This is a genomic window from Dehalobacter sp. MCB1 (assembly GCF_003590275.1).
In the GTDB taxonomy this organism is placed as follows: Bacteria; Bacillota; Desulfitobacteriia; order Desulfitobacteriales; family Syntrophobotulaceae; genus Dehalobacter.
Window position 1 is genome coordinate 1 of sequence record NZ_LXPC01000010.1, and the last position, 57,671, is coordinate 57,671.

Here is a 57,671-nt window from a genome sequence, read left to right on the forward strand (position 1 = left end):
TTTCGGCACCAGTCGCCCCCTTGCGGGCTTGTAAATTACAGGCCAACGCTCACAAGCTGAGGTTGTCGGTATGAATTATACAGGTAAGCTAGGAAAGGAGTGGGTAAAATCCTCCAGAATAAAAGGAACTGTGCATTTTGCGGCATAGATATGCACAAGGAACAGCATACGGCAGTCCTTATTGACTGCTGGATGAAGAAGCTCGGAGAAATCACCTTCGAGAACAGGCCCCAAAAATTTGACGGGTTTATCCGGGAAGCCAAGAAACTAAGCGAAGATAAAACGCTCATCTTTGGTTTGGAAGATACCAGAGGGTTTGGCCGGAATCTGGCTACTTACCTGAAAGCCCATAAGTATATTGTCAAAGACATCTATCCGGCTTTGGGAAACGCTATGCGTTTAAGCAGTCCCACAGTGGAGAAAAACGATGCTTACGACGCTTTTTGTGTTGCCAGAATACTAAGGGATATGGTCGACAAGCTACCGGACACCAAGAATGAGGACATCTTTTTCACTATCCGGCAGATCGTCAAGCGGAGGGATAGCATCAAGAAACGAGGAATCATCTTGCAAAGCCAACTGCATGACGCTCTTATGTACAATTACCCGAGTTACCGGAAGTTTTTCTGTGACATTGACAGCAAAACGGCCCTTTGCTTCTGGGAGAACTATCCTTCCCCCGGATGCTTAAGCGGAATTAAACTGGAAGATTTGGCCGAAACTTTACGCAAGGCCAGCAATAACGCTTGTTCTACCAAGAAAGCACAGGCTATTTTGAGTCTTATTGCTGAGGACGGAGAAGTTAAAAAAGCTTACCAGCAGGAACGGGATTTTATTATTCAAGGCATTGTCAAAGAGATACGGTATTTAAAGCAGGAACTGACTGCAATTGATACCGAGTTAAGAAGGTTAATCCAAGAAACCGGCTACAAGTTACAGACTATGCCCGGAATAGACGTGATTACAGAAGCGCAAATAATCTCAGACATCGGAGACATCAACCGTTTTCCTAATGCCGACAAGCTGGCCCGATTTGCCGGGGTCGCTCCTGTTCTCTTCTCATCCGCAGGAAAAGGAAGAGAACAAAGGAGCAGACAAGGCAACCGGAATCTTAATGGCGTCCTTTATTTTCTGGCTATCCAAATGATTCAGGTATCCCGTGGCGGCAAAGCAAGACATCCGGTATTTCATGAATATTATAAACGCAAGTTGGCCGAAGGTAAACGGAAGCCCCAGGCTCTTGTATGTATCCAAAGAAGAGTCTTAAACATCATTTATGCCATGATGAAAAATAAGACTGAATACCAAGCTCCTAATTTGTGATAAAATGGTAATAACCTATTAAAAAATTGAAAAACGATTTTTCTGTTTAGCTTCTGCTTTTTTGGTTAACCGATAAAGCTTCATTAATCTTTCCCCTTAAGCTTCTATGTGGAGGGGGCGGGTCGTGGCGCAAAAACCACTTTAGACTATTTAAAGGATGTCGAAAAGATTAATGGTAATTATTATGCACCTGGAAAGACTCTTAATGAGATTGGACAAATTGAAGCAAGAGACGTTGATTTTACAAATTTAAGTAAGAAAATGACTTCATCAAGAAGCTCCACTGAGGGCGGATTCTCCAGGGTATATAATTATTCTGACCAAAGTGGCGTTAAATTTATTATTCATGAGGTAACAGATGCTAGAGGGAATATTCTCCATCGTGATTTTGATGCAGTAAGAATTCAATCTGGCCAGTTAATTAATAAACTGAAGTAGGAGCTTTGATATGAGCAGAGATGAGATAATTCATATATTTGTCGATTTGCTTAAAAAGTATATTTTTGAAGGGGTTGATCGATATGAAATTGCTGATGAACTCATAAAGAAAGTAGATATTAATGCAATATTTAGTTCTGATGATTTTATTATTTCAGATTGTTTCTACGCCATAAAACACTTGACTGAAGATAAATATGAGACGTCAATAAATGAACTGAAATATTTCCTGGAATGTTTTGAAGGATTAAGGGAGTATAATCTTGAGGAAAAGAACAATATAATTAATCAAAAATAAGGCCTAAAATGAGGTCACACAGTTTCGGCTGCTGTGGCCTATTTTTCTTATACCGGACACAACAGAAAGAAAAAGCGGAACCGGAACCGGCCCACCCCTAGTCGATTAATAGCTTTAGGTTAATTGTCTTTGCCGTCTGGCACCGTGATTTGAAATTTTTCAAATCATCACAATTCAGACGGTAAAGACTATAGCTGTCAGCATATCAGCCTGACTATTTTAATTAAGATGCAAGTAATTATAACCTAAAAAAAACGCTTCGTATTATTGGCTTACCGCTATGCTGGGGATTTGAAAAGGCTGAATGGTAGCAGTCATCTTTTTCAAATCCCCCAATGCCGAGGGATAGCAAATCGCTTAATGGGTACACATAAATCCTGCTTGCTTAAAAAGTTGCTGTTTCCCGACTTCCGGAACCGAAACAGCGTTGTAAGTATACCCAGGATCGAAACGTTAGATCAATTTCTCTCTATTCTTAAAATTATTGCAGCCTTGCCCGAAACACCAAAGCGAGCGTCAAGTGCCAGTGGCGTTATACAAACGGGATGAGCGTAGAAAATGTCAAGGGTTCACATGCAGAAAGCCCAGGGGTTTTGACATTTTAGCGAGGATTCCTATTTGTAGCCACGAAAACGTGCGAGCGGGGTATTTTGGGCAAGGCTGCATACCCCATAATCACCAAAAAGTCAGAAATAAGACTAACATTTACAGTGTTATTTCTATGAAAGCGATAGACAGTTTGTCCCAAAATCGACACTGGTGTCGAATTTGGGACAAGCCTATATTTGAGGATAACTAAAAAGCTTAATTAATCTTGATTTTAGCAGATTGAAACAATTATAATGGCAATAATCATCATTAACATAATTTGTAATACCGAAGGAACATAACAATGATCACAAAAGCCGAAACCGTCAAAAAATATGCCCAGGATGAAGAAAGCAGACTGCTGCTTGCGCGGGCGCTGGACAAACTTGAAGAATCGGAAAAGAAAAATATTCCGGCTTGCACGCGGTTCTGCAGTGAACAGCAGCGGGTGCTGCTTGGAAATGCACTGAAAGCGAACGGAAACCCCCGGTACTTTTTCTGGGGAGGCTATGAAGGGGCTGAGCGTACCGTATTGATCTTTCTGCCGGACTACTTGGAGCCTGAACATGTCATTCAGGATGATGAATATTGCCCATTAGCTTTTATCCGGGCGGAATATACTGCAGACAGCGGTCTGTCGCATCGGGATTTTCTAGGCAGTTTGATGGGGGCAGGAATCAAGCGGGAAACAGTCGGTGACATTCTGGTCGGGGAAAATAGCACGGATCTGATTGTCTTGAAAGAAATCCTGCCGTTCCTGATAAACAATCTGGAATCAGTCGGCCGTGTCAAAATAAAAACAGCAATCATCTCTGCGGGATTGCTGCAAATACCGGAAGAAAAAGTTCTTCTGCTGAAAGACACCGTAGCCTCATTGCGGCTGGACAGTGTGGTCGCGGCAGGTTTTAACTTAAGCCGCACCAAAGCGGGGGAATATGTTGAATCCGGGAAGGTCATGCTGAATTCGCTGGCATGTGACAAAACAGATAAGACGGTTGCGGAAGGGGATACGCTATCTCTGCGCGGCCTTGGGAAAATCAAGCTTCAGGAAATAGGTGGACTCTCTAAAAAAGGACGTCAGTCCATCGTGATCAAAAAGTATGTCTAGTACAACGCTCTTGAGTACAAGGTACATAAAATAGTTACCCGACATTTATTCCCGTGCCAGCCGTTCTGCTTCGGCCTTCGCTACCCGAAAGCAGTCTTTGATTTCTTCCACGGTCAACGTGGAATCTTCCGCCTGCTTCCTGAAATATTGCATCAATACTTTGCCAACTGCATAGCAGCTAATAAAAACAAGCGAGGCTGTTCCCGGCGTGCTGCGTGTGTCTGTGTTCAAACCAACCTTGGTCAATCCTTCCAGACCATATTTGGCAGTTAGCGCAAGGCCGGCCTGCCCGGAAAGTTCGCGGAAAAGACGCTGGGCATTCTCGGGAGCCAGCGTTTGACCGGATTCCTCCGCCAGACGAAGGGTCAGGTAGACTTCAGTAATCTGGAGCAGGATCATATCTTTGTGTTCAGCGGCTGAGGCAGCCGTGCCGGCAGTCAGGACGATCAGCCGGTTCATTCTGTCTGTGGTTTTATTTAGAGGGAGCTTATTGACGGCTTCCTCTATTTTATTGAGATATTCTTCCGGGGTTATGGTTTCCACGCCACTGCAGACAGGACAGGATTCAGCGTCATGGACATGGACGGCATGACCCGACTGATGAGAATGGTCATGGCCGCAACTACAGGATTGCTGATGCTGACTGGAGTGATTGTGCTGATTAGGTTGATGCGGATGTTTTTTTTGATGGTTCGCAGGCATAGAACGTCCTTTCTATCCATAAAGGATAAGCTAGTAGACTGATTCGTAAATTCCCTAAAGTGTTTTGTCTTAATATAACACAATCTGCAATTTTATTTAATTACTTTTACTTAAACGAATAAGCCATAAGGTTAAAAAATGAGAATGTCAGATATTATTCGATCTGGACATTCTCAAAAAAATGAATAGAGTTCACTGATCAATGAACATAGTTCAGCTGATCGCTAAATGACGCGTTTCGCCCCGATATAGACAGATTTCCAGTAGGTACCGAAACTATAGACAGCAACACCTTTGGAGCTGGAAGCATTAATAAACTGGTTATTGCCAATGTAAATCCCGTCATGATCAACGACACCGTTTCGGGCCATCGAAAAGAAAACAATATCCCCAGGTTGTAAATTAGCGAAACTAACCGCTTTGCCAACCATGTACTGGTCCCTGGAAATACGCGGCAGGGCAATTCCGTTTTGTTTAAAAACATATTGAACAAATCCGGAACAATCAAAGCCAGTCGATGGGGAAGTACCTCCATATTTGTAAGGCACACCAATGTATTTCTGGGCCGTCGCGGCGATCGAGGAGCCCGTTTTAACATTTTGTACATTGCTGACGTAGGCCTTGTTTAACGCTGTGGCTGTAATGGGTCCGACGATCCCGTCGGTAAGTAAATTTCGGGATTTTTGAAATGCAATTACGCCGGCCTTGGTTTTGAGTCCGAAAATTCCGTCCACTGTGCCGACGCTGTAACCCAGACAGTTAAGTTTGGTTTGCAGTTCGATGACATTCGGCCCTGTCGAGCCTGTCTTCAGAAGTGTATCACCAAGAGCAGCATTCGTTACCTGAGCTAGACCAAGAATCAGGACTGCAGAAAGAAGCAGCATCACAACAATTTTTTTCGTCATTGAAATCCTCCACTCCGCCAAATTTTTTCATCTGGATTCTGTACAAATCTTGTTCGCTTCTTACAGTATTTTAACAATTCACTGGAAAAAAGGCATGTCCAAAATTCTGGAAATATTTATAACGCGGTAAAAGGATGATAATTTGCCTTCAAGATGATATATTAGGTGTAATCGGTTTTCAGCTGATGGAGGCGCAGGACGCTAATTTGCCGTAAGGGGAAATTGCATGAGAGAAAAGCGAAGTTATTGGAATATCCATCCTTCGGAGCAAATATTTATGACCCAATGGCAGCCGGATACGCTCCCCGCCAAAGCAATCATCCTGATGATTCACGGCATATCGGAGCATTCCGGCAGATATGCACCGTTTGCCAGGGAGTTGACGGATGCAGGGTATATGGTTTATGCCTACGACCAAAGAGGCCATGGCAAAACAGCTGAAAAGCAAGGCTTTGACATATCCGCCGGCCACGACGGCTGGAATCTTATGGTGCGCGATGTCTATGATTTGGTTGCTCTGATTAAAAGAGACAATCCCAGACTGCCGCTGTTTATTTTCGGTCATAGTATGGGAAGCTTTATTCTCCGGCACTATATGCATCTTTATGGAAATAAGCAGGGAATACAAGGAGTCATTTTATCCGGCCCAGGCGGAGACACGACGTTTAGGCTATACTATGGCCTTTTCTTATGCGGGACCATGGCGCTGATCAAAGGAAAAAGCTATCAAAGCAAATGGATACAGGAGCTTACTTTTAAAAATTTCAATGCCCGGTGTCCTGAAAACCGGACCGCCTATGACTGGCTGACCACGGACCCGGCTGCAGTTGACCAATATATTCAGGACAGCTACTGCGGAGGCATATGTACGTTGGCGTTTTATCGCGATTTTTTTGGCGGCATCCTGGAAGTTCAGAAGCAATCCAATGTCAGGAAAATGCCAAAAGAAGTCCCGGTCCTGATTCTTTCCGGCCAAATGGACCCTGTTGGGCACTACGGGAAAATTAGCATAGCCTTGCACCATGGTTATCAAAAAGCCGGTATAAGGGATGTCACACTCAAACAATATGAAAAGAGCAGGCATGAACTGCATAATGAAACGAACCGCGATCAGGTTCTTCTGGATATCATTCAATGGATGGATGCCAAGACTGAGCATAATTAGAATGGATTAAAATGAGGGGGAAGATGATGAAAAGAATTAAGTCTGCTATGGCCGTTTTCCTGATTGGCGCAATGCTCGTATTATCCATAAATTCTCCGATTTCGGCTGACGATACTCAGAAGAGCATGACAATCTTGTTTACACATGATATGCATGACCATCTCTTGCCGGTCAAAGATGAACAAAACGGTGTAATCAAACAGTCCGGCGGATTTGCCAGACTCCAGAGCGCCATTACTGCCGGGAAAGAGAATGATCCGGATGCTTTGCTCGTCGATGCCGGAGATTATTCGATGGGAACACCATTTCAAACGATTTTCCGGACAGACTCCCCGGAGCTTCGCGTGATGGGGCAGATGGGATATGATGCTGTAACTTTGGGCAATCACGAATATGACTACAGGGCATCCGGACTGGCCGACAGCTTGCAGTCAGCGGTGGCCGCCCGTAAAGCCGGAGAAGTTCTGCCGGAAATTGTTCAGGCCAATGTCTCGTTTCCCGCAAAACAGGACGGCAGCCTAACCCCTTCACTCGCAGCTCTGCAGCAGGCTTATCAGGATTATGGGATCAAGGAATACACCGTCATTGAAAAGAAGGGTGTGAAGATTGGCATTTTTGGTCTAATGGGGAAAGATGCAGCTTCCAATGCGCCAAAGGCAGAAGTGGAATTCACAGATCCTGTGGAAAATGCTAAACGGATTGTTTCCCTTTTAAAAAAGGAAAACGTTGATTTAATCGTCTGCTTATCCCATTGCGGAACATGGAAGGATGTAGCCGAATCTGAAGACCAGATCCTGGCAAAAAAGGTTCCGGATATCGATGTAATCATCAGTGGCCACACCCACACTAAAGTTGAAGTACCGATCATCGAAGGGAAAACATTGATTTGTTCCGCTGAAGACAGCTGCAAGAACCTCGGTGTCCTGCAAATTTCCCGGAAGTCCGGTACGGATTGGGAACTTGCCGCTTACCGGCTGCAGACGATTAATGAAAGCCTGCTTGACGATCAGCAGGTTGCTGAAACTGTCAACCGCTTCAAGCAGCAGGTTCAGGACAAATTTTTTACACCGTTTCAGTTGAATTTTGATCAAGTGTTGGCAGAATCCCCTTATAACTTCCGGAAAGTCAACGATATTTTGAATACGCATCAGGAAGACCCTTTAGCCAACCTGATTTCTGATGCCTATGTTTATGCTGTGAAGAAGGCGGAGGCTTCAGACTATATTCCTGTGGATGTCGCAGTTGTACCTGCCGGGACGATCAGAGGTACCTTTTTTAAGGGGGCCATTACAGCTGCCGACGCCTTTAGCGTAAGCTCCCTCGGGACCGGACCGGATAATATTCCAGGGTATCCGCTGGTTTCTGTCTATTTAACCGGCCAGGAGTTAAAGACCCTGTGCGAAGTAGATGCCTCAATCTCATCGATGATGGCTGAAGCTCAGTTGTTTATGTCAGGTATTGATTTCACGTATAATCCGAACCGGATGATATTCAATAAGGTCACTAACGCCGTATTGCAGAAACCGGACGGCTCTGTTGAAGAAATTGACGATACCAAATTATACAGGGTAGTTGCCGGTTTGTATTCTGCTCAGATGCTTTCGATTGTCGGCGATAAATCTTTCGGTCTGTTGTCCATTGTACCCAAAACAGAAGAGGGTACGCCGGTTACCGACTTTGAAACCCGGATCGTCAGAGACGCAGCCGGAAATAATACCGAAGTTAAAGAATGGCAGGCACTCGCCTTATATCTTCAGTCATTTGCCAAAGTCGGCGGAGTTCCAACGATTCCCGATGATTACAGCAGTGTACTTGGAAGAAAAGTGGCTGACAACAGCCACAATCCAATATCCCTGCTCAGTAATCCGAACAAAATTACCCTGACGGTCTACGCTGTAGTTCTTGTTGTCCTAGCGCTGATTAGTTTTGCGATTTACAGGATCGCTACCCGCCGTAAACGTTTGACCCAAACCAAACATAAATCTGTTTAAACCTCTTATTTAAGCATTATTTTGGCCAGAAAGAATTCTGGCTTTAATTTTTAAGGCAAATTTTAAGGCTGAAAAGAAAGAAAGTTCCAGTGATAAGCAGGAATTTGCCTGGGTTCCCAAGAACATTTTTTACGATAGGGAACTATTATTATCAGAATAACCTAATGTGCAAGGATAGATTGATGTTTTGGTGTCATTAGGGTGAGGTGTAAAAATGGCGGAAACGATTCGTTTTGTGCATTGTGCCGGATTTCAATTTGACAGCCGTTCCTGGGAAGGCCCGCCTTCCTGGTCAGCAATGCGCAATCAAGACTTATGGCAGACTTTCGAAACCGTCCTGACATTATGTCAAAAAGAGAAAGCAGACTTTCTGTTTGTAACAGGCGACTTATTTGATCAGGAATACACCCGTAAAGAAACAGTCGAACGTGTCTACTGTTCGTTCTCCAGATTGAAGGACACCTATGTCTGTATCACGCCTGGGGATCAGGATCCTTTGGTCATCTCTTCCGCCTACCGTTTTGCTGAATGGCCTGATAATGTTCATATCTTTGCAGGGGGCATCAGCCATATTGAAATTCCGGCCAAAAGAACTGTCATCTATGGCTCGGGATGGACGAATTACCGTCAGGAGCGGATTGATTTGGGGATGATTCAATCTGTCTTACACAATGTGCCCATCCAGATGATGCTGCTCCATGCAGAGATAGCGTCCCCACGAAATACGGATGGGTTTATTCCTCTGGAACCAGAGGCGATTATAGCGAGTGGTTTAACTTATCTGGCGTTAGGGCATCAGCAGAAATTCAGTGGGCTGCATCAGGCTGGTGATACTTTATGGGCGGATTGCGGATACCCTGAGGCCCGGAGTTTTCGGGACAGCGGACCGCATGGCGTACTTTTCGGAGAAACAGACGGAAAATTAACGCGGGTCGATTTTGTGGAACTTGGCAGGCGGAGCTATATTGAGAAATTCTGGCCGCAGGCGGTTGAACCGAAAGAAATTGCTATCACGCTTTTAGCGGATACAACAAAAGAAGAAAGGCAAAGAGATTTGTTCCGGATTACTCTGTCTGGGCCATTTCCGGATCCGGAAAATACAATCCAGGTTTTACAGAAGCTTCTGTCTGAAGACTTCAGCTACTTTGAGGTTTATCATACATCTCAATCTGATTCGGTCCTCAGCGATGATAGCAGCGTTACAAGGCGTAAAGCCAGTGGTTTCCCGGATTTAATCGAAGTATTCAGGAATGAGACCCGAAAACGCCTTTCTTCTGAGAACCGGCCTGAAGAACAGCGGCGCTGGGAATTGGTTCAGAAAATTGGGTTGGCTGCAATCAGTCAGGGACGGGAAGATTATGAGGATTGATAAGATCGGGTTTCAGGGTCATCCACTGCTCGGGGATGCAGAGTGGTCCTTGCCCGAGGATTTTACGGTGCTGTATCTGGAGGAACCCGGACTGGGAAAAGCTTTGTGTCAATTACTGCAGGAATACTATGACGACCGGGTGTCATTAGCACCATCGGACAAGCAGAAAAGACAAGGATTGGCAGAAATCTTGCTTTCCGGTGAACAAACAGGCTTGGATATGACTTTTGAGGCAATCCGGCAGAGCGGTTTTATTGTCTGGCCGGATTGCAATAAGCATGAGCTATACCGACGGGTCTCCAACCTTCAGCAGGTCGGAAATGAAGAGCTTTCCCTGGCACGGGTGCGTGATGCTCTGGCCAGGGCTAAAGAACGCGTCGAAGAACAGGCGGATGGAATGGCTCAGGTCAAAGCCGAATATGATGCGTTAAGACGAGATTGGGAAGAAGCAAACCACCGGCAGGAGGAACAGCGTTTTCTACAGATCAAAATCAAGAACCTGCAGGCTGAACAGCATCTCCTGACGGAAAAAATTGCTGAGATGGAAAAGGTTCAACAGCGTCTTAGCATCCTGAGAGAGAACCCTGATTACCGGGAATTACGCCGTCTGCAGGGTGAACTGGCCCGCCTCGAAGAACTGCGCAGGGATACCGGGATTCGATTTACGGCCGTTGTTCAGGATAAACAGGTCAACTGGGACATGATTGAAGGTTTGCGGGAAGAGTGTTATGCCTGGGCCTTGATTCAAAAAGAGGCAGAACAGGGCGAAGCTTTGATCACCCGGCAGACTCGGGCCATTCATGAGCTTCAGGATTCACTAACATCATCCGGCTATCGGCAAATACCGGAAAATGAGGAGCAGTACTTACGCAGCGCCGAAGAAGAGCTTCGTGCAGCGCAGAAGGAGCTTGAAGGCTTTGCCGGTTTGGCTGATACCGTGAAGGAACTGGAAAGGTCTCTTCTTGAAGAAAAAGCCAAGCTCAAAAAATATGTGCTGATCGCCGGTGTGACTGACAAAGACCGACATTCACTTGACCGATCATACATACGTCTGAAAAAATGGCAGGACTCTGTCTTAGGACGCATGATTGACCGCAGGTTCATCCGGCGATTCGGCGCAGTCAGTGTCGGAGACCGATTGGCTTCACGTCTGACAAAGCTTCTGCAAAAATATCAGGCTGCAGACTATCAAGAATTCATGCAGCAGATCGAAGCGTATTGGAATCAGAAACAGGCCGTTGACCAGCTGCAGAAGGATTATAACGTGGTTAGGAAAAAAGCTGCAAGGAAAGAAGAACTGCTCAGAATCATCCTGTCCCGCGGTCAGCAGCTGCAACAAGCTTTTAAGATGGTTAATGCAGCCGATTTCTCGTCCTGGAAAAACGGTTGGGACGAATACCAGCAGAAAACCATTCAGATCGTTGGTATGCTGGAGGCCTTGGAGGTGCAGGGCGGACAGCAAGAGGAAACAGAACAGAAACTGCAGGAATATGCATCACAACTGCGCGAAAAATTGCAGAACCGGATCTCGTCTGATGCCGATATCGACGAGGTCCTTGAGGCCGTACTGCTGATTGCGCGTGAACTGCGAATCAAAGAAGAAACTGAAAAAGAATATGATTTGCTGAAAAAACAGTATGATATCACCTTAAATAAGCGAAACCTGGATCATTTGTCCAGAACTTTGGAGCCGCTTGCAGAACTGGAACGTGAAGAATGTCTGCCGGAAAAAGAAAGGCTGGCTGCCCAGGAGGCTTCCCGGCAGGCCCTTTCAGAGAAAAGCAGCCAGCTTCTGAAGGCCCGTAAAGACCTTCAGGATAGTCAGGCTGTGAAAATGGACCCTGCCTTGGAGAAAAAACTTGGGAATGTAAAACAGCAATGGCAGACCTATCAGGAATTACAGCATACCCTTGATGATACGACGGAGCTACTTGAAGCCTCGCTGCAAAAATGGCAGACGGAGAATGGCATCCTTTTAAAAATAAAAGCACAGCGGTTTTTGAGCCGGACATTTTCGTTGACCCTGTCGGATAAAAAAGAAATCATGATGGCCAAAGCCTATCCGTATTATTTTGCTTACCGTCTGGCCCTTGCCGAAGCTGCCCTTGAGGAAAGCAGCACCGAGATCCCCTTGTTCTTCCTGTCCGGAACAATGAACGGAACCGAGGAATTTTGGAAGAAGGCGCTGGTGTGTCTGCAGGAACTATCACGCTTCCGCCAGGTTATTTTCTGCACAGCGGATGCCAGGCTACAGAAAATTGCCGATCAGCTCTGCAGCAATAAATGCATGTAACTAGCAATATCTAACATTGAGGCAAATAACAGGGAGGCAGTTTGAATAAATTAGCAGGTCTAGTAGATAAATCGAAAAATATTCAAGAGAAACCGTCAGAGATTGCTGCGTTATTATTGACCTGGTATGACCAAAATAAAAGGGATCTGCCCTGGAGAAGAACGAACGACCCCTATGCGGTTTGGTTATCGGAAATCATGCTTCAGCAAACACGGGTCGATACGGTTATAGATTATTACCTGAGGTTCCTGGAACGGTTCCCGGATATTTGCAGCCTGGCTGATGCAGATGAAGAAGACGTTTTAACCCTATGGAAAGGTCTCGGCTACTACCGTCGGGCCAGGAACCTTCATCAGGCTGCCATCGCGGTCCGCGATAGGTACAGCGGGAATTTTCCGCGCACTTTTCCGGAAATCCGTATTTTACCAGGAATCGGTGACTATACGGCTGGGGCTATCGCAAGCATTGCTTACAATCTGCCTTATCCGGCTGTCGACGGGAATGTACTGCGGGTCGCAACCCGTCTTCTAGGACTTGAAGATGACATCAGCCAGCAAAAAATCCAAAAGCAAATTGCTGAAATCATCAAAGAGATGATTCCCAAGGAAAGGGCAGGAGATTTTACCCAGGCGCTGATGGAACTTGGCGCAATGTGCTGTACACCCAATACTCCCGGTTGCCGGGACTGTCCCTGGCGTACCGTCTGTACTGCCCATCGTACGCACAGGGAGACTGTCCTGCCGGTTAAGAAGAAAGCAAAAAAAGCAACCTGCTTCAATTACTGGACGGCGCTTGTCTGTAACGACGGGGATATTCTGATGGAGTACCGTAGCAATACACAGCTGCTTGGCAACATGTGGGGACTGCCGCTCGTCCGAAAGGAATCTGGTTCATCTGCGGAAGAACTGTTCCATCGCGACTGGGAGTTAGATCTCGAACCTATTAAATACTTGGGCAGCGTTCAACATGTTTTCACACATCAGGTCTGGCAAATGGATGTTATTTTGTTTTCGCTCAAGCCGGACTCAGAAGTAAAATCAGGGCTTGCTTGGATTTCCCGGGAGAGACTAAAGGACCTCCCGATTCCAAAGGCATTTCAAAAAGTACTTGAGCTAATGAATAATGGCGTCGTCCCAGTCTGTCCAGTTGGGATCGATATTAATGATTGAAAAAATCCTGCCGATGCAGGAATTTTCATTTAGGAATGTATATCATCGGCCTCCATATGATTTGTTTTTTGTGGTATAATAATTCGCTATATAACCTTCGTAAAATATTTAGTCTAATACATTGGAGAGAGAAAAGTGGAACTACAAGGCGTCTATAACCAACTTGGAATTTTGTTTTTAACGATTCTGCTGGGTTATGTCCTGGCCAAAGTGAAAATTATCTCGCCGGCAGCGACCCAGGTTTTTTCTAAATTTGTCCTGACAATTGCACTCCCGGCCTTGATCCTGTCTGGGATGAGAGTTTCTTTTACAACAGAGAGGTTACATACGGCACTTTTTGTTTTCCTGCTTACGATACCCTGTTACGGTCTTGCCTTTCTTGTCGGAAAACTAACAGCGAGGATCCTGACCAAAGATCTAACCAGAAAATCCGTCTTTAATTTTGGAATTGTCTTTGCAAATACAGGCTTTTTAGGCTTTCCGATATTTCAGGCACTCTATGGCAAAGAAGCAATATTTTATGCCGCGATCTACAATATTATGTTTAACTTGTTGCTGTATACGCTCGGTATCAAGATCATGAATACGAATAAAACCGAGCATACAAGACTAGACCTGAAAAAGATTATTAATCCTGGAGTGGGAGCGAGTGTCATCGGATTCATTTTATTTATCACCGCCGTTCCGCTGCCTGAATTCATGACCGGCACGATTGATGCGATCGGAAATACCTGTGTTCCTCTGTCCATGCTGACCATTGGGGCAACCTTAAGTGAACTACCGCTTCAAAAGATGTTTAGTGATATCGGTATTTATATCCTGTCGGTCGTCAGATTGCTCGTGATGCCGTTATTAACCCTGGTTTTGGTCAAATATATCTTTCAGATTGATCAGATGTGGCTGATTGCTATACCGGTCATCATGGCCGGTATGCCTATCGCGACCAATACGGTTTTAATGGCGATTGAATATAAAAATAATGCACATCTGGCATCGCAGACGGTGCTGATTTCAACCTTGCTTAGCTGTTTATCGATTCCATTGCTGATACTTATACTGTCTCATTTTTAAAAACCTATTTTATAAAATGTATAGAATAGCCATAATTTGGATAAAATGATCCTATATCATGTAAGGGAGGATCTGTATGGGCGACAAAAATCCAAAAAATATTAAGAAACAGAAAAAGAAAAGAACGGAAAAGAAACCAGAAACGCTTAATCCAGAAAATAATCTGTAGAATTTGCAACGATAAAACTCAATATTTCTGCATTGTTTTTAACAATACCAGAGTTTCCAAATTAATGTTTGGACTCTGGTATTTTTTTATCCGGACAAATCCGTCGCATATTATTCGCAAATTTTTGCGGGTATATTCGTTGTGGTTCTATCCAACATCATGTAAAATGGTATTTATCAGGAAAAACGCATCACATGATTTTCAAACTGTTTCATGAGGTGATTGGATGGAAGTCTTTCAGGAAAAACGAAAGTATTTCCGCGTCGATTTGATTCATGATATTCCGGCCACAGCAAAAATTTCCGCGATTAACAACCAGAAGGTCGAAGTGGAGAAAACATTTCCGATTACAATCCTAGATTTGAGCACAGGCGGGATATATGCTTTTATCCCCGTGGATATTCCCGTCAATATTGTCATCATCGATATCATGTTTACGTTTGAAAATGAAGAATTCTCATTTAATGCGTTGATTATCCGCAAGACCCCCAAAGATGACGGCTTTGAATACGGGATGAAGTTCCTTTTTCACTCCCAGAAAGATGAAAGCCGGATCACCCGATGTCTGAATCAATATAAAATCAAGCATACCCGCTTTATGAAGATTCAGCTTGATTTACGCAAACAGAAATACATCGGATGCTTTGTCAAGGTCCTAGAGCTGATCGAAGAACCGGCTTGTCTGATTACGAGCCGACGGATCGTTGTCGCCACAAATAAAGCAGCGCAAGAAAGCGGTGTCAAACTTGGCGAACGCTGTTATTCCACGGTCGCCAAACGGCATCGTGCCTGTCCATTTTGCCTGCTGGAAGACGCCCAAAAAGCGGACCGTCTTCTTGAGGCAAATGCCGTTGTGCAGGAACAAAGCTGTAAGGCCCGCTGGTTATACCTCGAGGATCATTACATGATCCACTATTTCACGCGAAAGGAAGGATTGAAAGATGAATGAAAAGGTGAGGGATATTGCCGAGAGAATTAAAGGCTTACGATTACTTACCGGTTGGGCCGAAGAAGAAGCTGCGCGTAAAATCGGACTGCCTGTTCAAGAATATCTGAAGTATGAAAAAGGCGAAGATGATATTCCCATTAGTATTCTATATGAGATTGCCGATTGTTATCAGGTTGATTTAACGGATGTTCTTACCGGTGTCTCACCCAAGCTGCATGATGTCTGCTTCATCAAAAAGGGAAAGGGTCTCAAGGTTGAACGCTATGACCAGTATGATTTTCAGAGTCTGGCTTATCAGTACGTTAACAGAAAAATTGAACCGCTGCTGGTGACCCTAGATGCTGAAAATAGTCCTGAACTTGTTTCTCATCACGGACAGGAATTTAACTTTTGTCTGGAAGGCAAAATGAAAGTGATCATTGGCAGTATGGAATATGTGCTGGACCCGGGAGACTCTCTGTATTTTAATTCCTTAATTCCACATAAAATGCTGGCCCTTGAAAAAAGACCGGCAAAATTTTTGACCGTCATACTTTTATAAAGGATGTGAACAGATGAACCTCGCTTCAAGATATATTGGGAAAACCGATTTTGATTCTTATGAAGATTTTTGTGCGAATTATCAAGTGAAAGTACCGAAAAATTTTAATTTTGCGTATGATATTGTCGATGAATATGCCCGTCTGGAACCAGAGCGTCCAGCGCTGGTTTGGTGCGACGACCACGGTAATGAACGGGTCTTTACCTTTACCGACCTGAAAAAATACTCGGATAAAACGGCGAACATGTTAAGCGAAGCCGGGATTTGCAAGGGTGACAAAGTCATGCTGATTCTGAGAAGGCGTTATGAAGTGTACATAGCGATTCTGGCTCTGGCCAAAATTGGTGCGATCTATATTCCTTCTTCCAATCAGCTTACGCAGAAGGATATTGTTTATCGCAATAATGCCGCATCGATTAAAGCGATCATCGCCTATAATGATCCGATAATTCTCGACCATGTCGAAGCTTCCAGGGAAGAATCAGTAACGCTTGAGACGCTTTTTCTGGTCGGGGCTAAGCGTCCAGGCTGGGTTGATTTTAGCAGCAGCATGGAGGCCGCTTCCGAAAATTGGGTCCGGCCGACAGGTGCTGACGCCACAACGAACGACGACACGATGATCATCTATTTCACGTCAGGGACCACGAGCATGCCCAAAATGGCTATTCAGAGCTTCACCTATCCGCTTGGTCATATTGTGACGGCCAAATACTGGCAGCGCGTCGTGGATGGCGGGCTTCACCTGACGGTTTCCGATTCCGGTTGGGCTAAATTCGGCTGGGGAAAAATTTACGGCCAGTGGATTTGCGGAACGGCACAGTTTGTCTATGATATGGACAAGTTTATACCTGAGAAGCTGCTGGAAATGATGCAAAAATATAAGCTGTCTACGTTTTGCGCGCCTCCAACCATTTACCGTTTCCTGCTGGAAAACGAATTGGAAAAATATGACCTGTCTTCAATTGTCCACTGCTCCACAGCCGGGGAACCTTTGAATCCGGATGTCTTTAACAGATTTAAAAGTCTGACCGGCTTAAGCATTTTAAATGGATTTGGTCAGACTGAGACAACGGTATTGGTCGCGAACTTTGAATGGCTGGATATTTATCCGGGAGCGATGGGCAAACCGAATCCGGCCTATAAGATCGATGTGGTTGATGAAAACGGAGCTCCATGTCCTCCAGGCGTTGAAGGGGAACTGGTCATCCGCGAGGCTGATTCCAATAAGCCTGCCGGGTTGTTCTGCGGGTACTACAGGGATGAAACTGGAACCAAAAAAGTATGGTATGACGATACTTACCACACAGGGGATATGGCCTACTGGGACGAACACGGCTTTTTATGGTTTGTTGGCCGCAATGATGATGTTATTAAGGCGTCCGGCTACAGGATCAGTCCTTTTGAAGTTGAAAGCGCGCTGATTGAACATCCCGCTGTCGTAGAGTGTGCTGTAACCGGCGCCCCGGATGCCGTCAGGGGAACGGTCGTTAAAGCAACTGTTGTGCTGGCCAAAGGCTATACGGCTTCCGAAACGTTAAAAAAAGAGATCCAGGACTATGTCAAAAAGGTGACGGCTCCATACAAATACCCGAGGATACTTGAATTTGTCGACGAGCTGCCGAAGACGATCGGCGGCAAGATCAAACGCGCCCAGATCCGTCGCGAAGATACGGAAAAGTTTCAGGGATAAAGAATAACTTTTAACATATACCTATCAATCATTGAATATTGTGATGATGCACCCCACATTATCGTGGGGTGATTTTATGCCTTGAAAAGTGGTGAGATTTTCATGTAAAATGAACTATAAATAATCAATAGGATAAATGTCAATTTGAAAGTAATGATGGATATATGTTGTTGCTGAAGAAAGGATAAACTGATGTTTCCGAGCGATTTGAACTATAGAATGCCTGCGGAATGGGATAGACACGAACGTACCTTTATTTCGTGGCCAGTTCGGGCATCAATGTGCCACCCCGAAGACTACGAGGCTGTTTGCGAGGGCTATACCGACATTATTCGAGCTATCGGGGAATTTGAACCCGTCACCGTGCTGGTAAACCCCGACGAACGATCTCTGCTCGAAGGCCGCTTTCGGAACAGGCAGATTGAGCTCCTGCCGTTGGCGCACAATGATGCCTGGCTTCGGGATAACGGGCCGACGTTTATCGTCAATGATCGGGGAGATACAGCCGGCATCAACTGGCACTTCAATGCCTGGGGCGGCAAATACCCGGACTGGGATCTGGACAACCAGGTCGCACCGCAAATATTGAAGCACCTTGGACTAAAACCGTTTGATGCGCCCCTGATTATGGAAGGCGGCTCGCTGCACGTGGACGGAGATGGTACACTCTTGACAACGGCCGAATGTCTGCTCAATCCGAACCGTAACCCTGATTTTTCCCGGGAACATATTTTGGAACTATTGAAGAAATATTTGAGTATCCACAAAGTCATCTGGCTGGAAAAAGGCTTATACGGGGATGAAACAGACGGTCATGTTGACAATATCGCTTGTTTTGCTTCGCCTGGCAAAATCGTGATTCAGATCTGTGACGACCCTTGCGATCCGAATTATGCGATTACCCGGGAAAACCTCGCGGTGTTAAACCAGGAAACGGACGCCAAAGGAAGAACCTTTGAAATCATCCCAATACAACAGCCTCCCGCCGTATTTGCCGACGGTAAACGCCTGACGTTGAGTTATTTAAACTTTTACTTTGTTAACGGCGGAATTATTTTACCTGTATTTGGGGGCCAGGCTGCCGAAACCGATGCCCTGGCTATTCGGACCCTGAGCGGGATTTTTCCGGAAAGACGGATCCGCACCATTGATGGAATGGCAATTATTGGGGAAGGCGGCAATGTTCACTGTACCACCCAGCAGATGCCTGCGGTAGATCTATAAAAATAATAGGCAGTAGGGAAGGAATTTAACGATGAGAAACGTCAAAGTGGCAGCAACACAAATGCGCTGCACCAGTAACGTTGAAGAAAATATTGCCGGGGCAGAGACACTGGTCAGGGAGGCAGCGGCCCGAGGAGCCCAGATTATCCTGTTGCAGGAACTGTTCGAGACCCCATATTTCTGTCAGAAAGAAAAATCAGATTATTACGGATATGCGAAAGAGCTAGAAAATAATCAGGCGGTCAGGCATTTCCGGCAAATCGCCAGAGAGCTGGAAGTCGTCCTGCCAATCAGTTTCTATGAGAAGAGAAACTATGCGCGCTACAATACAATTGCCATGATTGATGCCGACGGTGAGATCCTCGGCAAATACAGAAAAAGCCATATCCCTGACGGGCCGGGCTATGAGGAAAAATTCTATTTTAACCCCGGTGACACAGGCTTTAAAGTCTGGCAAACGCGCTACGCCAAGATTGGGGTCGGCGTCTGTTGGGATCAATGGTACCCGGAAGCTGCCCGCTGCATGACCCTGATGGGGGCAGAGATCCTGTTATATCCGACGGCCATCGGTTCAGAACCGCTGGACCAGACGATTGATTCCAAAGACCATTGGCAGGCCTGCATGCTCGGCCACGCTGCCGCGAACCTGATCCCCGTGGTCGCTTCCAATCGGATCGGCGTCGAGGAAGATGAAGATTCCAGGATTACCTTTTACGGTTCCTCCTTTATTGCCGGACCACTTGGCAAAAGAATTGCGGAAGCAGGGCGTACTGAGGAAACTGTACTGGTGGCTGAGTTTGACCTCGATCAGCTTGAGGTCCAGCGCCTGGAGTGGGGAATCTTCCGGGACCGTCGGCCTGATTTATATGGGATTATTGCTTCCTATGACGGAGAACTAATAGACTGATTCGTAAATTAAATAATTATACAATAATTGATTATTCATACATTTATTGACAGATTTCGTGTATTTTACTATAATTAAATCAAATCAAATGATCCTTAGGCAAACCTGTTGAAAAGCAGGGACGCAAAGCTACGAGTCTAAGTGCTGAAGCATATTGACAGTCGGGTTGCACACAGAAGATGAAAACCGCGGCTGCTTTGGCCGCGATTTTTTTTGAGGGAGGATCTACATGACAGCCGATTCCATCGTTGCAGCCAGTATTTCGATTACCTTGGTCTTGTTAATATCTTACGGATTTTTATATTTTTCCGAAAAGAAACATTATTTCTTAGCATGGAGTCTTTCTGTCTTAACGCTGATGATAACCTATCTTTCCAGAACTGCATTGCTGGAAACCAACAGCCCGTCCGTGGTGCTTCAGATTATCAACTATGCCTCTTCGATCGCAGGGTACTGGCTGGTATTCAAGGGTACGCAGTTGTTTTTTAGCAGAAGCTATCCGGTGTTCTGGGATATCGGCACGGGCTTTCTGATCCTTGCTTTTATATGTATTGCTGTTCAGGGAATCCCGACAACCGCTCTTTTACTTCTGTCTGTTGTCTGGATCATTGCATTATTGTCCAAAGCCGCTATGACATGCTTAAAAGCAAAAACACCGCAAGGCCCGATCCGAATAATACTTGGCTATACCTATATTTTTTGGGCCTTATCGATTTTACTTTATCCGTTGTGCAAATTAATTAACGTTATTCCACCGTCTGTAGGTTATTTAGTTGCCGGTGTTGTTGGTCTACTTGCTTATCTCAATATGCAGGCCCTGTATTTTCAAAGCATCCGGGAGGAGCTTGAAAGCAAAGAAGCAAATATCAGAAAACTTGTCATTTATGATAAATTAACCGGGGCCTACAGTCGTACCTATTTTGAAAATACGTTGGAAGATTTCCTGGATAAAACCCTCATGCCTGCAGCATTGGTCATGGGGGATTTTAATGGTCTGAAACTAATCAACGACACCTTTGGTCATGAAAAAGGGGATGAATTACTTGCGGACGGGGTCAGAATTATGCAGGAGACCATTGGCCCGGAAAATGTGATTATCCGATGGGGCGGGGACGAGTTTATCATTATCATGCCTGGTGTGCCGCTTGATCAGGCTGGCGTGCTTTTAAACAATGTCAAGGATAACTTAAAAATCTCCCGCCCGAAAACAGTACCGATCGATATCTCGTTTGGCTCGACGTTTTTTGAGAACAGGGAACAGCCCTTGGCAGAAATGATCAACCAGGCTGAGGAAAAAATGTATAGCAACAAACTGAATGAAAGCAAGAAAACCCGCCTTGCGATCATCGAGTTCCTGGAAAAACTGCTCTGGGAAAAAGATTATCAGACGGAAGCCCATGTCATGAGGCTGAAAAGTCTGGTCAGTAAATTTGGCAGTCAGATCGGCTTATCCGCAAGGGAAATCGTTGAACTGGTCCAGGTTGCGATGCTGCATGATATCGGCAAGATTGGCGTTCCGGGGGAAATCTTAAAAAAACAAGGTGACTTGACCCCGGAAGAATGGAGCATCATGAAAAAACATTCTGAAATCGGCTATCGGATTACGCAGTCTTCCAGGGAATTAGCGCATGTCTCGGAAGCCGTTCTCGGTCATCATGAATGGTGGAATGGGAAAGGTTACCCGCAGGGGCTGAAAGAAGATGAAATTCCGCTATTCTCGAGGATTGTATCCATTGTGGATTCCTACGATGTGATCACGCATGAAAGGCCTTATAAACGGGCCATGGACCCGTATAGTGCACTTGTTGAAATCAATAAATGCGCCGGCAAACAGTTTGATCCGTATCTGGTTACTGTTTTTAATAAGATTATGCAGGAATCCCTTGTTGTGAATGATAGGTAGCTGCCAAAAGGCGAAGAGGAATATAAATAAATACTTGGAGTGATATACTTATAGTAACGTTAACCTTATGAAATAGAGTTATTGGAGGAAAACAACATGATTTTAACAACGACACCGTCCGTAGAAGGACGCAGGATCACCGAATACTACGGGGTGATTACCGGAGAAGCCATTATGGGGGCCAATATTGTCCGCGATATTTTTGCGAGTATCACCGACGTAATCGGTGGACGTTCCGGAACGTATGAAGGCAAGCTGCAGGAGGCCCGCAATATTGCGTTGAGAGAAATGGAAGACCGGGCGTTCCAGATGGGCGCCAACGCCGTAGTCGGTATCGATCTGGATTATGAAGTTATCGGAGCCAACGGCAGTATGTTGATGGTCAGTGCTTCCGGGACCGCCGTAAGAGTAGAATAATCCCGAAATATTCAAAAGATACCCGCGAGCTCTGTACCAGCGGGTATCTTTCTGCTAGGCTAAGGGTATTGGAGTCTCTCAACCAAAGGATTAAATAAAAACCATTTATTAATATCTTCATCATAGTTTGTACTGTAAGCAGTACGTAGTAACAATACTTCGGGATACGCGAGATTTTCTACAACATACATGCAAAAGCCAGATAAAGACTGGAGGCAGTGATAGATGAACGCTATAGATGATGAGAAAACGAAATGTCTAATCATTCACGGGTTTGGTGGCGGGGTACACGAAGTGAAGCCTTTGGCCGAATATTTGACTGCTCTTGGTTATGATGTTATTTGTCCTATATTAAAAGGCCATTCAACAACCAGACATGAAATGAAAAAAGCAACTTATCTGGACTGGATAGATTCTGCTGAACGTGAACTTTTAAGATTAAAAGAAATTGGGGATGAAATTCTGCTGATAGGGTTCTCCATGGGAGGGCTGATTGCATTTAATCTTGCTTGTAAACATGATATTAAGGCCATTGTGACAATCAATACGCCCATCTTCTATTGGAACATATACCAAGTGTTTCGTAATATTGCGGATGACGTCAAGAACAAGAAGCCTAACCACATCAAGAGGTATTTACAAGCAAAAAAGATCTCACCGTTTTTGTCTATGATCCAATTCTTATTATTATTGCACCAAACGAAGCCAAAATTAAAGAAAATAAATTGTCCAATCTTAATTATTCAGGCTGAAGATGATGATACTGTAAGAAGAAAGAGTGTGGATTATATCAATAAACATGTGTCTTCGGATAGGAAAAAGATTAGATATTTCCAAAAAGGTGGTCATTTGATCCTTCTAAGTCCGATGGCCGAACAGGTAATGATATGTGTTGAAGATTTTTTACAAGACAAATAAGTTGAGCTTTATTTCGTAAAGCTGTACAAATGTATTGCAAAACGGTTCCTATGATGCGTTTTTCTTATAACCTTTAAATAAATAATAGCGAAACAGTAGTCCTAGCGTAATCCCAAACACAATTGAACCGATCATTTCTGAATAATAATCATTAATAGGTCTATGCGGAATAAAGTTACGCCCTTCAATAAGCCACATGAAAATGACTTCTAATGTTAACCAGTTTAATAAACTAATGCCGATACTTTTGACTATAAAATAGTCATGATCTAAGAATTTAAGTGCGTAGTAAAAAACAAGAGATAATACACAACCTAATATGATGGAATATATCGCTCCGAGGATATCATTAGGCCTGTCCAGTGTTATCATAAAGCTAGTGAGCTGATATACACTATACTTGGCAAATCCAAAGGTCATTAGAATTCTTGTCACGATTTCATAGGGAATCGTGGATAAAGCTCCCATAAACATAGCTAAAGTGGGTTTATCGTATTTCATCTTTCGTACTACCTTTATATCATAATATTCAAGACTAGTATTCCCAACATAAACATTTTTACAATTCTTTTTTTGCAATTCCTATGATAAGTTTGAGCAAGCCCATGCCCGCTGCAGTCGGGGCAGGGCCTTTATTTATACTGTCATGGGATAAAATATAAAATTCGACAAAACATTCTATTATTCACTGAAGGAATATGGCGCTATTTGAAGAATTTTCCTTATAAATGATCAAGCTGAAGGGAATTCATCAGAATGAATGGAAACTTTGACAAAGACTACTTTCAGTAAGACAAATGGTAAATTTTTTTATTATGAAAGGGGTTTTCAGGATGAACTATGAAGGTATTGCCAATTTTGTTCACGAGTGCGTCAAAAATCCCAAATTGCTAACCCAGGCTGACCAGCAGAGTAAAAATATCGTAAAACCCACTGAACTTCCTGTTATTCAAAATGTTTTTTCAAGGGGTAAGGTATCCGGGGGCGCCATTGCCATTGAAGTCAGTCCGCTTATTCAGTGGGCATAGAATAAATGAATTTTCAGCTTGATCAAAACATCTTTGCAGAAATTAATAGGATTATGGAAGCAACGAAACTTAGTGCTGAAATGTGTCAAATGATTCAAAATTCATTGAATGCAGACAGTAGTACGGGTGAATTATTTAAATGGGCCTATTTAACCACTATGAGTTGCGAGTGTACAGGGGGAAAGCCAGAAACTGCGCTGCCGGGAGCAATTGCGATGGAATTTTTTGCCTTGGCAGCGGATATTTTTGACGATATTCAAGATCAGGATCATGATGATCTGCCCTGGCGAAAAATTTCGGAGGCGAAAGCTATAAGCCTGGCAAATTGTCTTTTAATGTTAAGCGATGAGGCAATTAGCGAAATTCAGGATGATAGGATTTATAGAGAAATCAGTAAGACTATACACCACGCTGGGGTAATTGCCAGTGATGGTCAATTCAGGGAGTTCCTTTATGCTGACTGTGATCATATTTCTCTTGAGCAATGCTTTGAAATAGTCAAACGAAAGTCAGGAAGTTTGACTTCCTGTGCGTGTAAAATAGGAGCGATCCTGGGAGGGGCTTCAGATTCTATTAAAGAGTTGTTAGCAGAGTTTGGCCAAAACTTTGGGATCATGAACCAAATCCGCAACGATTTAAATGACTTTCTGGATTTTCAGAAAAAGCATGATTTTACAAATAATATAAAAACCCTACCCTATGTTTACCTTTTACACACAGCAAAAGAAGTGGGCCAGTTCCATCTGCTTAAAAAGGAAAAAGGCTACCGGTCGCAACAATTATTGGATAATGAAAAAGAATTGTTGAAAAGAACTTCTGCCGAAGAAGGGGTTAGTCAATATTGTGCCGTCATGTTTGAAATTTATCGCCATGTTGCTGGTGAAATCCTTGAAAGGCTTCCCGTTCCAGAAAAACAAAAGGAGAAGATGAAAAAACTTGTGGGAGAAATTTATTAATCGGCATATTTATTATTTAGCAAGTGTGATTTTCATTGTGCTAGGACTTGTTTACTTTGTTGCTTGTCTGGAACGGCCATATATAGGTCTTGATCTAAAAAACGTAAACGGCCACTGGCTGGTGGTAACATGCGATTCTATTGGCGAAGCGTATCAATCCGGGATAGAGTTGGGGGATGAAATCCTCAAAATTGACGGTAAAGATCCTAGTAAAAACCCTATTGTTCAAAAATGGGACATACTGGAAGATGCTACAACAATCGAATTCGTCAGTCCGGGGCAAATGACTTCCAAAGCAATTACTATACATAAACAAATTGATTTGTTTACAGCATTGAGTGAAATTCCGTTAATCATATTAGGGTTTACGTTTTGGCTACTGGGTTTTTTAACTTGGTACAAGCGACCTTTTTTAAAACAAGCTCGTACTTTATTTTGGATGCTTTGGTTATTTGCCTTAGCAATTATTTTAACTCGGGCTTCAGGCCGTTGTTTACTTTTGGCCAAAGAATTGGAGTTTGTTACGTTTTCATTAGCGCCTGTTTATCTTATTCGTTTTTTTTCAATCTTTCCTGTTGATCAGCCAAGAAAAATCAATAAATATGGCCAATTATCAATACTAATTATTCTTACGTTCATAATTATTTTGACAATTATGCAATTTTCAGGCATTGTCCAATTAGCAAGGCTAATAAGAAATCTGTCATTATTGAATATGCTTATTGGCATTATTATTTCGATATGGAACTTAAGTCAGGTAATAAAGTTACCAAAAGAACGGCCAGAAAAGAATGAAGCTGGTATTACTTTGTTAGGAATGATTATTGGGTTTTTGCCTAACATATTATTTGTTGCTATTCCGTTATTTTTCACTTTAAATATAAGGGTATATACCGAATTAAGTTTTCTATTTGTCGCCGCTATTCCTATTTCACTCTATTACGTTATTGCAAATAAATATTTACCGGATAGTCGAAGGTTGTATGAAATCATTATTACAAATTCTTTAGCCGGGATAATCATTAGTATCCTCACGTATTTTATCCTATACAAAATTAAATTTATTCAATCCATGAACTTCGAACTTTATTTAGCTGTATTTATTTTATCAATATTATTTATCATTTGTTTTTATTTAATACGAACAACAATAAGTAAAATATTTAATAATAATATAAGTCAAAGCAAATCCGGTGTTAAACAAAGAATCATTCAACTAGAAGAAAATACCACATTACTGTTAGCCAAAGATCAGCTCTTTGAAGATCTGATTCAGAATTTAGGGATTGACGGGGCTTTTGTTATTGTAGAAAACGAACAGACTGGCTGTTTTGAAAAGTCAGTTGGCCGGTTTAAAAATAATTGTAAAGAACAGTCAAAGTTAGAAGGGTATTTTCGTCAAAATCAAAAGCTGGACCTTGAAGCAGAGTTCATTCCAGAGGAGTTTCCAGCCGAAGTTTTTGTACCATTTGTTTCTCACAATTCTCGCTGTGGAATCTTCTTTGGCCATCGCTATTCTCATGTTAAATTTGATAAGTCCGAATTACCCTTTCTGACGTTACTTGCCGGTCAGTTAGCTTATCAGGTGCTGATGCAGCTCGTTGTTGTTGATCTGACTAAAGAAATTAATTACCTGAACAAAACATTCTCGAACTCTCATAGAAGAAACCGGGAACTTCAGCGTATTACCAATTCCTTAATCCGAATGATTGAACGAGGCAAAGGAAGTCTGGCCAAAGAAATATTGGATGGCCCGGTACAGAGCGTTCTGGATATCAGCCGTTGGTTGAAAATACTGGAAAAAGAAAATATAGATGATGATATGTTCCAACAGGCAATTTCGCGGATGAGGGATCTGATTAATGATTTGAACTATGATCTAAATCAAACGGTTCACAATTTACTTCCGCCAATTTTAGCGGATTTGGGTTTAATTCCTGCTATACAATTGCTGTTTCAGGATATTATGCTAAAGGAGCCAAGCTTCATTCTGCTGGAAACAGAAGGAATTGGATTAGACGATCGTTTTCCAGAGGATATCGAAATAGCCGCTTACCGCTTCATACAAAAAGGAATAATCAACTCCCTGCGTTATTCCGGTTCAAAGAAACAGACGGTCCGTGTTAAACTAAGTGGAGACAAATTGGAATTAACGGTAAGGGATAATGGCCAGGGATTTGATCCCGATCAACTTGGCAAAGGGTTCTTAGACGGGGCGCATTCCGGTTTAGCAATCATGAAAGAACGTATTGAGAGACTGGGTGGACAAATACTGATCAGTTCCGGTATGGAGCGTGGCACAACACTTCAAGCAACAATACCGATATATTAAGATGAATTGAAGTTAGGTGGGCAAATGAACGTTAAAGTTTTAATCGTCGACAGTCACGGGCCGTTTACGGAAAATACCAAAGTTCTTTTTTCCATGGAGCCGCAAATCGAAATCGTGGGAATTGTGAGAAACGAGGGAGAATGCCTTGATTTTGTCCGTCAATCTCCGCCTGATATCGTATTGCTGGATATTCATCTGAATGATGGCAACGGAATCTCTTTGATTGAACAAATCCAACGAATTGCGCCCATAGTAAAAATCATTTTGATGACTGAATGTAATCAGGAAGGGTATGTCATTGCAGCAAGGAATAAAGGGGCCCAGGGGGTAATCTTAAAGGATATGTATATCCGGGAAATGGTTCAAGCCATTCTAAGGATCATGGACGGCGGTTCTTACTTTTATCAAAGTCCTTTAGCTTTTCCAAAAAAACAAATAGACATCGATGATATGCACTTCCCAGTTAAACCTGTGGAAATTCTGGAAAAAATACTAACGCCTGAAGAAAAAGAAATCATGAGATTATTGGCCAAGAGGTTGTCCAACAAGGAAATTGCTTCTATTTTAGGCGTGTCGGTTCGTATCCTCAGTGAACGGATTAATATCATCCTTCTGAAATTTGGCGTGAATACCAAGTTAGAGGCTGTTTTAACCTGGCCTTTTGCAGAGCCTTAAGCTCTCCGTTTTCCAGTACCGATATGGGTCCATGCCCGCCGCAGACGAGGCAGGGCTTTTTATTTTTGTCTTCTAATTCTCCCAGCAGCCTCATGATCTGCTTGCGCATCTCGGTTGCTTTTTGCGAGTCGATGTTTACACTCCGCATCAGGTAAGGTGCCAGGGAGTTGAACGCGGCTCTTTCCTCGGAGAAGCCGCTGATATTCACGAGGTTATCACCGGTGAACACCAGGCCGTATTCTTCGCAGACAAAGATCATCTCGCCGTAAAGATGGCCGCCGCTGCCTTCGAAAACCTGGAATTTCAGATCAGCAACGGTGAATTCTGCGATCGCGATCAGTTCCTGATGTTCTTCGAGTGCCGTGGTCGGAAAGCCGGCGTCAAGTACTTCGAACTGCTCGGGATTTGGCGGGGTATAGCCGGAGATGATCCGGCTGAGTTTGCTGTAGCCCCAGCCAAGATCGCTGTTTTCACGGTAATCGGGGATTCCAGCGGCTTGACACCTTAGACTGTCGGCGCTCTTTTGGTTTAAGCCGATACGTATGCCGAGTTTAGAGAGCAGGCCGCAGTGGTCGACGTCGGCGTGGGTGATAAAAACGCGTTTTTTCAGGGTATCCCAGGCCGGAAAAAGCTCCTTGAATATCTTGAACATTTCTTCGGCATAGATTGCATAGCCGGTATCAATTAAAACGAGTTCTTCAGCTAAAGCAAGCACATAGGTGTTGCTGCCGCAGGGCGGCTGGATGCTGTACAGTGTGACCTGTTCGCTGATCCGGACCTGATCGATGTCGGCGCTGAAATGGCTGCCGCGGTATTTGCTGATAAAATATGCAAAACGACGGATATAGCCAAAGACTTTTTTGGGGCTCTCACCGGTCTCCTGCAGCATCTGGAGGATCCGGTTCGATTCGGAGATGAATTCAATGGTTTGTTCTGTACTTAAAGAAAGGATATGCTGCATTTCATTCGCCAGCCGGATATAGAAAATCGTATTGTCCAAATTCTTTTCAAAATCGTCATATTCGATGATATCAATCTGATAAACTACGCTGATATCATCGAGCAACATTTTAATCATATCCGGATTTTCGATCAGCAGGCCCATTTTGAAATCCTGATAGGGTGTACCGTTGGCACTCGAATTCAAATACGAGATATTAATATTATAGAGGTCCAGAATTTTAAGGACAGGCAGTACGGCACCAGGCCGGTCCGGAATTTTGATATTGACCTCGATGACGCGTGTTTCAGAGAGTTCATTTTTAAGATAACCGACCGTTTCGAGTTCTTTGGCGATTTTCTGATGGTTTTCGGCAGTGGCCTCGACATCCAGAAACAGCATATGCAGGTCAACAGCCTTATTGTAGCTCACGCGGACAATATTGCCGCAGTATTTGGCAATGATCTTGGAAGCGAGCAGGAAAGCTCCTGTCTTATCAGGCATACGGGTAACATAAGATTTTCTGTTCATAACTACCTCAAATCAAATAATTGGCTGTATTTATTATAAAGTTCTGCTCGTTAATTTTCTACAACATCATACATTCAACCCTATTTTAGAAGCCAAGAAAATTTATATTTACATAATGAAAAATAATACGTATTATACATATCGTAACATAATTCACAAATAACTTTATTTTTGTCTAAGTTCGGTATGTTTTTCAGAGAGATGTACAGGTACGTATTTTTAAGAACGACAGAGGAAAGTTAAAGAATATGAAATTAAACGTTACACGACAGTCCCAGGTAGCCGCCGTTGGCATACTTTTGCTGGCAGTTGTTCTAATGGCTGGAAAATTATTAATCTCAGTTAATATCATTAAATTTCATACTCCGAATCACTTATTCAGTCAGGACACTATTTTCTCTTTCCGTGATTATTTAGAAAAGATAGGGGCTATTGTAACCTTGGATGAAAAAGCCCAAGAAATTACAATCCAAACAGGCTTGGATAGCTATTACCTTGAAATCAAGACCGATTCGGTGAAAGGAATTCCAATCTATGTCAACAACGTGTATATCGGCAAAACACCGCTTAAAAAAAGGCTTTTAGCAGGAAAGTACGTGGTTATGGCGAAAAATTCCGGACATGTGAGCTCAATACGCTATTTAACACTTAAACCGGAAACTGCTTCGAATAAACAGATTATACTACCGGTGGACCAAAAAGACTATGAAGGATTCCTGGATGAAATTATCTTGCTTGGCTACAAACCTATAAGGGTTATGGATTACTATAACCATGCTCCAATTACCAAGAAAACTATCGTTTTAAGGCATGATGTGGATGTATCCGCTGAGAAGGCCTTAGCTATGGCAAAAATCGAACACCGCAGAGGAGTTAAAAGCACCTATTATTTTCGTTGGTGCACCGCCGATCCTGAAGTTCTCAAAGAAGTAAGGGCGCTGGGACATGAAGTTGGACTGCATTACGAGACTTTGGCAGATTATTCTCGGCTAAATCATCTCAAATCTGCACAGGATATAACGCCGGCTGTCAAACAAGAATTGCGAAGACGATTAAAGTCAGAGATTGCTCATTTCCGACAGCAATTTGGAAATGTATATACCATTGCTTCCCACGGGGCAGAAGAGAATATCAGGCTTGGCGTTACGAATTATCAGGCAATTATGGCCGGAGAGGATCCGCACGATTATAGTATTATCGGCACTGCCTATGGCCCCATAATCCAACACTTCACGTATATGAGCGATTCAGGCGGTATCTGGGAACCATTTCCTTACCCAAAACTCGAAGAAAGTAACGCCGGCCCGTTTTATATCTTGATTCATCCCATCCATTGGGCTTCCGGTTTAAACTGATAACCTTATAGCCGCTGCACAGGCATGCTCTAAAAAATGTCTTTGCATATTTGCTGCTTCAATAAAAGAAACTATGGGATCGTTATTTTTTGTAAATAATGGTATGATATAGTATAATAGTTAAATCATTTTCATATAAAGGATTTTGTAAGAACCTAATCTGCTGTGGGTTGAAAGGAGATACAAAGTGAAAAGATACGCAAAACAATGCCTTTCAGTAATGTTAACTTTAATCTTATGTCTGGGTGCATTTGTCCCCGAGGCTTTAGCATCGACGATCCCTACCCACCGTATTTCTGGGGATACACGGTATACCACTGCCGCTAATATTGCCAAAGAAGGTTGGTCCGGAGGCTCACAATGGGCGATTATCGCCTGTGGAAGTAACTTTCCTGATGCTTTGGCGTCAACCCCTCTGGCAGCAAAGTATAATGCTCCAATCTTACTGACGGAAAAAGACAGTTTAACAGCAGTTACGAGGTCCACGCTGACTGCGCTAGGCACAAAGAATGTCTATATTGTCGGTGGACCAGCTGTCGTTTCTACGGCTGTTGAAACCCAGCTGAAGTCGATGGGAATCTCAGTTACCCGACTGTCCGGAAGCGACAGATATTATACCTCGGTTGAGATAGCTAAACGTATCGGTAATACATCCGGAATGCTTGTCGTCGCTCCTGGGGGTGATTATCCGAATGCGCTTTCGATTTCATCCTACGCCGGCAAAAAACAAATTCCAATGATCCTGGTGGATAAGAGTACGGTCAGCGAAAGCCTGGAACAATATATTGCAAACAACAGTATTCAGCAAACTTATGTGATCGGCAATACTGCTGAGATCAATGATTCAGTCTTCAACGCCCTCCCAAGCCCGACACGCATTCAAGGAAGTGACCGCTATGCTACAAATCTAGCGGTTTTGAAAGCTTTTGAGCCCGAATATGCCTTTGACAATACATTTTTAGCAACCGGTAATAATTTTGCCGATGCTCTGGCAGGCTCATCCTATGCCGCGAAATTGAGCTCACCGATTATCTTGACCGGAAAAACATCAGACAGCCGCATTAATAATTACTTAGCAGCCATTAGCTCCAGTATTACACAGCTGAATATACTTGGCGGGGAAGCTGCAATTTCATCATCCCTAGTCAACAGTTACCTTGGGATTGAAACGGGAGGGACCTTAACCGCCAAAGAGATTTTTGCCAAGGTCAGCCCTTCTATCGTTTACATTGAGACTTATGACAGCAGCGGGAATGCTCTGGGGAGCGGCAGCGGTTTTATTGTTGATTCCAGCGGCAAGGTTGCGACGAACTACCATGTAATTGAAGGCTCGTACAGTGCTAAAGTAAAGACCGCGGCAGGGACATCCTATGATGTCCAAAAGGTCTTAAGTTATAACGAAACAACCGATTTGGCCATACTTAAAATTAGTGCGACAGGATTGACTGCTGTCTCCCTCGGTGATTCTAGCCTGATTGAAACAGGAGATAATATCTATGCAATCGGTAACCCGTTCGGATTGGAAAATACTTTGTCTAACGGTTTAATCAGCACAAAATTCAGAGATATTAATGGAACGACATATATTCAGATTTCTGCCCCGATCAGTTCCGGGTCAAGCGGCGGTGCGCTGGTGGATGAGCAGGGAAAAGTCATCGGTATCACAGCCGCCGTATATTATGGCGGCCAGAACCTGAACTTCGCAGTTCCGATTAACCTGTTAAAACCTATGCTCTTGGAGAATATTAATAAAACACTGCCGGAAATTTTACCGGCCATTTACAGTGTCTTTGCCAATATGGCTTCTTATATTCAGAATGCCTATGGCACAAATGTGATTGCAGGCCAAACAATCAAATATTCCGTTACCGTGACTGCCTATCAGGGTAATACCGATACTTCCCATGATGGAAGTGCATTTATTGTATTTACGGTGACCCCTGAGACAGATGCTGCTGAATCGGACGTGCTGGATAATCATTCCGAAGCTTATCTTGTGTGGCTGGAGGCTATGCTGAATGACCTTCAAACAAGATATGGCCCGAATGTGTTTAACGGTGGAATGTACTACGGAGACTCATTCTATATCTTATTTGATAATTGGGACGGGTATACTCAATACTGGTATTAGGAGATTCGTTAAAGGCTTTTCAATCCTGCCAAGTCGTGCTAATCTACCCATAGAGAATTAATCGGAAGGGTGGTGGTACGATGGGTCTTGGCAGAGTGCGTTTCATCGATGATTCAGTGGAGCTGCCAAAAATTACGGGCAAAATGCTGGCCAGAATCTTCCGGTATTTTATTCCGTACTGGAAACAAACCGCCGTGATCATCCTGTCCCTGGTCGTTTCAGCGCTGCTTGGACTCGTACCTCCCTTAGCGACCAGGAGTATATTAGATGAGGCTCTGCCTCAGCACGATATGAAGTACCTGGCGATTCTGATGCTGGTTGCCATCGGGGCAGCTATCTTAAGCGGTTTGTTGATGGTCGGACAAAATTATCTCAAAACCTTGATTGCCCGGAATATCATCTATAAGATGAAAAACCAGATGTTTGACCATATTCAGCATATGTCCCTGCGTTTTTTCTCCTCGGTCAAACCGGGTGAAATCATCACGCGGATGAACAGCGATATCAATGGCGTCCAGGAAATGCTGAACAGCACGATCATCAATACGCTCAGTAGCACCCTGACGCTTGTCACCACAGCTGCGGCGCTGATCTCGATGAACTGGAAACTGGCGATTGTCGGCATGGTAATCGTTCCGCTTTTTGTCATACCAACACGCAAAGTCGGCAAAGTCAGATGGAAGATTGTATCCCAGACCCAGGCCAAGGTCGATGAACTGAACCAGATTTTACAGGAGACATTCAGCATCAGCGGTTCGATCTTGATGAAAATTTTTACGAAAGAAAAAGCGGATTATACGAAATTCGAGAAAGTCAATCGGGAAGAATCCCGCCTGCGGACAAAAGAGTCTTTAGCCGGGCAATGGTTTACGATGACTATCAGCATCTTTACCTTCATTGGGCCGATGCTCATCTATTTTTTTGGCGGTTACCTCTATATGCATGGGGAAATCACTGTCGGGGAAATTGTGGCTTTTGTAGCACTGCTGGCCAGGCTTTATACCCCTGCAGCCCAGCTGTCAAATATCCATATCAATGTTGTCCGTTCGTTCGCTTTATTTCAGCGGATCTTCGACTATTTTGACCAGCCGTTTGAGATTGTGGATCGTGACAAAGCGAAAACCATTGTCTCAGTTGTCGGTCAAGTTGATTTTGAACACGTTTCCTTTTCATATGATCATAAAATACCTGTTCTCCAGAATATCAGCTTCTCCGTTGCCCCCGGAACCATGGTCGCGCTGGTCGGTCCGAGTGGGGCAGGGAAGACAACCATCACGAATCTAATCCCAAGACTGTACGATGTTATGGACGGCTGTGTTAAAATTGATGGAGAAGATATCAGGGATCTGACACTTCAGTCCCTGCGCAGGCAAATTGGCATTGTAATGCAGGAGCCTTATTTATTTAATGACACAATTGAAGAAAACCTAAAATACGCCCGGGAAGATGCCACGGTAGCTGAAATGATAGAAGCCTGCAGGGCAGCCTATATCCATGATTTTATCATGACGCTGCCGGACAAATACCAGACGGTGGTCGGAAACAGGGGAATCAAGCTGTCAGGAGGGGAGAAGCAGCGGATCTCGATTGCCCGCGTCATCCTGAAGGATCCCCGGATCATTATCTTTGATGAAGCAACTTCTTCCCTGGATTCAGTGTCCGAGCTGTACATTCAAAAAGCAATGGTTCCTCTGCTGCAAGGGAAGACAAGTTTTATTATTGCCCACAGGCTTTCCACGGTACTGGCAGCCGACCAGATCCTTGTCGTAGAAAAAGGACGGATCGCGGAAGTAGGAAAACATGCGGACTTATTGTTACGGGACGGGATCTATAAAAAGCTGTATGATACACAGTTCAAGAACCAGACAATATAAAATATAATTCTTAATAAGTATGATCTAAGTTAAGCGAAGGCAGACGAAAGATCCAAACCAATTACTGTTTGGATCTTTCGTCTGCTATTATCTGCTGCTTATTCAGCTAAATTAAATAGATTCGTACTCAGATATTTTTCCCCGCGATCAGCAAACAGGACCACGATCAATCCTTCTTCGATATCTTTGATGCATTCCAAAGCTGCAATCATTGCGGCTCCGCTGCTCATGCCGACAAAGATGCCTTCCTGGAGGACGATGGCTCTGGCCATGACAAAAGCGGCCTCAGATTCAATCATGACTGTCCGGTCTATCTTGCTAGGATCATAGATTTCCGGCACAATGGCCTCTTCCATGTTTTTAAGACCCTGAATATAATGGCCCTTCTCAGGGTGGGCTTCAATAATTTGAACCGCAGGATTCTTGTCCTTTAGACCCATGCCAACGCCCATGAGCGTCCCTGAGGTACCAAGCGCGGAAACGTAGTGAGTGACTTTTCCGTGGGTCTCCTCCCATATTTCATGCGCAGTCGTATAATAATGGGCGAGCTTATTGTATTCGTTTGAGAATTGGTTCGGCATGAAATATTTCTCTGGATACATCCTGCAGAGCTCATGCGCTCTGCGGATTGCTCCGTCAGTTCCCTGGGAAGAGTCGGTCAGGATTGTCCTGGCACCAAAAGCTTCGATCATTTTGCGGCGCTCCACGGATACGGCTTCACTCATCACGATTTCAACCTTATATCCTTTAACAGCACCGATCATGGCGAGGCCAATCCCTGTGTTACCGGAAGTCGGTTCAATAATGGTCTTGCCAGGGACAAGCGAGCCACACGCTTCGGCTTGCTCAATCATTTTTAAGGCAATGCGGTCTTTGATGCTTCCAGTCGGATTAAAACCCTCCAGCTTTGCGTACAGCGCAACGTGCGGCTTCGGATTTAATCTGTTGATCCGGACCAACGGAGTATGTCCAATGGTCTCGAGAATATTATTGTACACAAGCATCTTCCTCTCTGATCATTCAATACTAAGAATACTATACACTATCTTTGTTGGCAGGGAAATCCTGTTAAACTCTCTTTTTTGCTATGAAATAAAATTTAAATTGTCTGAATTTCTGTCAACATCTTGATTTTTGAAAGGAATGTGATAATATTTAGCGAATAAGAATATTTCTGGTTAAATTTTCGTAGTTGATTTTCAAGAAGACTTGGCTAGCGCCTGATATAAATGAAGAAGTACAAGCTTTATGCAATAAAAATGCTTTGAACGATTAATATTAATGATAAAGGAGAGATTGATATGGCTACTTATTTTGATGAACCTTCTCATACTTTTGGAGAATATTTATTAGTACCCGGGTATTCTTCAGCAGACTGTACCCCGTCAAATGTAAGTCTGAAGACTCCCGTTGTAAAATACAAAAAAGGTGAGGAATCTTCCATTAACATGAATATTCCTCTGGTATCGGCAATCATGCAGTCTGTTTCGGACGATAAAATGGCAATCGCTCTGGCCAGAGAAGGCGGTATTTCGTTTATTTATTGCTCTCAACCGATTGATACACAGGCTCAGATGATTGCGCGTGTCAAAAACTATAAGGCAGGTTTTGTGACCAGCGATTCCAATATCACCCCGGACAGCACGCTGGCGAACATTTTGGCCCTGAAAGCCAAAACGGATCATTCCACAGTGGCTGTGACCTCAGACGGTACAGCTTCGGGTAAGCTGCTGGGTCTTGTTACGACCAGAGATTACCGCGTCAGCAGAATGTCCAAAGATACGAAAGTCAAAGAATTCATGACGAAGTTTGAGGATCTGATCTGCGGAAACGATCAAGTCACCCTGAGTGAAGCCAATGATATTATTTGGGACCATAAGCTGAATGCTTTACCTTTGATTGATAAAGACCAAAACCTTAAGTATCTGGTCTTCCGCAAAGACTACGATTCCCATAAAGAATACGAGAGGGAGCTTCTGGATACCTCCAAACGGTATATTGTCGGAGCTGGGATTAATACCAGGGACTATGAAGAACGGGTGCCTGCGCTGGTCAATGCCGGAGCGGATGTTCTTTGCATTGATTCTTCCGAAGGCTTTTCGGAATGGCAGAAAAGGACGATTGACTTTATTCGCAAAAAATACGGTGAATCCGTAAAGGTGGGTGCCGGGAACGTCGTGGACCGCGATGGATTTTTATTCCTGGCCGAAGCTGGGGCTGACTTTGTCAAAGTCGGTATTGGCGGCGGGTCGATCTGTATTACCCGCGAACAAAAAGGGATAGGCCGCGGACAGGCTACCGCGTTGATTGAAGTTGCCAATGCGCGCGATGAATATTTTAAGGAAACCGGAATCTACATCCCCGTCTGCTCGGATGGCGGTATCGTCCATGATTATCATATTACGCTGGCTCTGGCGATGGGTGCCGATTTTATCATGCTTGGCCGGTATTTCTCACGTTTTGATGAGAGTCCGACGAACAAAGTCAATATCAATGGCAGCTACATGAAGGAATACTGGGGAGAAGGCTCTAACCGTGCCAGGAACTGGCAGCGCTACGATCTCGGTGGTGACGGCAAGCTTTCTTTTGAAGAAGGCGTTGACTCCTATGTGCCATACGCCGGCAGTTTAAAAGACAACGTAACCCTGAGCCTGAACAAAGTCCGTTCAACCATGAGCAACTGTGGGGTTCTGACGATTCCAGAACTGCACAAAAACGCCAAACTCACGCTCGTATCCGCAACAAGCATCGTGGAAGGCGGTTCACATGACGTCTTACTGAAGGATAACAGCTATATAAAATAAAAAATTGCCTTAAAAACAGTAATGTCGTTGACGATCATGCCAAAAAAGAATTATACTTAAATATGTTATTTTGCAATTTCAAAGCTTGTCTTTCTTCAAAGGGCAAGCTTATTGGTTTGTTGGTCAATATTAGTCTATTGGTCTTGATCTGCTTTAGGAGGACGATTCATGGAACAAGTACTTTTAATGGGGAATGAGGCAATTGCTATGGGAGCTATCCGGGCCGGCGTTGCGGTTGTAACCGGCTACCCTGGCACGCCTTCCACAGAAATATTGGAAACTGTCGCCCGGAAAAATCCCGGGAATATTTATGTTGAATGGTCGGTTAATGAAAAATCTGCGCTGGAAGTTGCGGCTGGTGCAGCCTATACTGGTCTCCGAACGATGGTGACCATGAAACAGGTTGGTCTTAATGTTGCTTCCGATCCATTAATGAGCCTCGCTTATATCGGGGTAGAGGGGGGAATGGTCATCGTTGTTGCTGATGATCCCGGACCTATTTCTTCCCAGACAGAGCAGGATACCCGCCATTTCGCTTCTTTTGCCAAACTGCCTGTCTTTGACCCATCTTCACCGGAAGAAGCTTATCAGATGATTGGCGATGCGTTTGCTTATTCGGAAAAATATAAGACCCCGGTCTTATTTCGTCCAACCACGCGTGTTTGTCATGGTAGCGCCTCTATGATATTTGAACCCGCTCAGGCGGCTTTTTCGGTCGGTGCTTTTGTCAAAAATCCGAAGTGGACGATTTTTCCTCGTCTTTCTTATGAAAAGCATCTGCAAATTGAAGCCAGGCGTCCAATACTGGAAGCGGACTTTTCGTCCTATCCCTGCAATACATTAACCGGCAGCGGTAAAAGAGGTATTGCCACAGGAGGCATCAGTTATGCTTATACGTGTGAAGCAATCCAGGCCCTGAAGGAGTGCCGTCAACGCGAAAACGATATACAGAAGAATAGTTCGGATATTGACTATAAACTGTTCAAAGTTTCAACGCCGCATCCTTTTCCGGTAAAACTGGCCCTAGAGTTCTTAAGTGGCCTCGATGAAGTTCTGGTGATCGAAGAACTGGACCCAGTGATTGAAAAAGAATTGATTTTCCTGTGCGGCCAATACCATTTGCCTGTCAACGTCTTCGGCAAACTGAGTGGCCATAGCCCTCAGGCCGGGGAAAACAGCGTTGAAATCGCACTCAAGGCAATCACGAAATTCTTAAAGAAGCCCAATCAGGATGAAGATTGCCGTCTAAATCTCTCCACATTGAATGCTAAACATGAGGATATAAACAATAAAGAAGAAAACATAGCTGAAGAGGATCAACAGATTGTAGAAGTTATACAGCCTGAGCAGCAGCCGGACCTGCCGGTCCGGCCTCCGGTACTCTGTGCCGGGTGTCCGCACCGCGCTTCTTTTTACGCGGTGAAAAAAGCCATGAAAGGTAAGAAAGCGGTCTTTTCCGGTGATATCGGCTGCTATACGCTTGGTAATGCAAGTCCGCTGGAGATGGTCGACACCTGCCTCTGCATGGGTGCAGGCATTACGATTGCCCAGGGACTGCACCGCGCTGAACCGGATACGGTTAACTTTGCATTTATCGGTGATTCAACCTTTTTTCATACAGGCATTGCCGGTGTGATTAATGCTGTTTACAATGAAACTGATATCGTATTGATTATCCTCGACAATTCGACAACGGCGATGACCGGCCATCAGCCACACCCGGGCACAGGGAAAACCATGATGGGAAGTATCGCTGAAAAAATTAGTATTCCGGTTGTCCTTCGGGCCTTGGGTGTTAAACAGATTACGACATGCAATCCGCTCAACTTAAAACAAGCGATCGCTACCGTCCAAGATGCTGCAGCGGTGCGCGGCGTTTCAGCGGTGATCTTTGAATATCCGTGTATTGCAATAGCCAAACCAGGGCCCCGATTTACGGTCGATCCCGGAAAATGCAGTGGCTGCAAGCGCTGTATCAAAGAATTGGGCTGTCCGGCCATTACTTGGAAAGTGGATAAGGCTGAAATTGATTCGGCTTTATGTTACGGTTGCTCCCTCTGTACACAGATCTGTTCTTTTGCTGCGATAGGAGGTGAGCCGGTATGAATATTATCTTAGCTGGGGTAGGCGGTCAGGGAATTGTCCTGGCTTCCAAAGTTATTGCCCAATCCGCGATGCAAAAAGGCTTAAAAGTTCGTACAGCGGAGACGATCGGCATGGCCCAGCGGGGTGGCTGCGTTGTCAGCCATGTAAGGATCGGTGAAAATATTCACGCTCCGCTGGTAGCACTGAAGACAGCTGATCTGGTGATAGGCTTTGAACCCGCGGAAGCTGTACGGGCGCTTCCTTTTTTAAAGCCTCAAGGGACCGTCATTGTCAGTCAAAAAGCAATTAAACCGGTCACAGCTTCACTCTCGGCTGAAGGCTATGAGGGGAAGACGATGCTGGACTATCTGCAAAACAGTGTCAGCCGGCTCTATATTGTGGATAGCGATGCAGTCTGTTCTGTCTGCGGCTCATCAAAAGTCTTAAACACTGCCTTACTCGGTGCAGCAACAGGCAGCGGTGTACTTGGTTTTACACTTACGGAAATCGAAACTGCTCTGGAAAGCGTATTGCCGGCTAAACTGCTGGACATGAACATTCAGGCCCTTCGGGCTGGTGCCCAAAATATAGAAGAGGGGAATATTTGTGTATGAAACGGATGAATGAAACCCAGTTTGCAGCAATTAAAAATACTCTGACCAAGCTCTGTAGTCTCGACGGCTTTTACAGCAAGAAATTTGCAGGCAACGAACTTCAGAGCATGCAAAGCCAGGAAGATTTTGAAAAATTACCATTTACCAATAAAGATGATCTGAGAGAAGCTTATCCGCTTGGCCTGCAGGCTGTTCCCGACAGTGAGATTGTCCGGATTCATTCCTCTTCCGGAACCACCGGCACCCCGGTCATTATTCCGTATACAAGGCGAGATGTCGAGGACTGGGCCATCATGTTTAAACGCTGCTATGAAACAGCGGGTCTGACCAACTTGGATCGGGTTCATATTACACCAGGTTACGGCTTGTGGACAGCAGGCATCGGCTTTCAGAACGGAGCTGAGCTTTTAGGGGCCATGGTTATTCCGATGGGCCCCGGTAATACCGACAAACAAATTCAAATGATGATGGATTTAAAGAGTACCGTTTTGTGCGCGACTTCATCTTATGCCCTTCTCCTGGCTGAAGAAATTGCCAAAAGGGGCGTCAAGGACAAAATCCACCTGCGTAAAGGCGTTATTGGGTCAGAACGCTGGGGTGAAAAAATGCGCCGACGCATCGCCGGTGAACTAGGTGTTCAATTATACGATATCTATGGCTTGACTGAGATTTACGGACCGGGTATCGCGATGAGCTGCGATTACGAATGCGGCATGCATTATTGGGATGAGTATCTATACTTTGAGATTATCGATCCGCATACCGGCCAGCAGGTACCGGAAGGCGAAATCGGGGAACTCGTGATTACGACCTTAAAGAAGGAAGGCGCGCCGCTGATTCGCTACCGCACCCATGACTTAACCCGTTTCCTGCCAGGAGAATGTGCCTGCGGCCTGGCTTATCCCAGAATCGATACCATTATTGGCCGTACCGATGATATGGTCAAAGTTAAGGGCGTCAATATTTTCCCGGGTCAGATTGATGAGCTTCTGCGCGAAGTAGAAGGCGCCAGTAGTGAATACCAGGTCATGATTGACCATTTAAGCGGCAAAGATATTATGACGCTGTTCTTTGAGACCGAAAACAATGCAGATAAAAAGCAGCTCGAACAAGACGTCAAACAACATTGTAAAGCAAAAATTGGGATCTCCGTCGTCCCGAAGGCCGTAGCTATCGGAGAACTTCCCCGAAGTGAAAAGAAATCAACCCGTATTTTTGATAACCGCTACTGATTTTACATTTTTATAATTTAGCATCTTAATAAGTCAACTGTTGATAAATAAATGTTGTCACGGTAGAACGGGAGGAGATTAAACAATGCCCATTACTGAATTGTTGGTACGCAACGCAACGTTGTACGGACAGGAGAAATGTCTGACCGAGATTAATCTGGATCTTCAGGAAAGCCATAATGTCACCTGGAGAGAGTATGAACTGATCGAAAACAATCCGGCAGGGGAATACCGGCTGGAAATGACCTGGCGGGTTTTTGACGAGAAAGCGAACCGTATGGCGAATCTGCTTCTGAAAAGAGGCATTAAGAAAGGCGATAAAGTCGCCATTTTATTAATGAATTGCCTTGAATGGTTGCCAATTTACTTCGGTATCTTAAAATCCGGCGCTGTTGCAGTCCCTTTAAATTTTCGCTACACAGCTGAAGAAATCAAATACTGCCTGGAATTGTCCGATACAATTGCGTTGATCTTCGGACCGGAATTTATTGGCCGAGTTGAAACCATTTATGATCAAATCCCTAAAGTCAGAGCGCTTTTATTTGCGGGTGAAAACCGTCCGTCTTTTGCGGAGAATTACGACCGGCTAGCAGCAAACAGTTCCTCGGAGGTTCCGCAAGTTGTATTGTCTGAAGATGATGATGCGGCCGTCTACTTTTCTTCTGGGACGACCGGTTTTCCGAAAGCCATCCTACATACACACCGGAGCTTAATGTCGGCCTGTTATACGGAACAAAACCATCATAGACAGACCCGTGACGACAATTTCCTGTGCATACCGCCGCTATATCATACCGGCGCCAAAATGCACTGGTTTGGCAGCCTGCTCTCGGGCAGCAAAGCTGTCCTGCTGCGCGGCGTCAAACCGGAGTGGATTCTAAAGACGATCAGCGAGGAAAAAATCACCATCGCCTGGCTTCTCGTTCCATGGGCCCAGGATATTCTGGATGCAATAGAGAGCGGCAAAGTCAAGCTGGAGGATTATGAGCTTTCCCAATGGCGCCTGATGCATATAGGGGCCCAGCCGGTACCTCCCAGCCTGATCCGCCGCTGGAAAAACTATTTTCCAAATCATCTGTACGATACAAATTACGGTCTGAGTGAGTCCATCGGACCGGGCTGTGTGCATCTTGGCATAGAGAACATCCATAAAGTGGGCGCGATTGGGATACCCGGTTATCAGTGGGAAGTTCAAATTACGGACGAAAACGGCTGTCCGGTCCCACAGGGTCAGGTAGGGGAACTGAGGGTCAAAGGTCCGGGTGTCATGAAATGCTACTACAACGACCCTGAAGCCACGGCTGTGGCCCTGAAAGATGGCTGGCTGCTGACCGGTGATGTGGCCAGGATGGATGAGGACGGCTTTATTTATTTGGTCGATAGGAAAAAAGATGTGATCATCAGCGGCGGCGAAAATATTTATCCGGTTCAGATCGAAGACTTCCTGCGTGCACATACGTCGATTAAGGATGTCGCAGTGATTGGTCTGCCTGATCCGCGCCTGGGTGAGATTACCGCAGCAATCATCGAACTCAAACCGGGAAGTATCTGCACAGAAGAAGATATCGGCGTTTTCTGTGCACCAATGCCCCGCTATAAACGTCCGCGCCGGATTATCTTCGACAAGGTCCCGCGCAATCCAACCGGTAAGATTGAGAAACCGCGTTTAAGGGAAAAATACGGGGCAGCCACCCTAATTGCCGCCCAGACAGAAAATGGTCTATAATTAATGAGATGAAATAAAACCATTGATAAAAATAATCATTGATAAAAGTAATCATAGCTAAGAGGAATCATCCATGAAGTAAAACGAGGGGATCCACATGTTAAATGATTGTGCGCTCAATTTTCTCGTAAAAGATTTTCAAGAGAAAACAGCCGAACTGGCTCAAACCGCCATGGGTATCCTGAAAGCGGACACGGTGATCCGGGGCGGCCGGATCATCAATGTAAATACTTGTGAAATCGAAGAAAACAAGGACATTGCGATCAAACACGGCCGGATTGTCCTGGTCGGTAATGCCGCGCCTGCTATCGGGGAACAGACGAAGATCATCGATGCCTCAGGCTATACGCTGGCACCCGGTTTTCTGGACGGACATCTGCATGTCGAGAGCAGCATGGTCACGCTGAGGGAATTCACCAGAGCTGTCCTGCCGCAGGGAACGACGTGCATTGTTATGGACCCGCATGAGATTGCCAATGTCTTCGGTCTGGAAGGCGTTAAGATGATGGTCGAAGAAGGACAGGCCATGCCGCTTAAAGTATTTGCAACAATGCCGTCCTGTGTACCTGCTGCTCCGGGTTTTGAAGATGCCGGAGCGATCATCGGCCCGGCTGAAATCGAAGAAGCCTTGCAGGACAGCAGGATCATCGGGCTCGGGGAAATGATGAATTATCCGAGAGTCATCTCTGGTGATGCGCAGGTTCATGCCGAATTAAAGGTAACGCTGAACGCCGGCAAGCCGGTTACCGGGCATTACGCTTCTGCTGATCTCGAACAAGGATTGCAGGCTTATGCAGCAGCCGGGATCCTGTCCTGCCATGAAAGTACGACCAGGGAGGATGCCCTGGCCCGGATGCGTCTCGGTATGTATGCCAAACTGCGGGAAGGCTCAGCCTGGCAGGACGTTAAGGAAACCGTCCGGGCCATTACTGAAAACAAAGTAGATTCCCGGTATGCCGTGCTGGTGACGGACGATGTGCATCCGCATACCCTTTTGGCCAAAGGACACCTCAACCATGTGATCCGCCAGGCGATTCGCCAGGGTGTCAATCCGGTTACGGCGATTCAAATGGCAACCATTAATCCTGCTCAGTGTTTCGGGCTTGACCGGCATCTCGGGAGTATCTCGCCCGGCAGATGTGCAGATATTGTTTTTCTGCGTGACCTCGCGGAAGTCACCGTGGAAAAGGTGATGATAGACGGGGAAATCATAGCAGAACAAGGACGGATGCTGGCTGAAATTTCATCCGTCAGCTATCCAGAGAAGTTCCGCAGTTCCGTTCATCTGTCCAATAAACTGAAATCCGGAGACTTCATCATCAAAGCTCCGGAAGGAAGAACGACGGTCAGGGCACATGTCATCGAGATCAAAGAAGCCCAGACCGGAACCCTTCATCGCGTGATCGAGATGGGAACAGCGCAAGGACAGGTATGTCCTGACATTACAGCCGATATTGCCAAAGTTATGGTCCTGGAAAGGCACGGCGGCCCAGGGAATTATGGCCTAGGATATGTAAAAGGTTTCCAGATGAAGAGCGGGGCAGTCGCATCAACAGTAGCTCATGACAGCCATAATCTGATTATTATCGGTGTAAACGACGAGGATATGGCGCTTGCCGGCAATACGGTGGCTGACCTTGGCGGCGGGATGGCCGCAGTGAGAGACGGGAAAGTGCTGGCCGTACTACCTCTACCGATTGCCGGCTTAATGTCGGATAGACCGGTCGAGGAAGTGGCCGGAATGGTGGCTCAGCTTGATGAAGCCTGGAAAGAGCTTGGATGTAATTTGGTCTCGCCATTTATGACCATGGCGCTCTTAAGTCTGCCTGTTATCCCGGAACTGCGCCTGACGAACCGTGGACTGATTGATTGTCTGAACTTTTCATTCCTGTCTTTGCTCGAATGATACGCTCCAATGATACGACTTCACCCGATGAACATTTCAGTGTTAATAATCCAGGGATCTAGTCCATTTAATAGCTTCCACATATAAAAGCATAAAGCGTTTAATGCCGAGTTTATTGATCAGATTCTGATTTTCGACTTCGCTCCATTGCGCATTTTCAAAGTCAATGATGAAATTCAATAAGCGCCGTTGTTTATTATCCTGGCCGAGCAAGGCCAGTTTTACATGATCCGGTAGGGAAAGGCCATGGAGCACCTGCTCCATGCTTTTGTTCAGCAGAATGTCAATGGAAGAAAACATCCCGGTAAAAAAGAATTCAGAACTGCTCATTTTATCTCCCAGTTCTGAAGCTAAAAGTTCCATTAGTTTTCCTCGGATAAGTGACAATTTGATCAGTTCTGCATTCTCGATATTTTGCAGATCTTTCAGCATGATGATTGAGCTCCAACGGTACAGTTCTTTTAAGCCAAGGTGGGCAAGCGCCTGCGGGATAGAATTGATTTTATTTTTTGTCCCAAGATATATGGAGTTGGCAAGTTTAAAAATTTTATAGGTCAGGCCGAGATCACTTTGAACGATATTGCCAATTACCGCATAGCTCGGTTCAGGCATTTTGAGTTCCTGAATGATTTTCAATATATTGCTGTTCAAGGATACAATCTCTTTGGAATTAATGATCGAAGGTTTGCTGAAAAAATAACCCTGAAAATAATCATATCCCATTTCATAAGCGCGCTGAAATTCTTCCCGCGTTTCTATTTTTTCAGCGACAAACTTAACCTTTGTGTGAAATTTCTTGATAAGCTTACGCTGAAGTTCTTCATTTACAGCCGGGTACTCTATTTTAATGATGTCTGCTGTTTCGATTAACGGCAAGTAGCTTTGATCGAACACAAAATCGTCAAGTGCCACCAGATAACCCATCTCTCTGACCCGTTTACAGGCTTCAACGGTTGACTGCGCTACCTTTTTCCGTTCAAGTATTTCCAGCACGACATTGTGATTCGGAAGCAGCGAGGGGATATCACTGTCAACAAGATCCTTAGAGAAATTGATAAAAGCTTTAGCATCATCCGTTAAGTCCTGTATGCCAAAAACCAGAAAGGAGTTGTAGATCAATTCTGCTGTGGCCCGGTCATCATCGATGCCGCTGAAGCTGTTGTCCTGGCCTTGTCTGTACAGCAGTTCATAGCCGTAGATATGCAAATTGCGGTCAAAAATAGGCTGTCTGGCAATAAAAACATCCATTGATTTATCCTCCATAACAACGAAATACATTTCCACAATTGTCCAGCACTACCATTATATTTAAAAATTACGGATAAGTAAATTGCTTAATGTATACAGAAAATGTCTTAATCAAGTGTATACTGCCGTAAAAGATGGTTGACACATTATTATTCCTTCTATATAATACATTTCGGAGTATTTTTACGGATATCAAGATTTCATTTACATCATTGTTTAATTGAATTCTGAAATATTGAAGTAACACTCCCTGAAGTATTGGAGCATGTGAGAAGGAGGTGTTTTTTTTATGCGTTTTTGTCATGAACTCAAAAAATTGGCGAATGCTTTTGAAGCGGATCAATTTGTGGCCGTCAAAAAAGATGTACTCGTCGTCCTCGAAAATATATATGGTGAAACCTCCAGAGAGTATAAAGTTGTCAAACAGACATCTTCTCCTGCAACCATTATCAAGGTTTTGAACCATATCGCTGAAAGATCAAATGATTTGTCCTTTCATGCGCTTGCTGCAAATATGTAATTTAAATCCATGGCGTGGACTACGGCCTCCTTTCTGCAAGGGGGTCGTATTTGTTTAGGTTGCTACTATGCATTTAACGTTAATAAGGCACTTGGAAGAAAGGATAAAGGAATTGATTCCTGATCTGCAGAAATAATACTAAATAGAATAATAATAGTAGATCGATTCGTCAATCGCATTACTATTTTTAATACCATTTTGTTAGGGTTAGTCTATGGGGCACAATACCGCTTTCCGGCTGTTGCGCCATCCTTGGCGAGTCGCTCCTTGCCCTCCATGGCATCGCGACATTAGGCCATCCGTGGCCGTCAAAAAGCCGCGCTTCGCATCGTTCTCCGCTCACAGCGGAACTGTGCCCCACAGACTGATTATATGGTTATTTGAGCAAGTCTGCATGTCGGAATGCAAATCATTATTTATGTGGCTATTTTAAGAATATCAACTAATACTTGGATTCCAAAGTAATGCTAACTAAAAAAACAACTTACTAACTCCAGACTAAGTCAACGAAATGGATGGACAGCGTCAAGCGGAGCATGGATTGCGAAGCACGGGATTTTGTGTCAGAATGACACAACGACCGAAAGCGGCCATCCATTGCGTTGACGAGCCCGAGTAAATCTAAAAAATTTATAATATTCCATTTATACATACTCCTGATAAAGAAAGAGATGACCGTATGCACCAGGTTTCTTTTGACCACTATCCGTTAAGTCCGGAAATATTAAAAGCCCTTCAGCTGCTGAACTATGACAAGCCTACGAACGTCCAGAAACAGGTCATCCCATTGTTTCTGGCCCAAAAAGATGTGATTGTTAAATCTCAGACCGGCAGCGGCAAGACGGCTGCTTTTGCTATTCCGCTTTGCCAGCTGGTGGATTGGGAAGAAAACAAGCCTCAGGCCCTGATCATCACGCCAACGAGAGAACTGGCCATCCAGGTCAAAGAAGATATGTTTCATATCGGCCGTTTTAAAAGACTGAAAATTGCTGCAGTATACGGCAAATCTCCTTTCTATTATCAGGAGAAAGAGCTAAAGCAGAAAACACATATTGTGGTGGGAACGCCTGGCCGGCTGATCGATCATCTTCAGAAAGGAACGCTGGATACTTCTTGTATCAAATACCTGGTTATTGACGAAGCGGATGAGCTGATGAATATGGGTTTTCTGGAACAGACAGAAACCATCCTTCGCAGCTTACCTGCCAACCGCGTAACGGCCCTGCTGTCTGCCACGATGCCTCTTGATGTCAGAACACTCTGTATTCACTATTTGCACGATCCAGACTACGTCGAAACGCAAGAGGAAACATCCGCCGTGGAAAGAATATCCCAGGAAAGATACCTCATTGCCCGACAGGATAAAATAAAGCTGCTTAAAGATCTTTCAGTTACGGAGAACCCCGATAGCTGCCTGATTTTCTGCAATACCAAATATCAGGTGGATGAAGTCTATGCGGAATTGAAATTGCTCGATTATCCTTGCGCCAAAATTCATGGCGGTATGGAACAAGGACACCGCCTGAGTGTCATGGATGATTTTAAACAGGGTTATTTTCGATACCTGATTGCAACAGATGTGGCAGCCCGGGGAATTGACATCGAAGATATTTCCCTTGTCATCAACTTTGATCTGCCGCAGGAAAAGGAAAGCTATGTCCACCGGATTGGCAGAACAGGGCGTCTGAATAAAAACGGCAAGGCTATCTCCTTTATAACTGAAGACGATGACAAGTACCTGCAGGATATACAGAAATATATCGGACGAGAGATCCCGCTGAAACAAAGACCGTCTCAGGATACTGTCCGGAATGCCGAAGCCGCCTTTCATAAGAAAATAACCGTTGTGCCGGATAATAAAGCCATGAAAGGCACCCGGATCAACTTGGAAATCATGAAGCTTCAGATCAATGCCGGAAAGAAATCTAAGATGCGGCCGGCGGATATTGTCGGTACACTGACGAACATTCCGGGTATGACAGCGGCTGATATCGGGATTATCAATATCCAGGATGAATTGAGTTATGTGGAAATCCTGAACCTTAAAGGGACACTTGTCCTTGAAGCCTTGCAAACAACACCGCTTAAAGGTAAACTTCGGAAAGTAAGAAAAGTGAACCATTAAATGCTCAAATGTCACAATAAAACTGCATTTATTGAAATAAAATGAATATTTAATTAGACAACACGAATCCTGAAGGATTTTGAAACTTCTTTAGCGAAAAATACTAGATATACACACTCAGGGAACAGGAAAGAGGAGAGAGGTAGACGATGCAGGATGATAAAGGAATTTTGCTGGAATCCGGGACCAATGAGTTTGAAATTATTGAATTTACCGTAGACGGGAAATTCTATGGGATTAACGTCGCCAAAGTAAGGGAAATTATCAACAATGTGAAGGTGACACACCTGGTTGGTTCACATCCATATATTGAGGGACTATTTACTTTACGGGATAAGATTATTCCGGTTGTCGATTTGACGAAATGCATTACCGGTGTTAAGCAGGCTACAGATAACCAGCAGATCATTGTATGTGAAATCAATGGTGAAATGATCAGCTTCAAAGTCGATGAAGTCACGAGGATTTACCGCGTATCCTGGACTCAGATGGAACCTTTGTCGGATATTGCCGGTTCGGACTTTGCTGTCGGTATCGTTAAGCTGGAAGAAAAAATCATTGTTCTAATCGATTTTGAAAAGATTATTTCTGAGATTGATCCGACCATGAACAAAAAGTTATCAACGATACCCGCGGTAACTGAAGAAATGGACGACCTCAGAAAAACAAAAACGATATTAATCGCAGAAGATTCCCGCATTCTTAGGGAACTACTAATTAGAACACTTAGCGCTGCAGGTTATCACGTGATTTCCAACGATAATGGTCTGGAAGCATGGGATAACCTGAACAAAATGACTGCTGACGGCAGTTTGATCGAAGATAAAGTGCAGCTGGTCATTACAGACATTGAAATGCCCCAAATGGATGGTCATCACCTGACCAAAAAAATTAAAGAGCATGACAAGCTTAAAGAGCTGCCCGTTGTTATCTTCTCCTCGATGATCAGTGAAGAGCTGAGAAGGAAAGGGCAGGCGCTCGGTGCCTGTGCCCAAATCACAAAGCCAGAAATCGAACAGTTAATTGAAATTGTTGATAAAAGGTTGCTTTCTTAATAACAAAAGATGCATGTCTACGGAATGATTATATTCCATTATAGAATGAACACGCATGATTTAAATTTTTAGTGGTGCTTCCTGCGGAACTTTTTTATTCGTCGGGAAGCACCACTAAAAATTAGACATATGATTTATTTTTCACTGCATTTTGGATCTTTAACTTTATCCACGATCTCGGGAACCATATCAATTAATTTTTCGAGCCCTCCTGATTTTTCAATCGGCAGCAATTCAACCTGATCACCTTTGATAACCAGAACTGCTGTTGGCGAAATACGGCCGCCGCTACAGGCACCGCCACCCGAACCCTGGTTGTTTTTCTGTTCAATGCCGCTTCCGCCGCTCGTACCCAAGCCGAATGTAAACTCAATAAATGGAACAAGAATGATTTCTCCGACCTGCATAGGTTCGCCGACGACGGTCTTGGTTTTCAGAAAGCTTTCCAGTTTTTCAAAGACGTTGGTGATATTTTCGCCAATGTTAAAACGGCCCGACATAGGGGGATCCTCCTTTAAAATTTGATTTTTGATCTTCTTTCTTAGAGTCTGGCCGTTCCTAGAATTTTTTAGTCAGACCCAGAATCATCAGCGTCGGTTTCAGTCTTGCATTTAGGATATTGAACAAATTCCATCCCGATTCCGCCAAAGAGCCAGGAAACGGACTCCTTCATTTTTTAGCCCAAAGTACCAGTTAGTTTTATGCTATACTGAGTATTGTGGAAAATTAAACTAAAATTTATTTCAGTGTTACATGCATTTTAGATGGTACTAGGTATCTGTAAGATTCACATGGAAACAAAATTATACGGAAAGAAGATCTTATGGAAAGAATACTGATTATTGCTGAAAAACCGGCTCAGGCCCGGGAATATGCTACAGCCCTGGGGGTAAAAGGCAAAGGACAAGGCTGGCTCGAAAATGACCAGTATGTGATAACTTGGTGTATCGGTCATCTTCTGGAGCTGGAAAGGCCGGAAGGCTATATGGATCTAGAACGTGTCGGGAAACGCTGGAGTCTGAACCGTCTGCCTGTTCTACCGGCTGTCGATTCGTTTCGGCGTACAATCAAATCCCAAACGCGCCAACAATTTCAAGTTTTACAAAAATGGCTGAAATCTTCTGAAATCAAACAGGTTATTTGCGGAACGGACGCCGACAGGGAAGGGCAGCTTCTCTTTCAGGAAGTCTGGGATTTGGTGGGATGTACAAAACCGCTCTCGCGGCTTTGGATTTCTTCCCTGACGCGAGAGGCTATCCTAGAAGGCATGAATCAGTTAAGGTCGGGTCAAGCCGTCGAAGGTCTGTCAGCGGCAGGCAATGGCAGGGCCTTTGCGGACTGGGACTTTGGAATGAATCTGACCGAAGGCTTCACCTCTTTGTTTGGCAGCTTCGACACCATTCGCAAAAAACCGAATGTGATTTCCATCGGCAGGGTACAGACCCCGACACTGGCGCTGATCGTCCGCAGAGAGTGGGAAATTGAACAATTTGTTGCTGAAACCTATTTTGAAATCAGTGCATCCTTCTCAGCGGAGCAGGGACAGTACACCGGACGCTGGTTTGATCCTGCTCAGGAAAACAAACGCCTGAACGACAGGGAAACTGCCGAAAAAATTACTGCAAAAACACAGGGTCAGCGAGGGAAAATCATCCGGGCCGAACAAAGAAAGGTTTCCGAAGCTCCACCCTTGCTTTTCGATTTGACAAGCCTGACAGTCACAGCTTCCAGACGATTCGGATTTAGTGCCGAAAAGGTCCTGGAACTGGCCCAGTCTCTTTATGATAAAAAGGCTATCACCTACCCGCGTACGGATTGTGCTTATTTGCCCGCGGATATGATTCCGAAGCTGCCTGCTCACCTGAAAGCCCTGCGTCAGGAGCCTTATCAGGAAAATGTTGATGAAGCAATGACCTATGGTGTGCCTCAAAACAAACGGGTCATCAACACGATTACGGCTCACCATGCGATCATCCCTACAACGGAAACCGTTCATTGGCGTAAGCTACCGGAAGCCGAACGTCAGCTTTTTGACCTGATTGCGAGGCGTTTCCTGGCTGTCTGGTTTCCTCCTGCCTGGTATCAGCAGACGGAAATTGTTACAGAAGCGGCCCAGGAACATTTTCGCTCCAAAGGCAGGATTCTGCTCAACTCCGGCTGGAAAAAAGTCTACGATTTCGAAGACACTCAGGATTCCGAGGCTGAAAGCAACGGAACAACAGGAAAAACCAGGAGAAAAAACAAGAACCGCGAAAACCGGCAAGACGAAAACACAGAACTCCCGGCGGTCAGTCAGGGTGACTCTGTTCAGACGACTGAAGTCTGGATTGACGAAAAGAGCACCAAACCCCCGAAACGTTTCACCCAGGGTGATCTGCTTAAAGCGATGGAGGGTGCGGGTAAACAAATTGAAGACGATGTTCTGCGCCAGCAATTGAAAGGGAAGGGCCTCGGGACAGTAGCTACCCGGCCGGCGATTATTGAAAATCTGCTTCAGCGCGGCTATATCAGACAGGAGCAAAAAACGCTGCATCCGACCGAAAAAGGAATCCAGCTGATTTCTTTAATTCAAGACAGGCTTCCGCATGCAGCCCAGCTGATCAGCGCGGAAATGACCGGTCAGCTGGAATATGACTTGGCGCAGGTTGAACGAGGTGAACTTTCGCTGGAAAAGTACATGTCCGAGGTCGAGGAAGCGGTGATCCGAATCATCAATGAACTTCGGGCCTATGAACAAAAATATGGCAAAACGCCCCTGGCCCAGGCTCCGGTCCGATTAGCTAAAACATCAAAGGCCACTAGGACAGAAAATGATCCTCCGAGAGCCCGGGAAAACGGACCTGAAAAACTGGGTTCCTGTCCGCGGTGTGGAGAAGGTGTCATTGAAGGCAAAAAAGGTTACGGCTGCTCCAACTGGAAAAGCGGCTGTGGATTTGTAGTCTGGAAAACACCGATTTGCGGTAAAGTACTTAGTCAGGCCCAGATGAAAAGCCTATTGAAAAAAGGTAAAACACCCTTGATCAAAGGATTCAAATCCAAAAGCGGAAAATCTTTCAACGCCTGTCTGGTTTGGGAAGATGCCGCCAATGGAAAACTTAAATTTGAGTTTGATCATTAAATTAATATCATAAATTCTTTCAAGGAACGGCCGCCAACAGGCCGTTTCTTTATGAAAAACTCCTTACAAATTATGCTATAATGGTACATAGGATATCTAAATCGGAGGAATATGCATGAAATCGTTGGTCCTGGCTGAAAAGCCGAGTGTGGCCCGGGAAATTGCCCGGGTTCTTAAATGTAATATTAAAAACAAGGGTTTTATCGAAGGACCACAATACGTCGTTACTTGGGCTTTAGGACACCTGGTCACTTTAGCCGAACCTGAGGATTATGACCAAAAATATAAAGAATGGCGGATGGAAGATCTGCCAATGCTTCCGGAACAGTTAAAGCTCAAGGTGATTCGCCAGACTTCCCAGCAATATCAGACGGTAAGCAAACTGATGAAACGAAACGATATCAAAGAACTGATTATAGCCACTGATGCCGGACGAGAGGGTGAACTGGTCGCACGCTGGATCATGAAACTGAGTAATTGGAAGAAACCTTTCAAACGTCTCTGGATTTCTTCCCAGACCGATGCCGCCATCCTGGAAGGCTTCACGAAATTAAAGCCCGGACCTGACTATAATGATCTTTACGATGCCGCTGTTTGCAGGGCCGAAGCGGATTGGTTGATCGGCCTGAATGTGACCAGGGCTTTAACCTGTAAGTATAATGCCCAGCTGAATTCCGGAAGAGTGCAGACGCCGACGCTTGCCATAATTGTTCAGCGAGAGGACGAGATCAAGAAATTTGTTCCGGTCGATTACTGGTCAATCCGAGCGGACTTCGGTGACTTTTTTGCTGACTGGCACGGCAAAGACGGCAGCCGAATTCATGATTACCGGCAGGTTGAATTTCTGCTGGGCAAGCTGGAAAAGCAATCTGCAAGAATTATGCAGGTCAAGCGTGAGAGCAAAAGCGAACCAGCCCCACTGGCTTATGATCTTACTGAACTGCAGCGTGATGCGAATCGCAGACTTAGCTTTTCCGCCCAGAAAACTTCCAGCACGCTACAGAATTTATACGAACGGCATAAACTGGTTACCTACCCGCGTACGGACTCTCGCTATCTCTCCGCCGATATTGTACCGACCCTGCCGTCCAGGCTCAAGGGACTGGCCGCAGGGCCATATGCCGAAACGGCCAAAAAGCTTTTGGCACAGCCTTACAAGCCGACAAAACGACTCGTGGACGACAGCAAAGTAACGGATCATCATGCGATCATTCCGACTGAGCAGCCTTTAAAGCTCGGGGATCTGACCCATGATGAAAAATCCTTGTATGACCTGATTGTACGGCGCTTTCTGGCCGTTCTTTCTCCGCCGTACCGTTATGATCAACTGACGGTGATCACCGGTATTAATGGCGAAATGTTTTATGCAAGAGGAAAGGTGATGAAAGACCCGGGCTGGCGCTCTATCACTTCCCAGCAGACGGAATCGGAAGAAAGCAGGGAGGATGCTTTGCCTGAACAAATGCTCGGAAAACTGGAGCAGGGCGAGGAACGGACGATCAAAACCCTGAAGCCCCAAAAAGGGAAGACGAAACCGCCGGCACGCTATACGGAAGCCACTTTGCTCACAGCAATGGAAAACCCAAGGAAATTCATTGAAGATGAGGAGCTCCGGGAAACGATGAAGGGGAGCGGTCTCGGTACTCCGGCTACCAGGGCGGAAATTATTGAAAAACTGCTGCATACCAGTTATATTGAACGCAGCGGGAAAGAATTAGTGCCTACATCCAAAGGCCGTCAGCTGATCAGCCTTGTGGCTCCTGAACTTCGAAGTCCTGAGCTTACGGCTCAGTGGGAACAAGCTTTAACAGACATTGCTAGAGGGAACGGAAGCAAGACCGAATTCATTAAAGGAATTCGGATCCAAGCCGTTGAACTGGTTCACAGTATCGTCTCGGACAGCGCGACATATCACGCCGACAATATTACGAAAACTAGGTGTCCGGTCTGCAAAAAATACATGCAGCTGGTCAACGGCAAACGCGGTAAAATGCTTGTCTGTCAGGATCGGGCCTGCGGCCACCGTCAGCCGGAAAAAGAACGAAATACCGGCTTTACCAGTTCCAAGAGAGCAAGCCAGGTAAACCAAAAACTGATTGCCCAATACAGTGACCATCAAAATATTGGCAGCAATCTTGGCGATTTGCTTAAAGAGGCTCTGAATAAACAGAACAAAGATTAATAAATGGCAAGTTTGGAGCCACAACACCTCTTTTCGGCAATTGCGCCAAATCTAAGCCATTATAAGTAAATGTATAAAAAATTAATCATAATAAGGAGAATGTATATGGAAAATGACAAAAAAATTGCCGTGCTGATTGACGCAGACAATGTCTCAGAAAAATATATTAAATACATCTTTGATGAAATTGCGAATCACGGCACCCCGACCTATAAACGGATCTATGGAGACTGGACAAAGCCGAACCTCGCCTCCTGGAAAACAGTGCTGCTGAATTATTCGATCACACCGATACAGCAATATAGCTACACAACAGGGAAAAATGCTACCGACGCTGCCTTAATCATTGATGCGATGGACATTTTATATTCCAAAAGCGTTGATGGCTTTTGCATTGTTTCCAGCGACAGCGATTTTACAAAGCTAGCTTCCAGGCTTAGAGAAGCCGGCATGTATGTAATCGGCATGGGCGAGAAGAAAACACCACAGCCGTTTATCGCTGCCTGTGAAAAGTTTAAATACCTCGAGGTTCTAGGTGTCATTCCTGCAAGCCCCTATGAGACAAACGAACAGGCTAAAACGCGGGTGCAGGGGACACCTCAGGAAGGAATGGCCAGCATTGATGAACTTATTGAAGCCATCAAAATCATTGTCACAGAAAGTTCCGATGAAGATGGCTGGGCATTTTTAGGTGAAGTCGGCATCAAGCTGAATAAGCGCTATCCTGATTTTGATACCAGAAACTACGGCCACGTTAAACTGACACCGCTGATTGCTTCCTTAAAACAATTTGAAATTCAATCCCGCAGAACCAGTAATCCCAATATCAGCCATAAATATATCCGTAACAAGGCGGAGGCTGAAATAGGCAATAAAAAAACACGAACGCCCGAAGCAATCGTGTCTCCTGAAGAATATCGCGTTAAACCGAATGTCCGCTCCCGAACAAAGTCCATCAAACGTTAATTTGAATATTTTTTCTCCCTATACATGCGGAGATCAGCTGTTTTCAAAAGTTCGTCAGGGGTCATTCCATCCTCCGGACATATACTAATTCCAAACGACATTCCAACCCGGCAAATCTTATTGTTTATCATGATGGGTTTGACAAGCTTTTCCTGCATTCTCTGCATAATTCCGTCAAGCTCTGTCTTATTCTGCAATCTGGAAAATAATAGAACAAATTCATCGCCGCCCAGACGCGCTATTACATCCTGCCGTCTGACCACCCCGGCCAGGAGCGACGAAACCTTCATCAGCATTTGGTCACCGATGTCGTGGCCAAAGGTATCGTTAATGACCTTAAACCCATCTAAATCAATAAATACCAGCGCAAATTGCTGATCATGCTTATGATATTTCTCAATGGCCTTCTCCAATTTGTTGTAAAACATTCTGCGGTTTGGAAGATTGGTTAGTTTATCGTAATTCGCCATCTTTTCAAGTGTTTTAGACATAGCTTTATATTCCGTAATATTATGAAGATTGCCAACAACGCCGACAATGCCGTCAAGCTCGGTTTCGGTCACCGAGAATGATGCCATAATACTGATAACTTTGCCTGACGAATCAACCATATCAAACTCAATATTACGCAAAGACTTGTTTTTAAACAACAAATCTGTTCTTTGCAGGTTATACTTTTGAGCTTTAAAAAAATCTGAGAATCTCCGGCCGAGCATTTCACTGGCATCATATTTCAGCAGGTCAAATGTCGCCTGGTTGCATTTACGGATAATTCCTTTATTATCAAGCAGAACGATTGGATCCATCACTGTCTCCAAAATAATGTCCGGTGTCACCGCTATATTCACATCCATCAGTTTATACCTTCGGATCATATAGATGCCGCCTAATCCCCAGAAGATCGAGAAAAAATGAAATAAAGGCGGAATAAATGGAGTGATCAAAGGGAGGATCAAATCAGTACCGATCCCGATCAGCATCATGACGCCCGCCAGAATCGAAATGCTTTTGGCTTGTTTAATGAACCTCCGTCTTTGGCTGTTTTTGCCCCACCTTATGGTAAAGAACAGCGCAACACTTAAGTAAGCAAAAAGCATAAACCAATACAGCCAAAACCAGACTGAACCAAT

The 57,671-nt window shown here is 44.6% G+C and carries 46 protein-coding genes and 1 riboswitch (1 of these 47 running past the window's edge); of the genes, 37 read left to right on the plus strand and 9 right to left on the minus strand.

What is annotated here, in order from left to right:
• The first annotated feature begins 99 nt into the window (after positions 1-99).
• The 4 genes from A7K50_RS06390 (at position 100) to A7K50_RS06405 (ending at position 3,755) form a co-directional block, all read left to right on the plus strand.
• Positions 100-1,323 (plus strand): IS110 family transposase, encoded by a 1,224-nt coding sequence (locus tag A7K50_RS06390; RefSeq protein WP_282432366.1) that lies wholly within the window; start codon positions 100-102, stop codon positions 1,321-1,323.
• A gap of 108 nt (positions 1,324-1,431) precedes the next feature.
• A complete protein-coding gene (locus A7K50_RS06395) occupies positions 1,432-1,761 on the plus strand; it encodes a hypothetical protein (RefSeq protein ID WP_119775065.1) in 330 nt (109 codons plus the stop codon).
• 10 nt (positions 1,762-1,771) lie between these two features.
• Positions 1,772-2,059 (plus strand): hypothetical protein, encoded by a 288-nt coding sequence (locus A7K50_RS06400; protein ID WP_119775066.1) that lies wholly within the window; start codon positions 1,772-1,774, stop codon positions 2,057-2,059.
• An 892-nt stretch (positions 2,060-2,951) separates the two neighbouring features.
• Positions 2,952-3,755, plus strand: coding sequence for a YlmH/Sll1252 family protein (locus tag A7K50_RS06405; RefSeq protein ID WP_119775067.1), 804 nt, complete (start codon positions 2,952-2,954; stop codon positions 3,753-3,755).
• 45 nt (positions 3,756-3,800) lie between these two features.
• On the opposite strand, the gene A7K50_RS06410 is transcribed toward A7K50_RS06405, so the two are convergent.
• The 3 genes from A7K50_RS06410 to A7K50_RS06415 form a co-directional block, all read right to left on the minus strand.
• Positions 3,801-4,298 carry a hypothetical protein gene (locus tag A7K50_RS06410; protein WP_119775165.1) on the minus strand — a complete coding sequence of 166 codons (498 nt, stop codon included), beginning with the start codon at positions 4,296-4,298 and terminating at the stop codon, positions 3,801-3,803.
• Entirely contained in the window at positions 4,286-4,477 is a 192-nt protein-coding gene (locus A7K50_RS13970) for a hypothetical protein (RefSeq protein WP_132102128.1), read from the minus strand. The genes A7K50_RS06410 and A7K50_RS13970 overlap by 13 nt, the downstream gene beginning before the upstream one ends.
• Positions 4,478-4,681: 204 nt before the next feature.
• Complete coding sequence (locus A7K50_RS06415) at positions 4,682-5,362, minus strand: NlpC/P60 family protein (protein WP_119775068.1); 681 nt, start codon at positions 5,360-5,362, stop codon at positions 4,682-4,684.
• A 226-nt stretch (positions 5,363-5,588) separates the two neighbouring features.
• Between A7K50_RS06415 and A7K50_RS06420 the strand changes: the two genes are divergently transcribed.
• The 14 genes from A7K50_RS06420 to A7K50_RS06485 all read left to right on the plus strand — a co-directional run bounded on the left by A7K50_RS06420 (position 5,589) and on the right by A7K50_RS06485 (position 23,138).
• Positions 5,589-6,527 (plus strand): alpha/beta hydrolase, encoded by a 939-nt coding sequence (locus tag A7K50_RS06420; RefSeq protein WP_119775069.1) that lies wholly within the window; start codon positions 5,589-5,591, stop codon positions 6,525-6,527.
• Positions 6,528-6,550: 23 nt separating this feature from the next.
• On the plus strand, positions 6,551-8,518 hold the full coding sequence (locus tag A7K50_RS06425; RefSeq protein WP_119775070.1) for a bifunctional UDP-sugar hydrolase/5'-nucleotidase: 1,968 nt from the start codon (positions 6,551-6,553) through the stop codon (positions 8,516-8,518).
• Positions 8,519-8,732: 214 nt separating this feature from the next.
• The gene (locus tag A7K50_RS06430) at positions 8,733-9,887 is read left to right on the plus strand and encodes a DNA-binding protein (protein ID WP_119775071.1); all 1,155 of its coding nucleotides are present in this window, start codon (positions 8,733-8,735) and stop codon (positions 9,885-9,887) included.
• Complete coding sequence (locus A7K50_RS06435) at positions 9,877-12,180, plus strand: hypothetical protein (RefSeq protein ID WP_119775072.1); 2,304 nt, start codon at positions 9,877-9,879, stop codon at positions 12,178-12,180. The genes A7K50_RS06430 and A7K50_RS06435 overlap by 11 nt, the downstream gene beginning before the upstream one ends.
• A 41-nt stretch (positions 12,181-12,221) precedes the next feature.
• A complete protein-coding gene (gene mutY, locus A7K50_RS06440; RefSeq protein WP_119775073.1) occupies positions 12,222-13,349 on the plus strand; it encodes an A/G-specific adenine glycosylase in 1,128 nt (375 codons plus the stop codon).
• Positions 13,350-13,484: 135 nt separating this feature from the next.
• Positions 13,485-14,420, plus strand: a complete 936-nt coding sequence (locus A7K50_RS06445) for an AEC family transporter (RefSeq protein WP_119775074.1) — start codon at positions 13,485-13,487, stop codon at positions 14,418-14,420.
• Between the two features lie 395 nt (positions 14,421-14,815).
• Entirely contained in the window at positions 14,816-15,538 is a 723-nt protein-coding gene (locus tag A7K50_RS06450; RefSeq protein ID WP_119775075.1) for a PilZ domain-containing protein, read from the plus strand.
• Complete coding sequence (locus tag A7K50_RS06455) at positions 15,531-16,079, plus strand: XRE family transcriptional regulator (RefSeq protein WP_119775076.1); 549 nt, start codon at positions 15,531-15,533, stop codon at positions 16,077-16,079. The genes A7K50_RS06450 and A7K50_RS06455 overlap by 8 nt, the downstream gene beginning before the upstream one ends.
• 13 nt (positions 16,080-16,092) lie before the next feature.
• Positions 16,093-17,769, plus strand: a complete 1,677-nt coding sequence (locus A7K50_RS06460) for an AMP-binding protein (RefSeq protein ID WP_119775077.1) — start codon at positions 16,093-16,095, stop codon at positions 17,767-17,769.
• 192 nt (positions 17,770-17,961) lie between these two features.
• Positions 17,962-18,993 carry an agmatine deiminase family protein gene (locus tag A7K50_RS06465; protein ID WP_119775078.1) on the plus strand — a complete coding sequence of 344 codons (1,032 nt, stop codon included), beginning with the start codon at positions 17,962-17,964 and terminating at the stop codon, positions 18,991-18,993.
• A gap of 31 nt (positions 18,994-19,024) precedes the next feature.
• Entirely contained in the window at positions 19,025-19,900 is an 876-nt protein-coding gene (gene aguB / locus A7K50_RS06470; RefSeq protein WP_119775079.1) for an N-carbamoylputrescine amidase, read from the plus strand.
• 88 nt (positions 19,901-19,988) lie between these two features.
• A riboswitch (cyclic di-GMP riboswitch) is annotated at positions 19,989-20,074 on the plus strand.
• Positions 20,075-20,129: 55 nt separating this feature from the next.
• Positions 20,130-21,803 (plus strand): diguanylate cyclase, encoded by a 1,674-nt coding sequence (locus tag A7K50_RS06475; protein ID WP_119775080.1) that lies wholly within the window; start codon positions 20,130-20,132, stop codon positions 21,801-21,803.
• 96 nt (positions 21,804-21,899) lie between these two features.
• Positions 21,900-22,220 carry a heavy metal-binding domain-containing protein gene (locus A7K50_RS06480; protein WP_020492482.1) on the plus strand — a complete coding sequence of 107 codons (321 nt, stop codon included), beginning with the start codon at positions 21,900-21,902 and terminating at the stop codon, positions 22,218-22,220.
• A gap of 225 nt (positions 22,221-22,445) precedes the next feature.
• Positions 22,446-23,138, plus strand: coding sequence for an alpha/beta fold hydrolase (locus tag A7K50_RS06485; RefSeq protein ID WP_119775081.1), 693 nt, complete (start codon positions 22,446-22,448; stop codon positions 23,136-23,138).
• 48 nt (positions 23,139-23,186) lie between these two features.
• Here the strand turns inward: A7K50_RS06485 and A7K50_RS06490 are convergent, their stop codons facing one another.
• The gene (locus A7K50_RS06490; RefSeq protein ID WP_119775082.1) at positions 23,187-23,639 is read right to left on the minus strand and encodes a hypothetical protein; all 453 of its coding nucleotides are present in this window, start codon (positions 23,637-23,639) and stop codon (positions 23,187-23,189) included.
• A gap of 332 nt (positions 23,640-23,971) precedes the next feature.
• Between A7K50_RS06490 and A7K50_RS06495 the strand changes: the two genes are divergently transcribed.
• Genes A7K50_RS06495 through A7K50_RS06510 form a run of 4 tightly spaced genes read left to right on the plus strand, consistent with a single transcriptional unit; the run spans position 23,972 to position 28,129 of the window.
• Positions 23,972-24,166, plus strand: coding sequence for a hypothetical protein (locus A7K50_RS06495; RefSeq protein ID WP_119775083.1), 195 nt, complete (start codon positions 23,972-23,974; stop codon positions 24,164-24,166).
• 5 nt (positions 24,167-24,171) lie between these two features.
• Complete coding sequence (locus A7K50_RS06500) at positions 24,172-25,122, plus strand: polyprenyl synthetase family protein (RefSeq protein WP_119775084.1); 951 nt, start codon at positions 24,172-24,174, stop codon at positions 25,120-25,122.
• On the plus strand, positions 25,103-27,454 hold the full coding sequence (locus A7K50_RS06505; RefSeq protein ID WP_119775085.1) for an ATP-binding protein: 2,352 nt from the start codon (positions 25,103-25,105) through the stop codon (positions 27,452-27,454). The genes A7K50_RS06500 and A7K50_RS06505 overlap by 20 nt, the downstream gene beginning before the upstream one ends.
• A gap of 24 nt (positions 27,455-27,478) precedes the next feature.
• A complete protein-coding gene (locus tag A7K50_RS06510) occupies positions 27,479-28,129 on the plus strand; it encodes a response regulator transcription factor (protein WP_119775086.1) in 651 nt (216 codons plus the stop codon).
• Here the strand turns inward: A7K50_RS06510 and A7K50_RS06515 are convergent.
• The gene (locus tag A7K50_RS06515; RefSeq protein WP_119775087.1) at positions 28,059-29,600 is read right to left on the minus strand and encodes an MBL fold metallo-hydrolase; all 1,542 of its coding nucleotides are present in this window, start codon (positions 29,598-29,600) and stop codon (positions 28,059-28,061) included. The two genes, A7K50_RS06510 and A7K50_RS06515, sit on opposite strands and share 71 nt — an antisense overlap.
• 248 nt (positions 29,601-29,848) lie before the next feature.
• Between A7K50_RS06515 and A7K50_RS06520 the strand changes: the two genes are divergently transcribed.
• The 3 genes from A7K50_RS06520 to A7K50_RS06530 all read left to right on the plus strand — a co-directional run bounded on the left by A7K50_RS06520 (position 29,849) and on the right by A7K50_RS06530 (position 34,960).
• Positions 29,849-30,955 (plus strand): PEGA domain-containing protein, encoded by a 1,107-nt coding sequence (locus A7K50_RS06520; RefSeq protein WP_119775088.1) that lies wholly within the window; start codon positions 29,849-29,851, stop codon positions 30,953-30,955.
• 220 nt (positions 30,956-31,175) lie between these two features.
• A complete protein-coding gene (locus tag A7K50_RS06525; RefSeq protein WP_243103668.1) occupies positions 31,176-33,086 on the plus strand; it encodes a cell wall-binding repeat-containing protein in 1,911 nt (636 codons plus the stop codon).
• Between the two features lie 80 nt (positions 33,087-33,166).
• Entirely contained in the window at positions 33,167-34,960 is a 1,794-nt protein-coding gene (locus A7K50_RS06530; protein WP_119775090.1) for an ABC transporter ATP-binding protein, read from the plus strand.
• 98 nt (positions 34,961-35,058) lie between these two features.
• Here A7K50_RS06530 and A7K50_RS06535 read toward each other — a convergent pair whose 3' ends face one another.
• Entirely contained in the window at positions 35,059-35,958 is a 900-nt protein-coding gene (locus A7K50_RS06535) for a cysteine synthase family protein (RefSeq protein WP_119775091.1), read from the minus strand.
• A 303-nt stretch (positions 35,959-36,261) separates the two neighbouring features.
• Here A7K50_RS06535 and A7K50_RS06540 point away from each other — a divergent pair, with 303 nt between their 5' ends.
• From A7K50_RS06540 to ade, 6 genes are all read left to right on the plus strand, one after another.
• Positions 36,262-37,764, plus strand: coding sequence for an IMP dehydrogenase (locus A7K50_RS06540; protein ID WP_119775092.1), 1,503 nt, complete (start codon positions 36,262-36,264; stop codon positions 37,762-37,764).
• A 168-nt stretch (positions 37,765-37,932) separates the two neighbouring features.
• On the plus strand, positions 37,933-39,870 hold the full coding sequence (gene iorA, locus A7K50_RS06545; RefSeq protein ID WP_119775093.1) for an indolepyruvate ferredoxin oxidoreductase subunit alpha: 1,938 nt from the start codon (positions 37,933-37,935) through the stop codon (positions 39,868-39,870).
• Positions 39,867-40,463 (plus strand): indolepyruvate oxidoreductase subunit beta, encoded by a 597-nt coding sequence (locus tag A7K50_RS06550; protein WP_119775094.1) that lies wholly within the window; start codon positions 39,867-39,869, stop codon positions 40,461-40,463. Before iorA ends, A7K50_RS06550 begins: the two co-directional genes overlap by 4 nt.
• The gene (locus A7K50_RS06555; protein WP_199698243.1) at positions 40,460-41,695 is read left to right on the plus strand and encodes a phenylacetate--CoA ligase; all 1,236 of its coding nucleotides are present in this window, start codon (positions 40,460-40,462) and stop codon (positions 41,693-41,695) included. Before A7K50_RS06550 ends, A7K50_RS06555 begins: the two co-directional genes overlap by 4 nt.
• A gap of 85 nt (positions 41,696-41,780) precedes the next feature.
• Positions 41,781-43,421 carry a class I adenylate-forming enzyme family protein gene (locus A7K50_RS06560; RefSeq protein ID WP_119775095.1) on the plus strand — a complete coding sequence of 547 codons (1,641 nt, stop codon included), beginning with the start codon at positions 41,781-41,783 and terminating at the stop codon, positions 43,419-43,421.
• 97 nt (positions 43,422-43,518) lie between these two features.
• A complete protein-coding gene (ade, locus tag A7K50_RS06565; protein WP_119775096.1) occupies positions 43,519-45,327 on the plus strand; it encodes an adenine deaminase in 1,809 nt (602 codons plus the stop codon).
• A 42-nt stretch (positions 45,328-45,369) separates the two neighbouring features.
• Here the strand turns inward: ade and A7K50_RS06570 are convergent, their stop codons facing one another.
• Positions 45,370-46,575: an HDOD domain-containing protein gene (locus A7K50_RS06570; RefSeq protein ID WP_119775097.1), complete on the minus strand. Its 1,206-nt coding sequence runs from the start codon at positions 46,573-46,575 to the stop codon at positions 45,370-45,372.
• A 289-nt stretch (positions 46,576-46,864) separates the two neighbouring features.
• Between A7K50_RS06570 and A7K50_RS06575 the strand changes: the two genes are divergently transcribed.
• The 3 genes from A7K50_RS06575 to A7K50_RS06585 all read left to right on the plus strand — a co-directional run bounded on the left by A7K50_RS06575 (position 46,865) and on the right by A7K50_RS06585 (position 50,275).
• Positions 46,865-47,095, plus strand: coding sequence for a hypothetical protein (locus tag A7K50_RS06575; RefSeq protein WP_119775098.1), 231 nt, complete (start codon positions 46,865-46,867; stop codon positions 47,093-47,095).
• Positions 47,096-47,774: 679 nt separating this feature from the next.
• Positions 47,775-49,220, plus strand: a complete 1,446-nt coding sequence (locus A7K50_RS06580; RefSeq protein WP_119775099.1) for a DEAD/DEAH box helicase — start codon at positions 47,775-47,777, stop codon at positions 49,218-49,220.
• Between the two features lie 149 nt (positions 49,221-49,369).
• Entirely contained in the window at positions 49,370-50,275 is a 906-nt protein-coding gene (locus A7K50_RS06585) for a chemotaxis protein (RefSeq protein WP_119775100.1), read from the plus strand.
• A gap of 134 nt (positions 50,276-50,409) precedes the next feature.
• Here the strand turns inward: A7K50_RS06585 and A7K50_RS06590 are convergent, their stop codons facing one another.
• Positions 50,410-50,775 carry a spore germination protein GerW family protein gene (locus A7K50_RS06590; RefSeq protein ID WP_119775101.1) on the minus strand — a complete coding sequence of 122 codons (366 nt, stop codon included), beginning with the start codon at positions 50,773-50,775 and terminating at the stop codon, positions 50,410-50,412.
• 323 nt (positions 50,776-51,098) lie between these two features.
• Between A7K50_RS06590 and A7K50_RS06595 the strand changes: the two genes are divergently transcribed.
• The 3 genes from A7K50_RS06595 to A7K50_RS06605 all read left to right on the plus strand — a co-directional run bounded on the left by A7K50_RS06595 (position 51,099) and on the right by A7K50_RS06605 (position 56,541).
• Positions 51,099-53,393 (plus strand): type IA DNA topoisomerase, encoded by a 2,295-nt coding sequence (locus tag A7K50_RS06595; protein ID WP_119775102.1) that lies wholly within the window; start codon positions 51,099-51,101, stop codon positions 53,391-53,393.
• 115 nt (positions 53,394-53,508) lie between these two features.
• Positions 53,509-55,575, plus strand: coding sequence for a DNA topoisomerase III (locus A7K50_RS06600; RefSeq protein ID WP_119775103.1), 2,067 nt, complete (start codon positions 53,509-53,511; stop codon positions 55,573-55,575).
• A 105-nt stretch (positions 55,576-55,680) separates the two neighbouring features.
• The gene (locus A7K50_RS06605) at positions 55,681-56,541 is read left to right on the plus strand and encodes an NYN domain-containing protein (RefSeq protein ID WP_119775104.1); all 861 of its coding nucleotides are present in this window, start codon (positions 55,681-55,683) and stop codon (positions 56,539-56,541) included.
• On the opposite strand, the gene A7K50_RS06610 is transcribed toward A7K50_RS06605, so the two are convergent.
• Positions 56,538-57,671 carry the 3' portion of a diguanylate cyclase gene (locus tag A7K50_RS06610; RefSeq protein WP_119775105.1) on the minus strand. 417 nt of this gene lie beyond the right edge of the window, so only the last 1,134 of its 1,551 coding nucleotides appear in the window; its start codon lies beyond the right edge, outside the window; the stop codon is at positions 56,538-56,540. The genes A7K50_RS06605 and A7K50_RS06610 overlap by 4 nt on opposite strands.

What these genes read in the sequence shown, in the direction of transcription:
- A7K50_RS06400 (WP_119775066.1), top strand. Translation starts at nt 1,772, where the DNA reads ATGAGCAGAGATGAGATAATTCATATATTTGTCGATTTGCTTAAAAAG.
- A7K50_RS06405 (WP_119775067.1), top strand. Translation starts at nt 2,952, where the DNA reads ATGATCACAAAAGCCGAAACCGTCAAAAAATATGCCCAGGATGAAGAA.
- A7K50_RS13970 (WP_132102128.1), bottom strand. Translation starts at nt 4,477, where the DNA reads ATGGATAGAAAGGACGTTCTATGCCTGCGAACCATCAAAAAAAACATC.
- A7K50_RS06415 (WP_119775068.1), bottom strand. Translation starts at nt 5,362, where the DNA reads ATGACGAAAAAAATTGTTGTGATGCTGCTTCTTTCTGCAGTCCTGATT.
- A7K50_RS06420 (WP_119775069.1), top strand. Translation starts at nt 5,589, where the DNA reads ATGAGAGAAAAGCGAAGTTATTGGAATATCCATCCTTCGGAGCAAATA.
- A7K50_RS06425 (WP_119775070.1), top strand. Translation starts at nt 6,551, where the DNA reads ATGATGAAAAGAATTAAGTCTGCTATGGCCGTTTTCCTGATTGGCGCA.
- A7K50_RS06430 (WP_119775071.1), top strand. Translation starts at nt 8,733, where the DNA reads ATGGCGGAAACGATTCGTTTTGTGCATTGTGCCGGATTTCAATTTGAC.
- A7K50_RS06435 (WP_119775072.1), top strand. Translation starts at nt 9,877, where the DNA reads ATGAGGATTGATAAGATCGGGTTTCAGGGTCATCCACTGCTCGGGGAT.
- A7K50_RS06450 (WP_119775075.1), top strand. Translation starts at nt 14,816, where the DNA reads ATGGAAGTCTTTCAGGAAAAACGAAAGTATTTCCGCGTCGATTTGATT.
- A7K50_RS06455 (WP_119775076.1), top strand. Translation starts at nt 15,531, where the DNA reads ATGAATGAAAAGGTGAGGGATATTGCCGAGAGAATTAAAGGCTTACGA.
- A7K50_RS06460 (WP_119775077.1), top strand. Translation starts at nt 16,093, where the DNA reads ATGAACCTCGCTTCAAGATATATTGGGAAAACCGATTTTGATTCTTAT.
- A7K50_RS06465 (WP_119775078.1), top strand. Translation starts at nt 17,962, where the DNA reads ATGTTTCCGAGCGATTTGAACTATAGAATGCCTGCGGAATGGGATAGA.
- aguB (WP_119775079.1), top strand. Translation starts at nt 19,025, where the DNA reads ATGAGAAACGTCAAAGTGGCAGCAACACAAATGCGCTGCACCAGTAAC.
- A7K50_RS06475 (WP_119775080.1), top strand. Translation starts at nt 20,130, where the DNA reads ATGACAGCCGATTCCATCGTTGCAGCCAGTATTTCGATTACCTTGGTC.
- A7K50_RS06480 (WP_020492482.1), top strand. Translation starts at nt 21,900, where the DNA reads ATGATTTTAACAACGACACCGTCCGTAGAAGGACGCAGGATCACCGAA.
- A7K50_RS06485 (WP_119775081.1), top strand. Translation starts at nt 22,446, where the DNA reads ATGAACGCTATAGATGATGAGAAAACGAAATGTCTAATCATTCACGGG.
- A7K50_RS06490 (WP_119775082.1), bottom strand. Translation starts at nt 23,639, where the DNA reads ATGAAATACGATAAACCCACTTTAGCTATGTTTATGGGAGCTTTATCC.
- A7K50_RS06495 (WP_119775083.1), top strand. Translation starts at nt 23,972, where the DNA reads ATGAACTATGAAGGTATTGCCAATTTTGTTCACGAGTGCGTCAAAAAT.
- A7K50_RS06500 (WP_119775084.1), top strand. Translation starts at nt 24,172, where the DNA reads ATGAATTTTCAGCTTGATCAAAACATCTTTGCAGAAATTAATAGGATT.
- A7K50_RS06510 (WP_119775086.1), top strand. Translation starts at nt 27,479, where the DNA reads ATGAACGTTAAAGTTTTAATCGTCGACAGTCACGGGCCGTTTACGGAA.
- A7K50_RS06515 (WP_119775087.1), bottom strand. Translation starts at nt 29,600, where the DNA reads ATGAACAGAAAATCTTATGTTACCCGTATGCCTGATAAGACAGGAGCT.
- A7K50_RS06520 (WP_119775088.1), top strand. Translation starts at nt 29,849, where the DNA reads ATGAAATTAAACGTTACACGACAGTCCCAGGTAGCCGCCGTTGGCATA.
- A7K50_RS06525 (WP_243103668.1), top strand. Translation starts at nt 31,176, where the DNA reads ATGTTAACTTTAATCTTATGTCTGGGTGCATTTGTCCCCGAGGCTTTA.
- A7K50_RS06530 (WP_119775090.1), top strand. Translation starts at nt 33,167, where the DNA reads ATGGGTCTTGGCAGAGTGCGTTTCATCGATGATTCAGTGGAGCTGCCA.
- A7K50_RS06540 (WP_119775092.1), top strand. Translation starts at nt 36,262, where the DNA reads ATGGCTACTTATTTTGATGAACCTTCTCATACTTTTGGAGAATATTTA.
- iorA (WP_119775093.1), top strand. Translation starts at nt 37,933, where the DNA reads ATGGAACAAGTACTTTTAATGGGGAATGAGGCAATTGCTATGGGAGCT.
- A7K50_RS06550 (WP_119775094.1), top strand. Translation starts at nt 39,867, where the DNA reads ATGAATATTATCTTAGCTGGGGTAGGCGGTCAGGGAATTGTCCTGGCT.
- A7K50_RS06555 (WP_199698243.1), top strand. Translation starts at nt 40,460, where the DNA reads ATGAAACGGATGAATGAAACCCAGTTTGCAGCAATTAAAAATACTCTG.
- A7K50_RS06560 (WP_119775095.1), top strand. Translation starts at nt 41,781, where the DNA reads ATGCCCATTACTGAATTGTTGGTACGCAACGCAACGTTGTACGGACAG.
- ade (WP_119775096.1), top strand. Translation starts at nt 43,519, where the DNA reads ATGTTAAATGATTGTGCGCTCAATTTTCTCGTAAAAGATTTTCAAGAG.
- A7K50_RS06570 (WP_119775097.1), bottom strand. Translation starts at nt 46,575, where the DNA reads ATGGATGTTTTTATTGCCAGACAGCCTATTTTTGACCGCAATTTGCAT.
- A7K50_RS06575 (WP_119775098.1), top strand. Translation starts at nt 46,865, where the DNA reads ATGCGTTTTTGTCATGAACTCAAAAAATTGGCGAATGCTTTTGAAGCG.
- A7K50_RS06580 (WP_119775099.1), top strand. Translation starts at nt 47,775, where the DNA reads ATGCACCAGGTTTCTTTTGACCACTATCCGTTAAGTCCGGAAATATTA.
- A7K50_RS06585 (WP_119775100.1), top strand. Translation starts at nt 49,370, where the DNA reads ATGCAGGATGATAAAGGAATTTTGCTGGAATCCGGGACCAATGAGTTT.
- A7K50_RS06590 (WP_119775101.1), bottom strand. Translation starts at nt 50,775, where the DNA reads ATGTCGGGCCGTTTTAACATTGGCGAAAATATCACCAACGTCTTTGAA.
- A7K50_RS06595 (WP_119775102.1), top strand. Translation starts at nt 51,099, where the DNA reads ATGGAAAGAATACTGATTATTGCTGAAAAACCGGCTCAGGCCCGGGAA.
- A7K50_RS06600 (WP_119775103.1), top strand. Translation starts at nt 53,509, where the DNA reads ATGAAATCGTTGGTCCTGGCTGAAAAGCCGAGTGTGGCCCGGGAAATT.
- A7K50_RS06605 (WP_119775104.1), top strand. Translation starts at nt 55,681, where the DNA reads ATGGAAAATGACAAAAAAATTGCCGTGCTGATTGACGCAGACAATGTC.